48 protein-coding genes, 1 tRNA gene and 2 pseudogenes are annotated in these 57,671 nt (G+C 29.1%); 18 read left to right on the top strand and 33 right to left on the bottom strand.

The genetic code is table 11. From position 1 onward, the window contains the following. Positions 1–59: 59 nt before the first annotated feature. From FMAG_RS13795 to FMAG_RS06090, 3 genes are read left to right on the top strand one after another with little or no spacing between them, the layout of a single operon-like run. Complete coding sequence (locus FMAG_RS13795; protein ID WP_005885038.1) at positions 60–206, top strand: hypothetical protein; 147 nt, start codon at positions 60–62, stop codon at positions 204–206. A gap of 8 nt (positions 207–214) precedes the next feature. Beyond that, positions 215–499 carry a hypothetical protein gene (locus FMAG_RS06095; RefSeq protein ID WP_005885037.1) on the top strand — a complete coding sequence of 95 codons (285 nt, stop codon included), beginning with the start codon at positions 215–217 and terminating at the stop codon, positions 497–499. Positions 500–531: 32 nt separating this feature from the next. After that, positions 532–1,497, top strand: coding sequence for a dipeptidase (locus tag FMAG_RS06090; RefSeq protein ID WP_005885036.1), 966 nt, complete (start codon positions 532–534; stop codon positions 1,495–1,497). A gap of 29 nt (positions 1,498–1,526) precedes the next feature. Here the strand turns inward: FMAG_RS06090 and FMAG_RS06085 are convergent, their stop codons facing one another. The 5 genes from FMAG_RS06085 to FMAG_RS06065 form a co-directional block, all read right to left on the bottom strand. After that, the gene (locus tag FMAG_RS06085; RefSeq protein WP_005885035.1) at positions 1,527–2,099 is read right to left on the bottom strand and encodes a TetR/AcrR family transcriptional regulator; all 573 of its coding nucleotides are present in this window, start codon (positions 2,097–2,099) and stop codon (positions 1,527–1,529) included. Positions 2,100–2,124: 25 nt separating this feature from the next. Next, the gene (locus FMAG_RS06080) at positions 2,125–3,486 is read right to left on the bottom strand and encodes an OmpP1/FadL family transporter (RefSeq protein ID WP_005885033.1); all 1,362 of its coding nucleotides are present in this window, start codon (positions 3,484–3,486) and stop codon (positions 2,125–2,127) included. 88 nt (positions 3,487–3,574) lie between these two features. Further along, positions 3,575–5,530 (bottom strand): fructose-1,6-bisphosphatase, encoded by a 1,956-nt coding sequence (locus FMAG_RS06075; RefSeq protein ID WP_005885031.1) that lies wholly within the window; start codon positions 5,528–5,530, stop codon positions 3,575–3,577. Between the two features lie 87 nt (positions 5,531–5,617). Beyond that, positions 5,618–8,185 (bottom strand): pyruvate, phosphate dikinase, encoded by a 2,568-nt coding sequence (gene ppdK, locus FMAG_RS06070; RefSeq protein ID WP_005885029.1) that lies wholly within the window; start codon positions 8,183–8,185, stop codon positions 5,618–5,620. A 14-nt stretch (positions 8,186–8,199) separates the two neighbouring features. Further along, a complete protein-coding gene (locus FMAG_RS06065) occupies positions 8,200–8,802 on the bottom strand; it encodes a helix-turn-helix transcriptional regulator (RefSeq protein ID WP_005885027.1) in 603 nt (200 codons plus the stop codon). Positions 8,803–8,995: 193 nt separating this feature from the next. Between FMAG_RS06065 and FMAG_RS06060 the strand changes: the two genes are divergently transcribed. After that, positions 8,996–9,556: a thymidine kinase gene (locus tag FMAG_RS06060; RefSeq protein ID WP_005885025.1), complete on the top strand. Its 561-nt coding sequence runs from the start codon at positions 8,996–8,998 to the stop codon at positions 9,554–9,556. Between the two features lie 16 nt (positions 9,557–9,572). After that, complete coding sequence (locus FMAG_RS06055) at positions 9,573–10,193, top strand: flavodoxin family protein (RefSeq protein WP_005885023.1); 621 nt, start codon at positions 9,573–9,575, stop codon at positions 10,191–10,193. 212 nt (positions 10,194–10,405) lie between these two features. Here the strand turns inward: FMAG_RS06055 and FMAG_RS06050 are convergent, their stop codons facing one another. Next, entirely contained in the window at positions 10,406–11,521 is a 1,116-nt protein-coding gene (locus tag FMAG_RS06050) for a Mu transposase C-terminal domain-containing protein (RefSeq protein WP_005885021.1), read from the bottom strand. Between the two features lie 174 nt (positions 11,522–11,695). Between FMAG_RS06050 and ptsG the strand changes: the two genes are divergently transcribed. Further along, positions 11,696–13,183 (top strand): glucose-specific PTS transporter subunit IIBC, encoded by a 1,488-nt coding sequence (ptsG, locus tag FMAG_RS06045; RefSeq protein WP_005885015.1) that lies wholly within the window; start codon positions 11,696–11,698, stop codon positions 13,181–13,183. Between the two features lie 410 nt (positions 13,184–13,593). Here ptsG and nhaC read toward each other — a convergent pair whose 3' ends face one another. The 17 genes from nhaC to FMAG_RS05960 form a co-directional block, all read right to left on the bottom strand. Beyond that, complete coding sequence (nhaC, locus tag FMAG_RS06040) at positions 13,594–14,976, bottom strand: Na+/H+ antiporter NhaC (RefSeq protein WP_005885013.1); 1,383 nt, start codon at positions 14,974–14,976, stop codon at positions 13,594–13,596. 129 nt (positions 14,977–15,105) lie between these two features. Next, entirely contained in the window at positions 15,106–15,660 is a 555-nt protein-coding gene (locus FMAG_RS06035) for a hypothetical protein (RefSeq protein ID WP_005885011.1), read from the bottom strand. A gap of 18 nt (positions 15,661–15,678) precedes the next feature. Then, complete coding sequence (locus FMAG_RS06030) at positions 15,679–16,899, bottom strand: peptidase U32 family protein (protein ID WP_005885009.1); 1,221 nt, start codon at positions 16,897–16,899, stop codon at positions 15,679–15,681. Positions 16,900–16,920: 21 nt separating this feature from the next. Further along, entirely contained in the window at positions 16,921–18,261 is a 1,341-nt protein-coding gene (dnaB, locus tag FMAG_RS06025) for a replicative DNA helicase (RefSeq protein WP_005885007.1), read from the bottom strand. A 19-nt stretch (positions 18,262–18,280) separates the two neighbouring features. Further along, positions 18,281–18,730, bottom strand: a complete 450-nt coding sequence (rplI, locus tag FMAG_RS06020) for a 50S ribosomal protein L9 (protein ID WP_005885006.1) — start codon at positions 18,728–18,730, stop codon at positions 18,281–18,283. Positions 18,731–18,745: 15 nt separating this feature from the next. After that, positions 18,746–19,555: a hypothetical protein gene (locus FMAG_RS06015; RefSeq protein ID WP_005885004.1), complete on the bottom strand. Its 810-nt coding sequence runs from the start codon at positions 19,553–19,555 to the stop codon at positions 18,746–18,748. Positions 19,556–19,567: 12 nt separating this feature from the next. Then, the gene (gene dnaX, locus FMAG_RS06010) at positions 19,568–21,019 is read right to left on the bottom strand and encodes a DNA polymerase III subunit gamma/tau (protein ID WP_005885002.1); all 1,452 of its coding nucleotides are present in this window, start codon (positions 21,017–21,019) and stop codon (positions 19,568–19,570) included. Positions 21,020–21,022: 3 nt separating this feature from the next. Next, on the bottom strand, positions 21,023–22,414 hold the full coding sequence (locus tag FMAG_RS06005) for a sigma-54-dependent transcriptional regulator (protein ID WP_005885000.1): 1,392 nt from the start codon (positions 22,412–22,414) through the stop codon (positions 21,023–21,025). Between the two features lie 23 nt (positions 22,415–22,437). Next, a complete protein-coding gene (locus FMAG_RS06000; protein WP_005884998.1) occupies positions 22,438–23,376 on the bottom strand; it encodes an energy transducer TonB in 939 nt (312 codons plus the stop codon). A gap of 9 nt (positions 23,377–23,385) precedes the next feature. Further along, positions 23,386–23,817: an ExbD/TolR family protein gene (locus tag FMAG_RS05995; RefSeq protein ID WP_005884995.1), complete on the bottom strand. Its 432-nt coding sequence runs from the start codon at positions 23,815–23,817 to the stop codon at positions 23,386–23,388. A gap of 9 nt (positions 23,818–23,826) precedes the next feature. After that, a complete protein-coding gene (locus FMAG_RS05990) occupies positions 23,827–24,438 on the bottom strand; it encodes a MotA/TolQ/ExbB proton channel family protein (protein WP_005884993.1) in 612 nt (203 codons plus the stop codon). Between the two features lie 32 nt (positions 24,439–24,470). Beyond that, complete coding sequence (locus FMAG_RS05985; protein ID WP_005884991.1) at positions 24,471–24,815, bottom strand: hypothetical protein; 345 nt, start codon at positions 24,813–24,815, stop codon at positions 24,471–24,473. Between the two features lie 12 nt (positions 24,816–24,827). Continuing rightward, positions 24,828–27,656, bottom strand: a complete 2,829-nt coding sequence (locus FMAG_RS05980) for a tetratricopeptide repeat protein (protein ID WP_005884990.1) — start codon at positions 27,654–27,656, stop codon at positions 24,828–24,830. A 21-nt stretch (positions 27,657–27,677) separates the two neighbouring features. Next, positions 27,678–28,205: a DUF116 domain-containing protein gene (locus FMAG_RS05975; protein WP_005884988.1), complete on the bottom strand. Its 528-nt coding sequence runs from the start codon at positions 28,203–28,205 to the stop codon at positions 27,678–27,680. Between the two features lie 278 nt (positions 28,206–28,483). Continuing rightward, a complete protein-coding gene (locus tag FMAG_RS05970; RefSeq protein WP_005884986.1) occupies positions 28,484–28,945 on the bottom strand; it encodes a methylated-DNA--[protein]-cysteine S-methyltransferase in 462 nt (153 codons plus the stop codon). Continuing rightward, the gene (locus FMAG_RS05965) at positions 28,945–29,502 is read right to left on the bottom strand and encodes an OmpA family protein (RefSeq protein ID WP_005884984.1); all 558 of its coding nucleotides are present in this window, start codon (positions 29,500–29,502) and stop codon (positions 28,945–28,947) included. The genes FMAG_RS05970 and FMAG_RS05965 overlap by 1 nt, the downstream gene beginning before the upstream one ends. A gap of 12 nt (positions 29,503–29,514) precedes the next feature. Continuing rightward, complete coding sequence (locus tag FMAG_RS05960) at positions 29,515–30,678, bottom strand: L,D-transpeptidase family protein (protein WP_005884982.1); 1,164 nt, start codon at positions 30,676–30,678, stop codon at positions 29,515–29,517. Positions 30,679–30,824: 146 nt separating this feature from the next. Here FMAG_RS05960 and FMAG_RS05955 point away from each other — a divergent pair, with 146 nt between their 5' ends. From FMAG_RS05955 to FMAG_RS05945, 3 genes are all read left to right on the top strand, one after another. Next, entirely contained in the window at positions 30,825–31,301 is a 477-nt protein-coding gene (locus FMAG_RS05955; protein WP_005884980.1) for a Crp/Fnr family transcriptional regulator, read from the top strand. Positions 31,302–31,382: 81 nt separating this feature from the next. Next, a complete protein-coding gene (locus FMAG_RS14225) occupies positions 31,383–31,724 on the top strand; it encodes a rubredoxin (protein ID WP_005884978.1) in 342 nt (113 codons plus the stop codon). A gap of 91 nt (positions 31,725–31,815) precedes the next feature. Continuing rightward, the gene (locus FMAG_RS05945) at positions 31,816–33,156 is read left to right on the top strand and encodes a peptide MFS transporter (RefSeq protein WP_005884973.1); all 1,341 of its coding nucleotides are present in this window, start codon (positions 31,816–31,818) and stop codon (positions 33,154–33,156) included. Between the two features lie 452 nt (positions 33,157–33,608). Here FMAG_RS05945 and FMAG_RS05940 read toward each other — a convergent pair whose 3' ends face one another. The 4 genes and pseudogenes from FMAG_RS05940 to FMAG_RS05925 all read right to left on the bottom strand — a co-directional run bounded on the left by FMAG_RS05940 (position 33,609) and on the right by FMAG_RS05925 (position 41,980). Continuing rightward, positions 33,609–36,662: a UvrD-helicase domain-containing protein gene (locus FMAG_RS05940; RefSeq protein ID WP_005884972.1), complete on the bottom strand. Its 3,054-nt coding sequence runs from the start codon at positions 36,660–36,662 to the stop codon at positions 33,609–33,611. Beyond that, positions 36,662–39,280, bottom strand: a complete 2,619-nt coding sequence (locus tag FMAG_RS05935; protein WP_005884969.1) for a PD-(D/E)XK nuclease family protein — start codon at positions 39,278–39,280, stop codon at positions 36,662–36,664. The genes FMAG_RS05940 and FMAG_RS05935 overlap by 1 nt, the downstream gene beginning before the upstream one ends. Before the next feature lie 9 nt (positions 39,281–39,289). Beyond that, positions 39,290–40,638: pseudogene (locus FMAG_RS05930) on the bottom strand (MATE family efflux transporter). A 22-nt stretch (positions 40,639–40,660) separates the two neighbouring features. Further along, on the bottom strand, positions 40,661–41,980 hold the full coding sequence (locus FMAG_RS05925; RefSeq protein WP_005884967.1) for a hemolysin family protein: 1,320 nt from the start codon (positions 41,978–41,980) through the stop codon (positions 40,661–40,663). A 201-nt stretch (positions 41,981–42,181) separates the two neighbouring features. On the opposite strand from FMAG_RS05925, the gene FMAG_RS05920 reads away from it, so the two are divergent. The 5 genes from FMAG_RS05920 to FMAG_RS05900 all read left to right on the top strand — a co-directional run bounded on the left by FMAG_RS05920 (position 42,182) and on the right by FMAG_RS05900 (position 45,412). Beyond that, complete coding sequence (locus FMAG_RS05920; protein ID WP_005884965.1) at positions 42,182–42,895, top strand: sulfite exporter TauE/SafE family protein; 714 nt, start codon at positions 42,182–42,184, stop codon at positions 42,893–42,895. A gap of 12 nt (positions 42,896–42,907) precedes the next feature. Beyond that, positions 42,908–43,816 (top strand): DMT family transporter, encoded by a 909-nt coding sequence (locus FMAG_RS05915; protein WP_005884962.1) that lies wholly within the window; start codon positions 42,908–42,910, stop codon positions 43,814–43,816. Positions 43,817–43,890: 74 nt separating this feature from the next. Next, positions 43,891–44,226: a zinc ribbon domain-containing protein YjdM gene (locus tag FMAG_RS05910; protein WP_005884960.1), complete on the top strand. Its 336-nt coding sequence runs from the start codon at positions 43,891–43,893 to the stop codon at positions 44,224–44,226. Positions 44,227–44,408: 182 nt separating this feature from the next. Further along, positions 44,409–45,086, top strand: a complete 678-nt coding sequence (locus FMAG_RS05905) for an AzlC family ABC transporter permease (protein ID WP_005884958.1) — start codon at positions 44,409–44,411, stop codon at positions 45,084–45,086. Positions 45,087–45,088: 2 nt separating this feature from the next. Next, on the top strand, positions 45,089–45,412 hold the full coding sequence (locus tag FMAG_RS05900) for a branched-chain amino acid transporter permease (RefSeq protein ID WP_005884957.1): 324 nt from the start codon (positions 45,089–45,091) through the stop codon (positions 45,410–45,412). Between the two features lie 103 nt (positions 45,413–45,515). Here the strand turns inward: FMAG_RS05900 and FMAG_RS05895 are convergent, their stop codons facing one another. After that, complete coding sequence (locus FMAG_RS05895; RefSeq protein WP_005884955.1) at positions 45,516–47,222, bottom strand: flavocytochrome c; 1,707 nt, start codon at positions 47,220–47,222, stop codon at positions 45,516–45,518. A 223-nt stretch (positions 47,223–47,445) separates the two neighbouring features. Continuing rightward, a complete protein-coding gene (gene hcp, locus FMAG_RS05890) occupies positions 47,446–49,113 on the bottom strand; it encodes a hydroxylamine reductase (protein WP_005884953.1) in 1,668 nt (555 codons plus the stop codon). A gap of 167 nt (positions 49,114–49,280) precedes the next feature. Here hcp and FMAG_RS05885 point away from each other — a divergent pair. Next, positions 49,281–49,366 (top strand) — tRNA-Leu (locus FMAG_RS05885). Positions 49,367–49,545: 179 nt separating this feature from the next. Here the strand turns inward: FMAG_RS05885 and FMAG_RS05880 are convergent. Further along, the gene (locus FMAG_RS05880) at positions 49,546–51,024 is read right to left on the bottom strand and encodes an IS1182 family transposase (RefSeq protein ID WP_005884952.1); all 1,479 of its coding nucleotides are present in this window, start codon (positions 51,022–51,024) and stop codon (positions 49,546–49,548) included. A gap of 521 nt (positions 51,025–51,545) precedes the next feature. Here FMAG_RS05880 and FMAG_RS05875 point away from each other — a divergent pair. The 3 genes and pseudogenes from FMAG_RS05875 to FMAG_RS14065 all read left to right on the top strand — a co-directional run bounded on the left by FMAG_RS05875 (position 51,546) and on the right by FMAG_RS14065 (position 53,681). Further along, positions 51,546–52,819 (top strand): annotated as a pseudogene (locus FMAG_RS05875) (SidA/IucD/PvdA family monooxygenase). Continuing rightward, the gene (locus FMAG_RS14070; protein ID WP_261660736.1) at positions 52,816–53,322 is read left to right on the top strand and encodes a DMT family transporter; all 507 of its coding nucleotides are present in this window, start codon (positions 52,816–52,818) and stop codon (positions 53,320–53,322) included. The pseudogene FMAG_RS05875 and the gene FMAG_RS14070 overlap by 4 nt, the downstream one beginning before the upstream one ends. A gap of 5 nt (positions 53,323–53,327) precedes the next feature. Further along, on the top strand, positions 53,328–53,681 hold the full coding sequence (locus tag FMAG_RS14065) for a DMT family transporter (protein ID WP_229771602.1): 354 nt from the start codon (positions 53,328–53,330) through the stop codon (positions 53,679–53,681). 167 nt (positions 53,682–53,848) lie between these two features. Here FMAG_RS14065 and metK read toward each other — a convergent pair whose 3' ends face one another. The 3 genes from metK to FMAG_RS05855 all read right to left on the bottom strand — a co-directional run bounded on the left by metK (position 53,849) and on the right by FMAG_RS05855 (position 57,155). After that, positions 53,849–55,003 carry a methionine adenosyltransferase gene (gene metK / locus FMAG_RS05865; RefSeq protein WP_005884950.1) on the bottom strand — a complete coding sequence of 385 codons (1,155 nt, stop codon included), beginning with the start codon at positions 55,001–55,003 and terminating at the stop codon, positions 53,849–53,851. A gap of 67 nt (positions 55,004–55,070) precedes the next feature. After that, positions 55,071–56,375: an opine metallophore biosynthesis dehydrogenase gene (locus tag FMAG_RS05860; protein WP_005884948.1), complete on the bottom strand. Its 1,305-nt coding sequence runs from the start codon at positions 56,373–56,375 to the stop codon at positions 55,071–55,073. Positions 56,376–56,378: 3 nt separating this feature from the next. Then, complete coding sequence (locus tag FMAG_RS05855; protein ID WP_005884946.1) at positions 56,379–57,155, bottom strand: nicotianamine synthase family protein; 777 nt, start codon at positions 57,153–57,155, stop codon at positions 56,379–56,381. Positions 57,156–57,671: the final 516 nt, after the last annotated feature.

Here is a 57,671-nt window from a genome sequence, read left to right as displayed (position 1 = left end):
GATTAAATATATTATATAATAGATAATAGAAAGTGTTAATATTTATGAAAGGAGTTACTTTGAAAAAAAATTTAACTGAAGAAGAGATAGAAAAACAAATGGAAAAAGCTTTAGATAAAATTCCAATGGAAATGAAAAAAATAAAATTTATATTGACAATAGTAAAAAAATTCAATAAATTAAAAACAATTTTTAAATTGAGGTAGGTGTATAGATGTTATCTGAAAAATTATTAAAAAAAATAGGAACAATAGCTAAAGAGTTTGAAAAAAGAGGTTACACTCTTGAAGAGGATTTAATAGAATTAGCTGGAACTAGAGAAGATATAGCTGAAAGGCTTGAGAATACAAAATTTAAAAAAATAGAGTTCTTCCAAGATGACGAACTTCATTCAGTAGGAATCACTTTAGAAGATGTACAGATAGAATTTTTTGTAACTGAGGGAGAAGATGAAGAGGGACCTTGGTATGAAGCAGAGGCAGAGATAATTTTCTTCTAAATAATAGATAAGTAGAACATAAAGGGGGCACTATGAAGATTTTTGATGGACATGCTGATATTTGGTATGATGTAGCAGAAAAAAGAAAATTAGGAGAGGAAAATATTGTAAAAAAATATCACTATGATAGACTTAAGGCTGGTCATATTATAGGGGGAATTTTTATAGCTTATCTTGAGCATAGAGAGGGACAAGATGATGAAAAAGAGATGTTTCATCTAATCAACTCTACAATTCATGAAATAAAAAATAATTCTGATATATTTAATATTATCAAGAAAAAAGGAGATTTTAATAGAGGAATTGTAGAGGAAAAACTAAGTGTCCTTATGGGAGTAGAGGGACTTAGAGCTATTGGAACTAACCTTGATTGGTTGGACACTCTATATGAATTAGGATTTAGACACGCTTCTCTCACTTGGAATGAAGAGAATGATTTAGCTACTGGAGTAGCTGGAAATGAAGAGAGAGGACTTACTTCTATTGGAATAGAAGCTGTAAAAAAAATGGAAGAGTTAGGAATGATTATAGATGTTTCCCATGCTAATGAAAAAACTTTTTGGGATATCTACAACAATACAACTAAACCATTTATAGCTTCACACTCAAATGCTAAATCTCTATGTAATCATAAGAGAAATCTCACTGATGAACAGATAAAAGCTATTGCTAGTAGAGATGGAGTAATTGGTATCAATGCCTATAAAGGATTTGTAGCTATTGATTCATATAAACAAAATTTAGAAAGATTTGTTGACCATATAGAATATATCATCTCTCTTGTAGGAGTAAGACATGTAGCTCTAGGATTTGATTTCTGTGAATATCTATATGCTGATAAAAAAGAGGAAGAGATAAATCCACAAGGATTAGAAAACGCTTCTAAGGCTATGGCTGTAATAGATGAATTATATAGAAGAGGTTACAGTGAAAGTGATATTAGAAAGATAGCTTTTGAAAACTTTATGAGAGTAATAGAAACAATTTTAAAAGATTAAAAATGAGAGAGGAAAATTCCTCTCTCAAATTATTTTTGGTAATCTTCTAATCTCTTATAGACTATGGTAGCTGCTGCTTCCATCAATCTCTCTTTTATAACCTCATCAGTTATGTTTTCATAATAATTTGTAGCTATAAGAGTAGCAAAGCCATGAGCGTACATCCAACAATCTATATAAAGATTTGTTTTAAATTCTTCATCAAGATTATCAAATCTACTATCCTTTGACATCTCATCTTTTATTAAATCTCTAAACTCTCTTATTACTTCGTTTCTTTTTCCTAAACTCTCTCTTAAAAAGATAGCTTGGAATAACTCTTTTTCCTCTCTAGCAAATATACAGATACCCATTCCTATATTTAAAAATATAGAATCTGTTCTCTCTTTTTTTACATAATCAAGGAAAAGTTTTTTAGCTTCATCAAGTAATTCATTTTTTAAAGTATCTATCGAACTATAAAAACTATATATTGGTGCTGGAGATGCTCCCAATGATTTTGCAAGGTTTCTAGCACTAATTCCATCTATCCCCTCAATTTTAAATACTTCAAAGGCAGTCTTATATACTTGCTCCTTTGTAAATATTGGTTTTTTTGGCATATGCTTTCCTCCTTAACAAATTCTATTAAAATCTCTTAGTATATCCTACTCCAAAGGCAGTTATACTTTTACTATATTCTGGATTTGAGATTCCCATTCCCTTATACTTCTCTGAGAAATGTCCTTCTTCAGAATCATAAAAATAATGAGCTACTGTAAATACCCATTCACTTGTTTCATCTGGATTATATTTTAATCCTGTTCCTACCATTATTGAATCAAGAGCAAACTCTACATCATCATAAGAAGTATATTTAGCTCCTGTATAAGCATAGTTTACTCCACCTAGTACTGCCCACTTAGGATTTATTCTATATTCTGTTCCTAATGCTATCTCATAACCATTATCATACTCAGCTTCTATTCCTTTTATTTGATGTCCACCTATTTCTGCTATTCCTACTACTTCATCCATTTTAGCATCTTTATTAAAATAATAATTTCCTGATAATCCAACTGTCCAATTATCAGTTACTTTATATGACATACCTGCTGCTAATATAGCTGGTAAATCTCTTCTTGTTTTAGTTCCAGGCATATATTCAGGATAAAAACTTCCAAATCCTAAATTTAATACTGGAACATCATTTTTACTTCCCTTTGCTTCAAAATCTAACTTTACTCTACTATCATATCTCATTGCCAAATTTAATTTTTCAGTAGCTTGATAATTAACTCCTAATTGAAATCCATAACCCCAAGCTGTTCTTTCTGAATCTATATCAGCATGAATTTTCCCACCAAAAAATTTATCTATCATTCCTTGAGATAATTTATCATCACTTATTAAATTTAAATCACCTTTTAACTCTCTAATACCATAAACTAATCTACCAGCTGCTGATAGTGATAGTTTATTATCAATTTTCCAAACTTTACCTAAAGTAGTTTGAGCATAAAGATTTTTTCCTTCTGCTGATGAACCAGCATCCTTTAAATCTTTAATTAGATATCCTCCAATATTTATTCCACCCATTCCATTTACTATATCAGGAATTACAGCTGTACCAGCTACTCCATCATCATATTTAAGGTCTCCTCCACCTGCTATTCCACCAAATGTCCAATAAAGAGCAGAATCATCTTCTACTTTATACAAAGCAAAGTTAGGTATAGGTTGAAATAAGTCAGCCTTATAATCTTTGTCATTATATTCCATCTTCTCATGTCCAACAGCTAATTGAGCTCCTATATGAACATAAGTTCCCTTTTCTAAGTTTACAATACCAGCTGGGTTATAATAAACAGAAACGTTATTTATCATACCATTTTGAGCTTGGTTTCCTAAATATTCTGGTGTATATGTTTGAATGTGGTCGATAGAAGCTCCATAAGCCACTGATGTTAATACAGCAGTCAGAGCTAATAATCCTAATCTTTTTTTCATTTTTCCTCCTACTATCTTTAATAACATATGTAATATATCATTTTTTCTTTAATATTTTATTAAATAAAGATTAAAATTTTTTAATCTTTTAGATAGTTTGAGAAATTAAACCTTTATTATAAGCATTTAAAAGTTTCTTTAAATCATTTACTTGAGTTTGTAGCTCTTTTCCTATATCTGTATCTTTTACTCTTATTCTATTTATACTTGTATCCTCTATTAATCTTGTAGATGAGATAATATCCCTTCCCTCTTTTACAGCTTTTTCTACTGATTCAAAAGGTTCATGAGCTACTATTTTAAGTCCATAAGAGTTATATATAAGAGTATATCCAGCTATACCTGTTTCTTTTTGGTAAGCTTTAGAAAATCCTCCATCTATTATATACAATCTTCCATTAGCTTTTACAGGACTCTCCCCTTTAAGAGTTTTTACAGGTACATGTCCATTTATAATATGTGATATATTAGGATTTAATCCAAACTCTTCTAATATTTTTCTACAAGTACTCTCTTCATTACAATAACTATAATATGGATTTTTTCTCTCTACATGTATACTCTTATCATCTATAAAATATCTTTCAAAAGTTTTCATAGCATCTTTACCAAAAAGTGGAGAATTTTTTCCACACCATAGATACCATAAAAAATCATTATAAAATATTTTCTTATCCTTTTTCTTTCTATAATAATAAGCTTCTCTTACAAGCTCCTCTATTTTATCTAAATATTTTTTCCCTTTTAATTTTTCTCCAAGAAGAGTAACCTCTCTTAGCTCCCCATCTTCATTAAGAGGAATACAACCATGATAAAGTAGATTAGAGTTATATTTTAGGTAGACACTTCCATTAGTAAAGAAAAACTCTATATGTTTTTGTAATCTTTCACTATTTACAAAAAATCTCTCTAATTTTTCCATTACATCTTCCTCTTCCTTTGTAAGAAGATATGGGTTTTCTCTATCTATTGTAGGAAAGTTTCTATCGTTTAATTCATACTCCTTTCCCTCTACCTCTACTACTCCTCTATCAAAATCTATCTTATCTAAAAGCTGTCTATCCATCAAATCAAAATCTGGATTTCTTTTTGCCATCTCCCCTTCTATTTTAAATTGTATTATAGAGATAGCCTTATGTATTTGAGCCATCAAATGACTCTTTCTCTCTCCTTTAGGAATAAAGTTTTTACACTCATCATCTCCATAAGTTTCCATAGCAAAGGTAGCTAGTGGAAGCATATTTATTCCATAAGCTTCCTCTAATATATCTGTATTGGAATATCTAGCACAAATTCTTACTACATTGGCAATACAAGCTCTATTTCCAAGCCCTGCCCCTATCCATAACATATCATGGTTACCCCATTGAATATCAGTATTATGATGTTTCATAAGTGAATCCATAATTAGATGTGGACTACTTCCTCTATCATAGATATCTCCTATTATATGTAATTTATCTATCATAAGTCTTTGTATCAAATCGGCTATTGCTTTTATAAACTCCTTTGCTCTTCCAATAGAGATAATAGTATCTATAATATTTTCTACATACTCTTTTCTATTAGGTAACTCTTTTCTTTCATAGATTAGCTCTTGCAATACATAGGCAAAATCTTGTGGCATAGCTTTTCTTACCTTTGAACTAGTATATTTAGAAGCTGTCATACTACATATCTCTATCATTCTATATATAGTGTTCTTTAGCCATTTATCTAAATTTTGCCCATTTTTCATTATATAATCTACCTTTTTAGTAGGATAATATATGACACTAGCTAACTCTTTTTTATCATAATTACTTAGCTCATCTTTAAATATATCATTTATCTTCTCTTTTATAGTTCCAGAACCATTTTTTAACACATGATGAAAAGCATCATACTCACCATGTATGTCTGTTAAGAAATGTTCTGTTCCCTTTGGTAAATTCAATATTGCTTGTAAGTTGATTATCTCTGTTGTAGTTTCAGAGATATTTCTAAATTTTGTAGATAACAGTTTTAAATATTTTAGCTCTAAATTCTCATCTCTAGTACCCATATTCTCTCCTTAATTTCTGTATTTTATTATAAAAAGAAAACTAAGAATTGCTTCAAAACTCCACAATTCTTTAGTTTTCTTTATTTTCTATCTTCTATATTTTATATGACTTTGAGCTGCAGCAACTATAGCTACTAAAACTCTAAATGGAGAACAGCTTACATAATCTAATCCTACTTGTTCAAAGAACTCTATACTCTTAGGATCTCCACCATGCTCTCCACATACTCCCATCTCTATATGTGGATTTTTTCTTCCAAGTTCTACAGCTAGTTTTACTAATTTTCCTACTCCTCTTTCATCTATTGTTGCAAAAGGCTCAACTTTTAATATTCCATTTTCATAATACTCTGGCATAAATTTAACTGAGTCATCTCTTGAAAGTCCCATAGTAGTTTGAGTTAAGTCATTAGTTCCAAATGAGAAGAAATCCACCTCTGCTCCTATCTCATCAGCAAGTAAACAAGCTCTTGGAGTTTCCATCATAGTTCCTAGTTTATAATCTATTCTCATACCTTGCTCTTCAAATACCTTTTCTATCTCTGCAATTAGATTTTTCTTAATAAATAATAACTCTTTTGCTCCTATTATTAAAGGTATCATTATCTCAGGTTTAACATCTAGTCCCTCTCTCTTACATTGTATTCCAGCTTCTATTATTGCTCTAGCTTGTACATTATATAGTTCTGGACGAGTTACAGCAAGTCTACACCCTCTATGCCCTAGCATAGGGTTTTCATCTTTTAGATTTCTTACTCTTCTCTCTATCTCTTCAAGTGATACTCCTAGAATTTCAGCCATCTTCTCTTTATCTTTTTGCTCTTTTGGTAAAAATTCATGTAAAGGTGGGTCAAGAAGTCTTACTATAACTACATCATTTTCTACTACTTTAAATATATTATAGAAATCCTCTCTTTGTAATTGGTGCATCTTTTCTAAGGCTCTTGCTACCTCATCAGTATCATGGCTAAGTATCATACCTCTAATTGTCCAAATTTTATCTTTTTGGAAAAACATATGCTCAGTTCTACAAAGTCCTATTCCCTCAGCTCCAAATCCTTTTCCTAATTGAGCATCTGTTACTGTATCAGCATTCATTCTTATTCCTAATCTTTTTATCTCTTTACACCAACTTACAAACTCTTTTAAGTTATCATCAAATTGTGGCTTTGTAAGTCCTACTTTTCCAAGATAAATCTCTCCTGTATATCCACTGATTGAGATAAACTCTCCCTCTTTTACTGTATAACCATTGATTGTCATCTCTCTTCTTATATCATCTATCTTGATATCTCCACAACCTGTTACACAACATTTTCCCATACCTCTTGCCACAACAGCTCCGTGAGAAGTTGCTCCACCTTTTACTGTTACTATTCCTTGAGCTAAACTTATTCCTTTAATATCTTCTGGAGATGTTTCCTCTCTCACAAGTATAGTCATCTCTTTAGTGTGCACTCTTTCAGAAGCAAATACCACTCTACCAATAGCTACTCCAGCAGAACCAGCTAATCCTTTACCTAATAGTGTAGCATTTTTTAAAGCAGCTGGTTCAAAGTTTCCATGTAATAATTGTGGTAATACAGCAGGGTCTACTTTCATTATTGCTTCCTCTTTAGTTAAAAGCCCCTCTTTTACCATATCTACAGCAATTTTTATAGCTGCATATGGACTTCTCTTACCATTTCTTGTTTGTAATAAGAAAAGTTTTCCATCTTCAATAGTAAACTCTATATCTTGCATATCTTTATTGTGCTTCTCTAAAATATCAGCTATCTTTAAGAACTCTTCATAAACAGATGGTAATTCCTCTTTTAATCTATCAATTGGTTCAGGAGTTCTAATTCCAGCTACTATATCCTCTCCTTGAGCTTTCAATAAATACTCTCCAAATACATGTTTCTCTCCAGTAGATGGATTTCTTGTAAAGGCTACCCCTGTTCCTGATTTTTCATTTAAGTTTCCAAATACCATCTCTTGAACTACCACTGCTGTTCCCATACTGTCATCTATTCTATTTATTCTTCTATATACTTTTGCTCTCTCATTTTCCCAAGATTTAAATATAGAGTTTATAGCCATAAACAACTGTTCTTTAGCACTCTCTGGGAAAAACTTACCTGTTTCTTCCCAATACATTATCTTAGCTCTATTGATTAGCTCTTGGTTAGAAACTCTTCCTTTTAATTTTTTTCTCAATTCAAAGAATAACTCTTTTTCTACTCCCATAACTATCTCAGAGAACATTTGAATAAATCTAAAATATAAATCATATACAAAGTTTTCATTTTCAAAGATTTTTACCATATTTTCTGCTGTCTTATCATTCATACCTAGATTTAATATAGTATCCATCATTCCAGGCATAGACACAGGTGCTCCAGACCTTACTGAAACAAGCAATGGTTTTTCGCCTTCAAATTTTTTTCCTGTCATTTCCTCTAGTTTATTTATTTGTTCTAATACCTCATTTTTTAACTCTTCGCTTAAAAGCTCCCCATTCCCATAATATTCTTTACAAGCTTCAGTAGATATGATAATCCCCTCTGGAATAGGTAATCCTATTTTCTTCATCTCAGCTAGGTTACCACCTTTTCCTCCCAATAAATTTATCATACTCTTATTTCCCTCTGCAAATAAATAAACTCTTTTCATTTTAACCTCTCCTTTTATTTTTCAAAATTTTCTAAAAATAGTTTTGTTATATTAGTCTTTGTTACCCTTCCTACTATCTTGTATACCTTTTTCCCTCTTACCTCTTTTATTTTTAAAACTGGTAGAGAATCTATTTGATGCTCTATTAATTTTTTTACTACCTCTACTATCTCATCATTCTCTTCACAGTAGATTATATTTGGCATTCTTGTCATTATTACATTGATTGGAACCTTATTTATATCTGTTTTTCCTATAGCTATCTTAAGTAAATCTTTTCTTGAAACTATTCCTACAAGATTTTCTCCCTCTGTTATAAAAATTGTTCCTACATCTTTAGCAAATATTTGTAAAATAGTATCATATACAGATAAATTACTCTCCACTGACACCACTGGTCCCATTATCTCATGAATATATTTTTTCTCTTTTCTCTCTTGATATATATACCCAACCTTTGGTTTAGATTTTAATATTCCTTTTCCAGTAAGAATTGAAAAATCTGTTCTTAAAGCTGATCTAGTAAGTGAAAGTCTTTTAGCTATCTCATCTCCTATAATAGGTTGATTCTCTTTTACTATCTCAACTATTGTTTTTTGTCTTTGAGTAAGACTCATAAATTCCTCCTATATAGTGTACACTTATTTGTGTTAAATTTTATCAAACACCTTATATATAGTTATATCAGCATTTTTTAAATAAGTCAACACTTTTATAAGTGTACACTTTTTAATTTTATAAGATAACACCTATTTTTCTATATTTTGTGGTATAATATTCTTAAAAAAATTTTTATATAAGGAGAAGTTAATGGGTAAATTTGTCTTTTATTATTCAGTAGTAGGAGCTAGAAAAAGTGCTGAACTTATTCTTACTGCTCATAGAAATATGATGGCTGGAAAAAAAGTAGCTGTATTTCAACCAGCTACAAACACTAGAGATGGAGGAAAAATAAAGAGCAGAGCATTAAAAGAGGGAATGGATGCTATTGTTCTTAACCATGATTTTAACCTTTATACTTGGTGGTTAGAAAATAAACCTAATCTTATTCTAATAGATGAGATACAATTTATAACTAAAGCACAAGTTAATGACTTGGTAAAAATAATTAGAGATTCTAAAACTCTAGTTTTTGGATATGGTCTTATGTCAAACTTTATGGGAGAGCTATTTGATACTGTTTCATATATGCTGCCATTTGTTACTAAGATTGTAGAAATACCAACTGTATGTGAAGTATGTGGAGATGCCAAAGCTACTATGAATATTCTAGTTGATGAAAGTCAAAATAAAGATGGTGGAGAGATAATTATAGGAAATCACTTTAAAGGTGTTTGTTTAAAATGTTTTTTAGAACATAAAGAAAAATAGTAAAGAGGAGTGTCTTATGAAAGTTTTATTAATTAATGGAAGTCCTAATGAAAAAGGTTGTACTTACACTGGGTTAAAAGAGATGGAAAAAGTTTTTTCTCAAAATGGTGTAGAAACTGAGATAGTATATCTTGGAAAAAAGGCAGTAGCTGGTTGTATAGGTTGTGGTCATTGTAAAAAAACTGGAAGATGTTTTAATGATGATGAGGTAAATAGAGTAGGAGAAAAATTAGATAGTATAGATGGAATAGTGGTAGGTTCTCCTGTATATTTTGCAGGTCCTTCTGCTCAAGTTACAGCTTTTTTAGATAGATTATTTGTTGCTTATGGAAAGAAAATGGCTGGAAAACTTGGTACTTCTATTGTTTCTTGTAGACGTGGTGGAGCTTCATCTTCTTTTGATAGATTAAATAAATATTTTAGTATTTCAAATATGCCAATAGTTACATCACAATATTGGAATCAAATTCACGGAAATACTCTTGAAGAAGTTATGAAAGATGAAGAAGGGTTACAAACTCTTAGAACTCTAGCTCAAAACTTTTCTTGGCTATTAAAATGTATAGAAGCTGGAAAAAAAGCTGGAGTAGAGAGAGGAGAGTATGAATCTCCTATAAAAACAAATTTTATTAGATAAGATATAGTGATTATTCAAATATAGGCTATAAAATAAAACTAAGAATTGCTCCATATTCCAAGAAGTTGATTAACTATAGCTTATCTCACTAAAAACACAAAACTCACTTCGCTCAAACAGTTGTGTTTTTTAGCGTTTGATTTCGCTGAGTTAATCTAACTTCTCTTCATAAATTACACAATTCTTCAAGTTTTATTTTTAAGTGAGAATTTCTAATTTACAATATTCGCAATACCTATATAGGTATTCTGTGCAAAAAGATAGATAATTTTAGGATTGATTGGCGAGAACTTCACAAAGATATCTTGTCCATTCAATCCTTTTAAAATTGAAGATATATACTGAAAATTCTTTACTCTCACTTTAGAATCTGTTATCTTCCTTGTTGTTAGTTGTAAAAATATATCTAACTGACGAAGATATTTGATACTATTTAACATATTATAATTAATTGAAAAAGCGTACTCTTTCTTTTGAACATATATATAATTGCTTAAAAACTCTGTAAGTTTTAACAATGTCAATTCATAATTATTTTTTTTATAAAACTCCTCTATATCCCTTTTTATAAAATCTATAAATTTATGAACCTCACTATTTTCTGTATAGTGTTCACTTATTTTTATCCCTAGCTCATTATATATCTCTTTTAAAATCTTCTTGTTATTTATATTTTTAGAAGCTACTAAAATCTCCTTAGGAATTATAAATTTATCATTTTTTATAGAAACTTTTAAAATTCCCTCTCTAATAAATCCTAAAAGTGAATAAAAATTTGAAAAATAGTAGTCAATGGCAAAATTGATAGGCTCTAAAGAAGCTGAGTCAAGCATAATAAGTAATCTTGGAACAACCTTTTTATTAGAAAAAAAGTCGTCAACTAGTACATATAAAGGTACATCAAACACTAAATAACACTGATTCTCTTTTTTTATCTTTTCCATATATTTTACTGTTGTTTTATTAAAAAACTCATCAATATTATTAACTACTCTATAAAAAGTAGCATAACTTATAGAAAAAGTTTCTGGAAATTTTTTCTTACAGTTTGCATAGAGTTTTGTTATACTTGTTTCTCCAGATTCCCTACACACACTTTTTATTTTTTCTATTCCATCTTCATCTATATTTCTAAAAGAATTTTTATCTTCTCTTGATTTTTTTTCAAGTCCAATTATTCCATTTTTTTTATAGGCATTTACCCATCTCTTAAGAGTAGCATAAGAGATATTTTCCTCTTCTTCTATCTCCTTGAGCTTCTTTTTCTTTTTCAAAAAAGGCTCAATTATTTTGAAACGTGTTATCTCTAATTCTTTATCTTCTTTCATAAAAATTATCCCCTAATCTTTAATTTTATTATAATAAAATCATACACTATTTTTTTAAAAAAATCAATTTAAAATAAAAATGGCTCAATTATTTTGAAAAAATTATTGACTTTTTTAAGAAGTTGAGTTATATTTATATCATAGAAAATTAAAAAAAATTATGGAGGAATTTTTATGAAAATCTTTGCAGAAGTTCAAAAAATTGGAAAAGCTCTGATGACTCCAGTTGCTATTCTTCCAGCAGCAGGATTATTCTTAGCCTTTGGAAACAAATTACATTTTACACTTATGGAGCAAGCTGGACAAATAATATTTTCAAACTTACCTTTACTATTTGCCATAGGAGCAGCCATAGGACTAGTAGGTGGAGATGGTATTGCCGCTCTAGCTGCTGTAGTAGCTATTTTGATAATGAATACTACTATGGGAATTATGACAGATGCTGCTGTTGGAGTAGCTAGTGGAGATTTATCTTATGCTATGGTATTAGGAATCCCTACTCTTCAAACTGGAGTTTTTGGTGGATTAATAGCAGGTATAATAGCAGCTATATGTTATAAAAAATTCTATAAAACTGAACTACCAGCTTTCTTAGGGTTCTTTGCTGGAAAAAGATTAGTTCCTATTATGACAGCTATATTAGCTTTCTTAGTTGGATTAGCTATGCCTACAATATGGCAACCAGTTCAAATTGGACTAGCAAAATTATCTTTCTTAGCTAACGAAGTAAATACAAATATATCTACATTTATCTTTGGAATTATAGAAAGAGCTTTAATCCCATTTGGATTACACCACATTTTCTATGCTCCTTTCTGGTACCAATTTGGAGAGTATACTACTCAAGCTGGACAAGTAGTACAAGGGGACCAAGCTATCTGGTTTGCTATGTTAAAAGATGGAGTACACTCTTTCTCTTCAGCTACATACCAAGGTGCTGGAAAATTCTTAACAGGAAAATTCGTATTTATGATGTTTGGATTACCTGCTGCTGCTTTAGCTATGTATCAAGAAGCTAGACCAGAAAATAAAAAATTAGTTGGAGGAATTTTATTCTCTGCAGCTCTTACAGCTTTCTTAACAGGAATTACTGAGCCATTAGAGTTCTCATTCTTATTCGTAGCTCCTGTATTATATGGAATTCACTGTCTATTTGCTGGACTTTCATTTATGTTAATGAACTTATTCCAAGTTAGAATAGGTATGACTTTCTCTGGTGGATTAATAGACTATATCGTATTTGGTGTTTTAACTGGTACAAGTGGATTTGAAACTAGATGGTATATGGTTATTATAGTTGGACTTTGTTTCTCTGTTATATACTATTTTGGATTTAGATTTGCTATTAGAAAATTTGATTTAAAAACTCCTGGTAGAGATGCTGCAACTTCTGATTCAGAAGAAACAAAAGCTGTTGATGGAGATGCTTTAGCTGTTGGAGTTTTAGAAGCTTTAGGTGGAAAAGAAAATCTTTTATCTCTAGACTCTTGTATCACTAGATTAAGAGTGGAAGTTAAAGATACTTCAATAGTTAAAGATGATGTCTTAAAGACATTAGGTGCTTCTGGAGTATTAAAAGTTGGAGCTCACGGAATTCAAGCAATATTTGGTTCAAAGGCACAATTTATCTGCAACGATTTAAAGAAAATGACCGGAATTTAAGATACTGTTTAAGGTCATATGGGTATTATTAGAAACTTTTAAATATAAGTATGGGTGGAAAAAGGAGAAAGTTCTGTAGAGCTTTCTTCTTTTTTATTCTTTATTAGATATTAAATTAATGTTCAACTATTTATGATTTAAAAAGAAAACTAAGAATTGTTCCATATTCCAAGAAGTTGATTAACTATAAACTTATCTCACTAAAAATACAAGGGTTAAGTCTTTGACTTATTGTATTTTTTAGCGTTCGACTTCGCTGAGTTAATCTAACTTCTCTTCATAAATTACACAATTCTTTGAGTTTTCTTAAATTAATTTGCTGGCTGAGTAATTATTAAATTAGATAAAGAAAAATTAAAAGAGTAGCTATTTCAACCAAATAACTACTCTCATATATCAATCAGATTATTTTATTTCTCTATCTTCTCTATTGTAATTCCAGTAAATCCATAAAATGCTGAAATTATTGGAGAGATTATATTAAATAGACAATATGGTACATACACCCAAGCTCCTACTCCTAAAGCCCCCATCATAAAGGCTCCACATGTATTCCAAGGAATAAGTGCTGATGTCATTGTTCCTGAATCCTCTAAGGCTCTTGAAAGATTTTTAGGAGCAAGTCCTCTTTTCTCATAACTCTCCTTAAACATTCTTCCAGGAATAACTATTGAAAGATATTGATCTCCAGCTACTGAATTAATAAACATAGGTGTCAATAGTGTTGCCAAAATTAATTTACCTGTTGTATTAGCAAATCTCAATATTTCTTGAGCTATTCTTCCTAACATTCCAGACTTCTCCATTATTCCACCAAATGTCATAGCACATAGAATAATAGATACAGTCCACATCATAGAGTTCATTCCTCCTCTATTTAACAACTCATCTACCATGGCATTTCCTGTACTTCCACTAAATCCATAATGTAAAGAGTATAGTGCATCTTTTAAAGAAGCACCTTGGAAAAGCATAGCAGCAGCTCCTCCTATTAAAGAACCTGCAAACAATCCTGGAATAGCTGGCACTTTCATAACCACCATTCCTATTACAAACACTGGAATTAATAGTAGAAATGGACTAATATTAAATGAATTAGATAGTGCATTTAATATCTCATTAACTTGAGCAGTATCTACCTCTCCACCTGAACTGTGTTTTATTCCCAATATAATAAATCCAACCAGTGTAAATATATATGCTGGTACAGTTGAATAAAGCATATGTTTTATATGATCAAATAGTGTGGCTCCTGCCATAGCTGGTGCCAATGTAGTTGTATCTGACATTGGAGAAAGTTTATCTCCAAAATATGCTCCAGATATTATTGCTCCTGCTATCACTGGTCTAGGTAATCCCAGCCCTTCTCCTATTCCTACTAGGGCTATTCCCACCGTCGAAGCTGTACTCCACGAACTTCCAGTAGAAAGAGATACTATTGAACATATTATAACTGTAACTGGTAAAAATACTAATGGATTGATAATCTTTAAACCATAGTATATCATTGATGGAACTATTCCTGATAAAATCCAACTTCCTATAACCATTCCTATTATCATAAGAATAAGTATAGCTCTCATAGACATCTTTATGGTTTCTACAACTCCATCTTCTAATTCGTCCCAAGTAGCATATTTACATATCAATGCCACAAAACCTGCAAATATAGCAGAAATAAATATTGGAATATGTACTTCTAGTTTAGCTATCTGTACTGAATAAAAAAGTATTACAACCAAAAATATTATTGGAAGTAATGCACAAGAAAGGGATACTTGTCTCTTTTTCATTTCTCTCCTATCAACTCCTTTGTTTTAAATATTTTTTTTAACAATTTAATATACTTTACATTGACAAAAAAGTCAACATTTTTTTTCAAAAATTTAGACTTTTTGTAAAAAATATTGACCTTTTAAAATTTATTTATTTAATTCTTTTTTTAATAGTGGTAGTATCTCAAAGTAATCTTTTATACATATACTTAAAAATTGCTGTTGTTTAGGATAGTTATTTGGGAATAACTCTTCAGCAGATTTTTGATAAACCTCTAAGATTTCTTTAGGAACTTTTACAGCATTTAAAGTTTTAACTATCTCCTCTTTTGCTCTTTGGTTTACCTCTTCATCTACTATAACATTTCCCTTTGTAGCCTCTTCTACTCTTTTTACCACATCTTTGTAATCGTTTATCTCATCTGGTAATACTTGGAGCTGTTTTGCATAGTTACTTCCATACATTCTCTCAAGTTTAGCCTTTATTCTAGCATATTCTTCCTGTGGTATTCCAGATTCTTTAGCTACCTCATCCATTCTTAAATATGACCTTTTTTGCCAATTTATATAGTTCATTCTTTGAGAACCATCAAAACTTCTAGCTGATTTATTTATATTTTTCTCTACATCTTCTGGTACCTCTAATTTAGCAAAAGATATTGAGCTTAAAACTAATATTCCCATTACTAATAGTTTTTTCATAACTATCCCCCTAATTTTTTAGATTTTTTTTCTTAGCATATCTAATTCATTTAGTTCTTCATCTAATTTTATCTTAACAAATGAGTTCGGATTAGCCGCTTCTACCTCTCCTACCTCTTTATCTTTGTTCATAAGTATCATAGTTGGTAAAGTTATCTCTCTTACACTTATTCCAGGACTTACTACTTCTAATTTTTCTCCAACTAATAATCTATTTCTTATAGCAAGAATATACTCATTGTTAGGTAATTTTTGCTCTACCTTAGCTACTAGTTGATGTGTTTGGCTATATGAATTTCTATCATTATAGTTTTGAGATTCTACTCCAGCTCTTCCTAAATAGAATCCTTTTGTATAACTTCTATTTGAAGTAGACTCTAATTCTTCTAACCATTTAGGGTTATATTGATAATTTCCAGAATAGTAACTATCTATGGCATCTCTATATACTTTTACAGCATTAGCTACATAGTATATACCTTTCATTCTTCCCTCTATTTTTAGAGAATCTACACCTAAATCTAGGATTTTATCTATAATCTCTATTGTACATAAATCTCTTGAGTTGAAAATATATGTCCCATGCTCATCTTCATATACAGGCATATACTCTCCTGGTCTTGTTTCCTCTACAAGATTATATTTCCATCTACATGCTTGAGCACAATCTCCTCTATTGGCATCTCTTCCAGTCATATAGTTACTTAGTAAGCATCTTCCAGAAATAGCCATGCACATAGCTCCATGTACAAATACCTCTAACTCTATATCAGGAACTTTAGCTCTAATTTCAGCTATATTATCCAATGAAATCTCTCTTGCTAATACAACTCTTCTAGCTCCTAAATCTTTCCACATCTTTACAGAACGCCAGTTTGTATTACTTGCTTGTGTACTTACACTGATAGAAAGATTAGAGTTTTCTTTTACTATTTGGAAAACTCCAAGATCAGCTACAATTACTCCATCTACTCCTATTCTATCTAAAAATTTTACATAGTCAGGTAATAGTTCTAACTCTTGGTTATGAGGGATTACATTTAATGTAACATAAACTTTCTTTCCTCTCTCATGTGCATAATTTACAGCATACTCTAACTCTTCATCTGAAAGGTTATTACTTCCAGCTCTTAGATTAAACATCTTTCCACCTAAGAATACTGCATCTGCACCATAGTGTAGAGCCATTTTAAATTTCTCCATATTACCTACTGGAGCTAATAATTCAACTTTTTTCACTTATATCAATCCTCTCTTAATCTATTCAATTCTTGAAGTAAAATTCTCAAATCTAGTATACTCATGGAAAAATCTGAGTTTTATAGTTCCTACTGGTCCATTTCTCTGTTTACCTATAATTACTTCAGTAAGCCCTTTATCCTCAGAATCTTCGTTGTAATAATCATCTCTATATAAAAACATTACCATATCAGCATCTTGCTCAATAGCTCCAGACTCTCTTAAGTCTGAAAGCATAGGTCTTCTATCTGCTCTTTGCTCAGTTGCTCTGGATAATTGTGATAAAGCTATTATCGGGATATCTAACTCTCTAGCTATTCCCTTTAAAGCTCTAGAAATTTCAGAAATTTCTTGCTGTCTATTATCTCCACGAGTACTATTTCCTTTTATAAGTTGAAGATAATCTATGATAATCATATCAAGTTTTCCAGCTGCTTTTAATCTTCTAGCAATAGCTCTTATCTCTAATACATTTACATTGGGTAAGTCAGCTATATTTATCTCTGAATTTGACAGCTTCATACTTGCAAGCCCTAATTTTCCCCAGTCATCTGGATCTAAAAAACCATTTCTTATTTTTTGAAGTCCTATCCCAGCCTCTATTGAAAGAAGTCTTTGTAGCAATTGAGAACTAGACATCTCCAAACTAAATAACAAGACACCCTTTTTACTTTTCATAGCCGCATTTAGTGCTAAGTTTAGAGCAAAAGCTGTCTTTCCCATAGCTGGTCTAGCTGCTAGAATAATTAAATCAGATGGATGAAAACCACTTGTCATCTGGTCAAAATCTGAGAAACCAGATGATATTCCTGTAGCTACTCCCTTATTTTGATAAACTTTTTCTAATCTTACAAACTCTTGGGCTATTACATCTTTTAAGCTCACTAAATCCTTAGAATCTACATTCTCTGAAATCTTAAATATCATTCCCTCAGCTTTGTCAAGGATATTATCTACCTCTTCATAACCTTCATAGGCAAGTTCAACTATTTTTGTTCCTACCTCTCCTAATCTTCTGAGAGTAGCTTTTTCCTTAACAATTTTAGCATATTCTATTATATTAGCCGCAGTAGGCACATCTGAAATTATATCAAATAACAGTTGCTCTCCTACTAACTCATCAAACTTCTCATTTTTTTTCAATTTATTTACTACTACAATAGGGTCTATTCCTGTTCCACTATTATAGATATCTCTCATAGCCTCATATATTAACTTATGTCCATTCTTATAGAAATCATTAGGATGTAGTATCTCTACTACATCCCCAAATATATCTGGCTTTAGAAATATTCCTCCTAGGACAGATTTCTCTGCCTCTATACTACTAGGAACTTTTTTTAAATTTTCTATATCTAGCATTTTTACTCCTCAAATAAAACTATTGAGCTTTAGCTACTATTTTTACCTCAGCCTTTACATCTGTATGAAGTTTTACAAATGCAACATGCTCTCCTAAACTTTTTATATTACACTCTATTTTCTTTCTATCTATTTTTAATCCAAATGTTTGCTCAAGAGCTGCTGCTACCTCTTTGTTAGTTATAGCTCCAAATAACTTTCCATTTTCCCCTGTTTTTACAGCTATTTCAACTTTTTTAGCTTCTATAACTTTTTTTAACTCTTCAGATTTTATTTTTTCCTCTTGTTGTCTTTTTTCCTCTTTTTTCTTTCTGTTTTCTATTTTTTTTAGTTCTTCTGGAGTTGCAAGAATTCCTTTATTATTTTTTATTAAAAAATTGTGAGCATATCCATCTGATACAGATACGATATCTCCTTTTCTTCCTTGTCCAGCTACATCTTGTGTAAGTATTACTTGTAATTTTGCCATTTTTCTATCCTCCAATTATTTTTTTTCATTTATTTTGATTTTATCTATTTTAAATCCTCCAAAAACTCCTATTATAAAAGTTCCGAAAGGAAATAATAATCCTAGCATAATAGCTATCATATTTGCTATTCCTTTATATTTTATTTTTTTACTAAAAACTGAATACAAAGTTTTTACTCCAAAAAATATAAAGATATACTCACCTATTCCTAAAATATTGTTAGTATAAAAATTATCTATCTTAAACAGATGAATAGCAAAATATCCTAACAAATACATTAATAACCATTCAAATGAGATTTCCCACTGAGAGTAATCCTTTATATCTAAAGAGATATACATTGTAAATACAGATAAAATTGCATAGATAAATATATAGTATACAGCACTATTTTTTATCATTTCAAATACTTCTAAACTCTCAGCTTTACTTATTTGAAAATTTTTCTCATATACTTCCATAAGAAGTCCCATATTATTATTGATATCATCTTTTAATAAAAATAGTAACATTGTCATAATAGCTGTTGTTATCAGTGAAATAATCACTATTCTATCAAATTTTTTTATTCTATCTCCTTTAAAGATAAAATAATTATAAAGAGATTCAATCACTACAAAAAATCCTAAATAAAATGGTATCAACCAAGGATTGATTAAACCTATCAATATTATAACTATAATATTGACTATTACCTTCTCCCTAAAAGTAAAATTCTTCATCTTCTTTATCTTATAAATAGGAAGAGCAAAACTCATCACTGGCATAAGAAGAGAAAGAAGGAAAAGAAGAACTATTGATAATACACTACTTAGTAAAAACATTTTTCCTCCATATTATACCATAATTTCTCCACCAAAGAAATCCACTATTTTTTTTGTAAAATCTCCACTATCTTTCTCTATCTCTTTTTTCTTTCCAATAGTGATATATTTTAACTTTAATTTAGGATTAATTATTTTTCTTACTACTTCTGTAAATACATCATTATAGGCACTATTTTCCATCTGCTCTTTACAGAAACTGCTCTCTGTATCAAATCCAATATATAGAATATCATCTTCTAATTTATATGGCTTAGCAGTAATAAGAAAAGCTCCTAAAGTAATTTTCTCCCTCTTAGCTTCTTTTACAATTTCATTCCATTTTCCTGCTATATACTCAAGAGTTATTCCCTCTAATTTTTCTTTTCTCTCTGATTTTATCTCTTCCTTTGTAGGAGTAATCTCTTTTTCTACCACTCTCTCTACAATTATCTCTGTTGGTTTAACTGTTCTTTTCATAAGATTATCTACTATTACATAACCAACAAGTCTTTTATCTTCTTCATATTTAAACTTATTTAAAGAGTCAAAAATACAACCAATAATAGTAAGTCCCTTCTCTATTTCTAGCTCTCCTTTTGCCATAAGTCCTTTACAATACTTAGCAAAATCTTTAAAAAATAGTTCTATTTCAACAGAGTCATTCCAAAAACTATCTAAAGTTTTAACTAGCTTTGTATAATTTTTTTCTTTAATCTCCATTAAAAACTCTTCCATTTTTTTAGCAGAAGTTACTCCTAGTACCTCTTCACTTTTTTCTAAAGTAATCTCCTCTCCTAAACAAGTTACCATTATTCTTTCAAGGATAGATACAGCATCTCTCACACTTCCACCAGAGCTTTCATAGATTAGTTCCAATACATCATCTGATATATCTACTCCCTCATTTTTTCCAATAAATCTTAATTGCTCTTTCATATCATTTAGTGAAAGAGTTTTAAAATCATATCTTTGACATCTTGAGATTATTGTAGGTAGTATTTTATCAGCTTCTGTTGTTGCTAATATGAAGATAACATGTTCTGGCGGTTCTTCTAAAGTCTTAAGTAAAGCATTAAAAGCCTCCTTTGTGAGCATGTGAACCTCATCTATTATGTAGATTTTTTTTCTTCCCTTTACAGGTTGATAATTTATTTTCTCTTTTAATTGTCTTATCTCATCTATTCCTCTATTAGAAGCAGCATCTATCTCTACCATATCTAAAAATGTCCCATTATTTATTGCTAAACAATTTTCACATCTATTACATGGTTCATCAGTAATTCCATTTTCTAGACAATTTACCCCCTTGGCTATAAGTCTAGCTAATGTAGTTTTCCCTACTCCCCTAGGTCCTGTAAATAGATAAGCATGTGAAGTTTTACCATTTCTTAAAGAAGTTTTTATAGTTTTTACTATCTCTTTCTGTCCAGCTACTTCTTCAAAGTTTTTTGGTCTATACTTTCTATATAATGTTATATGCATATTTTACTCCAAACCATAATTACTCATCTTAGTTCTCAAAGTATTTCTAGTAATTCCTAATATCTCAGCAGTTTCTACTTTTTTACCATTAGTCATTTCTAACACTTGACGAATCAATTCTTTTTCTACCTTTGAGATTATATTTCCATAATAATCCATCTGATTATTATTTTTATATTCCATTATTTCAGATTTTATCCATTCTTTTAAATCATAGATTTGTCCTTCACCTTTTTTCTTAGTAATTTTTGTTCCTAAAACATTACTAGGTAAATCCTCTATTAAGATTGAAGTCCCTCTACATAAAGCTACAGCAGATTTTACAGCATTTTTTAATTCATTTACGTTTCCTGGCCATTCATATCTTAACATTTTTTTAAGAGCTGGCTTACTTATACCTTTTACATTTTTATGTAACTCATCATTACACTCTAATAGATAGTGGTCTACTATAAGTGGAATATCATCTTTTCTATCTCTCAAAGGTGGAATATTTACTTCAAGAACTCTCAACTTTCTATATAACTCATCAATAAATTTTCCTTGATTAATTAGCTCCTCAAGGTTTTCACAAGTAGTTGCAACAACTCTTACATCTATTTTAATCGGTGCTGCTCCTCCCATTCTAAAAAACTCTCCCTCTTCTAAGAAGTAAAGTACTTTAGATTGTAAATCTAAACTTAATGATTCTATATTTCCTAGATGTAATGTTCCACCATTAGCTTTTTCTAGCTCTCCTATTTGTGGAAATACTGCACCTTTAAAAGCCCCTTTTTCATATCCAAACATTTTTCTTTCTAAAAGCTCATTTTGGAAAGATGTACAGTTTATACTAAGTAATGGCTTATTTGCCCAGTCACTAAATTGATGAATAGCTTTTGCCACACTTGTCTTTCCTGTTCCTTTCTCTCCTACTACTAGAACAGGAACTCTACTTGTAGCTACCTTACCTATCATCTTATATAGCTCTACTATCTCTTTAGTTTGCCCTATTAATTTATCTCCTGAGCTTTTATGCTTATCTATTCTCTCAGCTAAAAGTTTATAATCCTTTACAGATTTTTCTATAATCTTAATTATAGTTGGTGTTTCTACAGGTTTTAAAATATAATCATAAGCTCCTGCTTTAACACTTCCTGCTACTACTTTTAAATTAGATGTTTCTCCTAGTACAATTATAACACCTTTCTTTTGATGTTCTCCAACTTTTTTTATAAGGTTTATTAAAGCTTCTTCCTGTAAATTTTTTTCCTCAATTATTATAGCTTCATATTTTTTATTTTTTAAATAATCTATAAAATCAGTTATATTATCTGCAAAAGTTAACTCATTTTCATAATTATTTTCTAATTCTTCCTTTAAAGTTTTTTCTAATCTAAATCCTAAAAGAACCAACTCTTCCACCTCTTTAATACAAATTAGTTTACTTTCCCTTTCAATGTAAAATTATACTCTAGGATTACATCTCCTTTTACACTTAATCCATTTTTACTCAAATAGATTTTCCAAGTTCTTCCTACTTCTTCAATAGCATTATTTATTTCTGGAACACCACTTCCTTTTTCTAATTTGAGGGTTTTTACATTTCCATTTTCATCTATATTCATTCTTATTTTTACACTTCCATGTAATCCCTTTAATTGAGCAGACTCAGGATATACTGGCTCCCTGTTAGAAGTATCCCATCTAGCTACTATATCACCATCTTCTGTTCCTAATCTATAACCACTAGGTAACCCCTCTGTTTCCCCTGAGATTTGTAATATTCTATCAAAAGATGAGTCTTTCCCTATTTCAGAATTAAATGCTATCTTATCCTCATCATTTAATTCTAACTTCTCATTTTCTGCTGAGATTAACTCCTTAGATAAAGTTATATTTTCACTTGCTTTACTTTTAGAAGTTACTCCACTTTGAAGCTCTTTCTTAGGGGTTTCTAATACTGCTACCTCTCTATATCCGCTTGACTTAGGTTGAACACTTGTCATTACCTCTACCTTAGGCACAGATACACTACTAGCTATATTATTTAAAGCAGATAAATCTATCTTATCAGACTTTGGTGTAGTTTTCTTCTCTTCCTTTTTTACCTCTTGCTTTTTCTCTACTGGTTTCTCCACCTTTGTTACTTCTTTTTTAGGTGGTATTTTCTTCAACTCTTCAACAGTTTTCTTCTGAGATGTATTGCTATTTTTTTGTCCCTCTAGTTTAGTCCTATTTTTATTTTCATAGGCGACTAATCCTATCTTTATCTTTTTATTTTCAACTTTATTAGCAGACAGACTTGGAATTAATAAAACTATGATTATATTTATAATTATTGAAAGGAGTATACTTATTCCATCATCTTTTTTCATAAGCCCTCCTTATTTTTTATCTGCAGTATCTATATCTAATGAGTTTGCTCCAGCTTCTTTAGATATACTCATTATCTCTACTATATAACCATAATCTAATTTTTTATCTGCACTGATGATTACATTTTTCTCCTTAGACTCTGCTAATTTTTCTGCTAATCTTGCTTTTAAACTATCTTTATTGACACTTATTTGTTCAGTTTTTCCATTTTCTTTAAAGTTAAGTATCATATTCTTATCTTTATCAACTATAATTTGTATCTCTTTTACTTCAGCTATCTCTCTTATTGTAGATTGTGGTAACTCTATTTTTATACCACCTTTTACATCATCAAAAGTAGTTGCTACCATGAAAAATATTAGTAAAAGAAATACTACATCTATAAGGGGAGTTAGCTCAATCAAGCCCTCTCCTCTTCTCCTTCTTCTCTCTAATTTCATAATATTCTCCTACTTTCTAAACATATTTAAAAGTTCAGTTGTTGTTATCTCCATATCAGATATTATTTTATCTATCTTCTTATTGAAATAATTATAAAATATAAGAGCTGGGATAGCTACAAATAATCCTCCTGCTGTTGTAAATAATGCTTCAGATATTCCTTTTGCCAATACAGAAGCATCTCCTGTCCCATATATAGATACAGCTTGGAAAGCTTTTATCATTCCTGTTACTGTTCCTAGTAACCCTACAAAAGGAGTTAGATGTGCTACTAGAGAGATAATCCACATATTTTTTTCTAATCCAGCTATCTCTGCCATTGCTCTTTCTTTTCCTTTTTCCTCTAGCTTCTCTATACTTGAATTTGGATTGTTATAGTAATCATATAAAACTACCTTTAATACTCTTGAAACAGCTGATTTTTCTGGATGAAGTTTCTTTACTACATCTATTATATTTCCTTGTTCTATCATCACTCTTAACTCTTTATTTAAAGTAGTTCTGTTATCTTTTTCATATTTTCTAAAATGTATAAATCTCTCTATTACTGCACTTAATCCTATTATAGACATAATAAGTATTACGTACATTAGTATTCCACCGTTTGTTAAATAGTACATCTGTCCTCCTAAATTATCTACAATTTCCTATGCTATAAAGCTATAATTAAAGCTACTACTCCTAATCCACCTAAAATATATTTCCAGAAAGATTTTTCTTCTACACCTTGTGATAGCTCATCTTCAAGAGCTGATTTCTCTCCTTGTACAACTTTTATTTTTTGATTTTGGTTTTGATAGTTATCATTAGTTACTTTGATAGCTCCAGACTCAACCTTTTGACTTTTTAAGATAACCTCTTCTGTTGGTATCTCTCTTATTTCTAGTTGCTCTTTATTTACTCCTTGTACCTCTTTGTCAAAAACTGCTACTCCTTCATCAGCACCCATCACTGCCATAGTTGATAATAAAAATGTTACAGCTAATAGTTTTTTCATAGTTTTATCCTCCTAGTTAAAAAATTGATTATATTTTTCTGAAGCTGGTTTATCTATTTTTTGAAGCTCATTATAATATTTTTTAGCTTCTATTTTATTTCCACTCTTTAGTGTATAGTAAATCATCTTTTCCAACACAAAACTTCTATATTGGAATTTTTCCACAGAGTACAGCTCCTTATAAAGTTTTGAAGCATCCTCCTCTTTACCTAATTTTTCATCCAACTGTGCTGCTTTTAATTTTGAAAGATTTGAATAATCTCCACTATAAAGTATATATCCCTTTGTAAACCCTCTTAAAGCACTCTCTGTTTTTTCTTCTAATTCATCTATATTGGAAATTTGATACAGAGCATAATCTTTATATGGGGTACTCTCTAAACTCTCCACTCCTGAATAATACTCTCTTGCCTTTGCATAATCTTTTTTATCAAAATAATAATTTCCTAAATTTATTCCAGCAAAGTCTTTATACTTACTTCCAGCAAAAAGATTTTCATACTCTTTTAAAGCTTCCTCTTTTTTACCTTGCTTTTCATATAATTGAGCATTATAATAACTCTTTATCTCTATATTTCCTATTCCAGATATATATTTTACTGCTTCATCTAATTTATTTGTAGCTAATTGGATATCCAATATCTTAGTAGCTGTTTTTTCCTTTATATCACTATCATTTGTAGTCGTATAAAGTTTTTCATAGGTAGCTAGAGAACTATCTTTATCCCCTTTTCTCTCATAAAGTTGCCCAGCTAAGATATATATATTTTCTTTCATCTCAGAGTTTGGATATTTTTTTATAAACTCCTCTTTAGCTTTCTCAAACTCATCATATTTTTTTAAGTTAATTAAAGAGTTCAAATACCAATAGTTAGCACTTTCTCCATACTTACTATCTGGATATTTTGTGTATACTTCTTGATATTTTCCCAATGCTTCATCATATTTTCCTTGAGCATAGTATGAGTCAGCTATTTGGAAAGTTGCATACTCATTATAATTCGGTATACTTTGTAACTGTGTATAATACTCTTTGCTCTTTTCAAAATTATCCATTCTAAAGTAACTTAAAGCTGTCTTATCTAAAACCTCTGCTCTATTCTCTCCATTTGGATATTGAGATATATACTCCTCCCCATATTTTATGGCATCCTCATATTTTTCCCAAAGAAAAGCATTTCTCAATTTATTAAACTTTATCTTTTCCATTAGCTCTGGTGTAGTAGTTGTATCTTGTTCAACTATTATAAAATAATTGCTAGCATCTTGATATTTCCCCATTCCCATTGAAGCTATTCCCCTTAAGTAAACACTATTTGGAGAGCTATCTGCTCCATCTAGATAAGTCATCATCTCACTATATTTTTGTTGGGCTAGTAGTATAGTTACTAAGTTATCTAAAATATCAAAATCCTTATTTGTAGCTAGATACTCTTTATAAGTATTAGCACTCTCATCAAACATTCCTTTTTTATAATATAACTCTCCTACTGATAAATATATGTTTTTTCTATATTTTGTATCACTAGGAAATTTATTTTTATATTCAGAAAATCTCAATTTTATATCATCTAAATCATCTATTTTATTATCTATTACAATTATTCTATATAAGCTTTCTATATTTGGCTTAAGAGTATAATTTCTTCCATAGTAATCTTTAGAAAGTTTATAATCTCCTAATTCATAGGCAGAGTTAGCTATAATTACATTGATACTCTCTATATCCTTTTGATTTACTACTAATTTTTTCACTTCATCTCTATTATTTATAATCTTTTTATAATTTCCTAATTTATAATCAATAGCAAAGATATAGTAAATAGCTTGGTTATAGTAGGAACTTTTCTTTAAACTTTCAAAATATGCTTGAGCTTCTTTTAATCTATCTAACTTATAAAGAGAAAATCCATAGCTATAAAGTAGTTTAGGATTAGAAAAATCATTCGATTTATTATAACACTCTATTGCCTTTTGATAATCTCCCTTAGTTGCATAAGAATCTCCTAAAATTCTCATTCCTTCACTATAATCAGGAGTATTTTGCAGGATATCTATCTTTCCTTGAGCTTTTTCTAGCTCCCCTTTATTACTATATATCTCTACAAGATTTAAGCTTGCCTTTCTTCCATAGGTACTATCCTTACTCTCTTTTACAGACTCTTCAAAATATCTTGTTGCTAAATCTACTTGATTTAACTTATAATATGACGACCCCAATAGATAATTCATAAATACTATATTTTTTTTATCCTTTAGTTGTGCATATTGATTTAAATAAGCTATACTTCTGTTATAATCTCCTTTATTATAAGATAGTAAAGACATACTTAGTATAGCATCATTGTAATACTTTCCATTGAGTGCTATTATCCTTTGAAAACTTTCCTCTGCTAAAGGGTAATTTTCTTGACTTAGATAAGTAGTCCCTGTGTCATATATAGCTTTTTCATAGTACTCATTTTTAGTATCTATCAATTTTAAATACTCTTCACTAGAATTTTTATCTCCTATCCCAGCATAACATCTCACTAGATAATATCTTATCTCATTTTTATCTTTCTCTTTTAAATCATTATTTATCAATAAAATCTTAAAATATTTGATAGCATTGGAGTAATCTCCTTGTAAAAAATATACCTTAGCTATTCTATCCTGTATACTCTTACTATATTTTGATGTAGGATATTTATCTAAAAAACTCTTTGACTCAACTATAGCCATATCAAATTTCTTCTGTTTATATAATTCATCTACAAAAGCTAAATCATCTCTCTCTGAAGCAAGGGTTGAAACTCCCAATGCAAACAAAAGAGCTATTATAAAATATTTTTTCTTCAAGTTCTACCTCCTATCTGCTAATTAAAATATCTCTTTTAAAAACTCCCTAACTTTTTGTATTGATACAGTGGTATCTATACAAGGTTCATTTGGAATCTCATTAAAAATCCCATAGACATTTACTGGATAAGCATCATGTATTCCCGATACTAAATCTCTTTTACATGCTACTGCCATTACTAAATCTGGTCTTGTATCCTTTATATGTTTTCTTGCTAATGTTCCTCCTGTAGCTACTTTTACTTCCACAGGAAACTCTGATTTTATTTTTAAAAAATCTCCTATTACACATTGACCACACTTTTTACAATTTTCTATACTTGAAGTTATCTTCAATGGACAACTATATTTTTGTAAACAATGGGGAAGAAGTATTAAAACTTTATTTATCTTCTTATCTTTTATATTTTTTAAAACTCTCTCGTTATTATATTTCAAAAATTTATTTGCTATATTACTTTTCTCTTTCTGTTTCTTTTTTCGTTCTGATAGAAAAAAAGAGAGATAATAAAACTCATAAACTATTTTTGTGAAAAAATTTCCTTTCATCTTTTACCTCTTCAATTATATATCCTAAGTAATTATAGCATATTTGATGTCATTTTTCAAACATTCAATTTTTAATCATAAGGATATTTTTTTCTCTTAATTTTATGTTTTCAAATGCTTATTACAGTAAATTTTTTCCTTTTTTATCTCTACTCCAATTTTAATAAAAAATTTATTGAGAATATAAAAATTCAAGAATGACAAAGATTGAAAAGAATAAAAGTCATTCTTGAAATATTTGTAGTTATTTTAGTTTTTAAGTTATAATAATTTCTCAACTATTTTTTATTTTTTTCTAACTCTAAAAGAAAGATTTTTTTATCTATTCCGCCACCATAGCCTACTAATTTTCCATTAGCTCCTATCACTCTGTGACACGGAATAATAATCGGTATAGGGTTCCTATTGTTAGCTAATCCCACCGCTCTACATCCCTTAGGATTATCTATACAAATAGCTATATCTTTGTAGCTTTTAGTTTCTCCATAAGGAATTACTTCTAGTGCCTTCCAAACTTTTATTTGAAACTCTGTTCCATAAAGTTTTAATGGAATATCAAACTCTTTTCTACTGCCAACAAAATACTCATCTAACTGTTTTTTACATTCAATAAAAAAATTACTCTCTTTCTCTTTACAATCTGCTGGAATCTCATTAAAGGTAACTCTTATTAACTTTCCTTCCTCTTCTACTAGATAAAGATTACCTATTGGAGAGTTGTACTTAGAAAAACATCTCATTAAAAAATCACTTTATCCCTTGAAATAATAAACTCCACTCTTCTATTCTTTGCTCTTCCAGCCTCAGTTGAGTTATTTGCCACAGGATTTTGTTTTCCATATCCCTCTATTGAGATATTATTAGCAGAAACTCCCCTTCCTATTAAATAATTTTTTATTGAATTAGCCCTTTTAAGAGAAAGATTTAAATTATACTGCTCTGTTCCTATATAATCAGTATGTCCATCTATCTTTAGCTTTATATCTTTATTTTCAGCTAAAGCTTTTCCTAGAGTATTTAAACTCTCTTTTACTCCTTCCTTTACCTTTGAACTATCAAAATCAAATAAAATCTCTACTGGCATAGATAGCACTAAGTTATTCCCATCTTTTCTTATAACTACTCCCTCTTCATTGAAAACTATTATATCTTCGAGAGGTTTTTCAGTAGTTGTTACATCTTCTAAAATATATTGTGTTTCACTTTCTTTTATAGTTATCTCTTTAAATTGTCCCTGTGTTGAAGTACAACCTGCTATAACTCCAACTAAAGACAATACCATAAATATCTTTTTCATCTATACACCTCTTTAGAAAATTACAAACATAACATTCTTATCTGGTCTTTGCTCATTATACTTTTTATTTGGCTTACTTACAATCCAATCAAAAAGAAATTTTGCTTGCTCCTCAGTAGTTCTAATACATTTTCTTGTTCCTGTAAAAGTTCCTAATGTTCTCTCTTTTTGTTTCATAAAAAACTCTTTATTTATCTCTTCATCATAGTTAATAGGTGTTCCATGCAGATATCCTCCACCAGAAAATCTGATAGCAAATCTTGCATATCCCTCTTTTTCTCCTATCTCACTATTATATGGCATAATATACTTTGCCATAGGAGATATAAAAAATCCTTTTGGAGTTTCAAAACCTAACTTACTTTCTATTCCAGTTTTACTATAAACATATGAGATAACCTCCCATATACCTTCACTATTCTTTTCAAAAACTATCATATTTTGATTAGATACATCTATAGCAATAACTTTAAAAAACTCATTTTGTATCTTTGGATTCCTTGAAATAGATGAATTTGGAACAATTAACTCTTCTGGAATATTTGCTACTTTTACTCTTGAAGTAGTTTTTCCTTTTTCTATAACAGATAGTATTGATCTATCTGGAATATATATTTCTTCTCCATTGATAACAGAAGTTCCAATACTACTTTGATCTAAAGTAGTCCCATACTTATCCTTTTCTCTTTTAAAATTTTGGTTATTAGGATTAGGTATATATGAGTTAGTACTAGCTATCTCCCTTCCTAAAGCTCTTTGCTCCTTCATAAAATTTTCTAATTCTACTATTTTATCCATAGCTTTTTGGAATCTAAAAGTTCTTTTTCTAACTACATTAGCAGAAACATATCCTCTATTTCCTTTTGAATCCTCTACATAAAACCAAAGATTTCCATAATTTAATACTTTTTCTAAAGCAATTAATTTTGTATCATATGGATATTTTCCTATTATTTTTCCTGAAGTTGAAGGCAATTCTCTCATATTAGCTGTTCTAGCTCTTACAAAAACATAATCTAATACTTCTGGATGCTCTCCATATTTTTCATTTACAGCTATATTTTCAGGGATTTTATTATCATAGACTGCCATAGTTGACCAGTCTGATTGTCCAGAATAAGCCATAGCAATTATTCCTATAACTATTTGTAAAATAAAAATTTTAAAAATTTTCATAATATCAATATCACCTATCTAAAATTTTTTATACTATAATTGTAACATCAAAAAGCAGAGTATTCAAGTAAAATTAATTTTTTAAAATAAAAAAAGGAAAATTCTTTTTTCTGTAGAATATACAAAAAGTAGAAGGAGGAAATATTATGGAGAAAAATAACCTTGAAAATTATACTGAAATTTTAAAAAATCTTAATTCTTTTCCTATATTAGGAGCTTTTTCTAAGGACGAAGTTACAGAATTTTTATCCTATACAGAGATAACAAAAATTAAATCTGGAGAAAAAATCTTTTCACAAGGAGATTCCCCTGAAGCTATTTATCTTATAGCTGAGGGAGAAATAAAATTAGAATATGAGATTGATTCTAAAATTTACAATTTAAAAAATTATAAAAAAGGGGATTGTTTTGGACAACTAGCATTAATTGGAATAATGCCTTATTTAGCTACTTCTATTTGTGTAGAAGATACTACACTTATCTCTTTATCAAAATTCTCTTTTCATGCTCTCTCAAAAAATAATATTAAACTTTTTTCTAAATTATTACTTAATATAAGTAGAGAAATTTGTAGATATAATTATTATTTGACTGAATGTCTAGGAGAAGTTTTGAAAAAATAGTATAACTTTATTCAAAAAAAGTGTATAATATACTCAGCAATATAAAAAATTATAAATTACTTTAAAAATTGGAGGTTTAAAATGAAAAAGTATATGTGTGAAATTTGTGGATATGTATACGATCCTGCTGTTGGAGATGTAGAGCACGGTATCCCTGCTGGTACTCCTTTTGAATCATTACCTGAAGATTGGCTTTGCCCACCTTGTGGTGTTTCAAAAGATCATTTCTCAGAAGTTGTAGAGCATAACACTTCTGAAAAAGATTTATATGTTTGTGAAGTTTGTGGATATGTATACGATCCTGCTGTTGGAGATGTAGAGCACGGTATCCCTGCTGGTACTCCTTTTGCTGAAATTTCAGAGGAATGGGTATGTCCACCATGTGGAGCTGGAAAAAATCATTTTTCTAAAATGAAATTTTAATTAATAAATACAAAACTTTTAGGGAAACTGTTTTGTTATTATTAAAATAAGACAGTTCCTTTTATTATCCTAAAAATTAAATGAGGTTACTATGAATTCAATTTTTCAATACTTAAAGAGCAAATATCCAAAATCATTTTGGTTAATGTGTTTTACTATCACTTGGGAAAGATTTTCATATCACGGAATAGCAACTATTCTGGTTCTATATTTTACTACTGCTGTATCTAAAGGTGGAATGGGATTATCAATTATTGAAGCGACTTCTCTCTATGGTTTCTTTGTAGGAGTATTACATCTTACTCCACTAATTGGAGGTTGGCTTTCAGACTTCTATATTGGTCAACAAAAATCTATAATCTTAGGAGGATTTTTTATCTCTCTAGGTAATTTCTTACTGTTCTTTAGTAGAGGTGGAGATAAAAATATTCTATATCTAGGTCTATTGGGAATAATGATAGGAAATGGATTTTTTAAAGCTAATTGTACAAACCTTGTAGGAAATATCTATGCTGATAAAAAACCTAGCGAAAAAGAGATTGCATACAGTCTTTTCTATATGTTTATAAATCTTGGTTCATTCTTAGCTCCATTTACAGCTGGACTTATTGCTGATAAATTTATGGCTACTGTAGATCTCCAAGGAAATATTCTTAAATTTGGATATAGACCTATGTTTTTAGTATGTAGTATTATAGCTATTATTTGGACATTGTTATTCTTCTATCTAGCCCCTAAATTTTTAGGAGACTTAGGAAAGAAACCATATAAAAATACAACAAATAATAAAAACTTTACTCTTTCTTTTAATTTTTCTAAAGAGGAGATTAAAAATATAAAGTTGATGGGAATTATTTCTATCTTTGTTATTTTATTCTGGACAGCTTTCTATCAATCTTTTAGTTCTATTACTCTCTATGCTAGAGATCATGTAGATAGAAATTTGGGAAGTTTCGTTGTTCCAGTTCCTTGGTTCCCAGCTCTAAATGCGATATCAGGAATTATTTTTTCTCCATTTTTAGTTATTTTATGGGAGAAATTAAAAAAATATAAAGTAGATGCTCCTATAAAAATATCTGTTGGATTATTTTCTATGGGGATAGCATTTTTATTTATGAGCATCTCTTCACATATCACTAGAGATGTGTCAAAAGCTAATATGATTTTTATAGTTTTAGCTTTCCTATTTAATACTATATCTGAGCTTTGTACTGCTCCTGTTGGAATAGCTACTTTCAATAGGCTAGCACCTAAGCAACTCTCTACTATTTTTATGGGAATTTGGTATATGACTATGTGCTTTGGAAGTATTATCTCAGGAAAAATAGCTGGAGTAGTTCAAAATATAGGATTCTTTCCTCTATTTTCTACACTGACAATAGTTTTATTTATAGGTGGAGGAATCTTACTAATTTTAAGAAAGAAATTTTAATATAGTGGATAATTTTGCTATTTATTATAAAATAGTGAAATTATCCACTATTTTTATCTTCTCTATACCCCAATAATTCTTACTTTAAACTCACCCTCTAAAAACACTATTTAAAGAGCTCATAGCATCTAATTTTTTAGCCATATGTTTACTCCAAATTATAAAACCATACCCCTTAAAATTAATTTAAAAGAGTGGATATTGTAGTCTTAAATTGAAATCAAAAAATAAAAACATTTAATAATATAAAAGGAAAAAAGTTTACTTCCAATCGCTAGTGCTTACGCAATGCTCATTACAGTAAATTTTTTTCCTTTTCCTTTACTTCTCCTATATCACGATTTCAATTTAAGAAATTTACTATGAGAGAGAATAACATTCAAAAATGACAATATTATACTGATAAAGAAGTCATTCTTGAATTATTAATTTCTTAAATTGCAATAGCTCCTTTACATATCTAACTCTATATACTCAGTAATTATTTCAAACTCCTCTATATCTCTTCCATTTCTTTTTACTCTCTCTATCATTGACAACTTATAATTTTCTAACTGCTCCTCATCATACTTACCTGTTTTATAGTCAGCTATATAGATAATCCCTTTTTCTTTCTCTGTTGGTAGCTTTATCATCAATCTATCTATTCTAAAATTTCTATTCTCTCCATCTATTTTAAGATATGTTGGATACTCTCTATATATAAAGTCCCAATGGGTATCAAAAATATTTCTACATCTCTCATAAATATAATCTATATTCTCTTTAGAAAGTAACTCATTCATCTCTTTTTCCCCAACTACAGAGATATATTTAGCATAGGTAAGCTTTTTAGATAGCTCTATCTCTTTTTCTTCCCAATGTAAAATATTTTCTAAGAAATAGTGTATAATTATTCCTCTTACTCTTTTTCCTTCTATCTGAAGAGTATGAGAATATATCTTATTTATTCCCTCTCTTTGATTTTCCTCTTTATCACTCTTATGGGCAACTATTGGAGTAGAGAGTTTCATATCATATTCTATTCCTTTTAAATTATCTTCTTTTTCTACCTTGTTTAAAATTACCTCTCCTCTATCTCTATTTTTTAATAAAGTTGCGAAATTAGAATTTTCTATATCCTCTATCTTTTCTACCACTACAAAAATATTATTTTTAGGACGAGTAAGAGCAACATAGAGATTATTTATCTCCTCGTGCTCCCATTTCAATCTCTTTTCCTCTAGATAATCTATCTCTTCTACACTTTCTAAAATATTATTAAATTTATTATCTGTTATCAGATAAGATTTTACTTGGGAATAGTTTTTATCCATCTCAAAATAAAACTCCATTCCCTTATCTCCACTATTTCTTGGTTTACTAGGAATAAAATAAAATAGTGTATCAAACTCTAATCCTTTAGATTTATGAATTGTCATAAGAGAGATTGTATTACTACTTCCAGCTGATATCTTTTTAAATTTCTCTTTTTGATTATTTTCCTCGTATTCAATCAGAAAATCATTAAAATATCTATACTCCTTAAGCAGTTTATAAAATCCAAAGATATTTAAAGTATCTTCATCATTTTGAAATCTATTTCCAATCCCTATTCTAAGTAACATCTCATAGGTTAAAAACTCTGTTTCTCCACAGTGATTAGTATAATTTATGTAGATATCCTTTAAAGTAGAAAAAATATCCTCTTCTATATCAATAGAGCCATCACTGTACAAATAACTCTCTACCTCATCTCTTTTTTTAATTATCTCTTTTAAAGTCGGAGCTGAGATATTTACTAAATCTGAACGTAAAAAATCTAGTAGTGATAAAAAATCTTTTTTTACAAGCCAAGAGATAAGAGCATAGATTCCACCTATTCCTCTGCTCTCTATTATACTTGTATCAGACTCTAAAGTATATGGTATTCCTCTCTCTCCCAATGAAAAAGCTATTCTCTCTAAAGTTTTTTTAGTTCTAGCCAAAATTCCTATACCACTGTAATTAGTTGAGAAGTTTTTCTCTATCTCATCTATCATAACTTCAAGAGTCTCTCTCTCCTCTTCTTCAGTAAGAAGTTTTATAAAACCTGACTCTTCACTCTCTCTATACCCTACACTATTAAATTTCCAATCACAATTAGGAGGATATACATCTACACTTTTATCAGCTATATCCCTAAAGACTTCATTTGTATACTCTACTATATTTTTTTTACTTCTAAAGCAGGTATCTAACTCTTCCTCTTCTCCATCTATTATCTGAGCAAGATTTTCAAAAAGTTTTTTCTCTCCTCCTCTCCAACCATAGATACTCTGTTTCTCATCTCCTACACAGATGATATTCTCACTCTTATCTAAGATATTTTTCAGTATTCTCCACTGTAAAATACTTGTATCTTGGAATTCATCTATAAATACACTTCTAAGTCTACCATCTATAATCTCAAAAAATTCCTCAGTAAGCCCATTTTCATCTATAAATCCAAGCTCTTTTTCTTCTAAATATTTAAAGGTATAGTTATTTATATCTGTATGAGTAAATCTCTTCTCTCTAAATTTTATCTCATCATAGATAGTATAGATTTTCTCAATGGTTTGCAAAAGTTTCTCCTCATATGGAATTACAAGTCTGTTGTACATCTCTCTTCCAAGATTATCTTTAAACTCCACATATAGATAGTTTAAATCCTCAAGTTGAGAGTCTATATCCCCTTTTTTAGATTTTACCTTCACACCACTCCAAAATTTATCCTTAAGAAAAATATTATAATTTTCCTTTAAATACTCTCCCTTATCCTTTGAAGAAAAATATCCCCTATAATCTTTTTTTACCAAATCATCAAAGGGCTTTCCCTTTATCCCAGCTATCTCTTTTAAAATCTCTTCCTGCTTTTCTAGTATTGGAAGAGCTGGTTTATAATCAAGAGGTTCTTTCTTTTCTAAATTTTTTCCTAGGAGAATCATCTTCCATCTTTGATTTATAATATTTCTAATAAGCTCCACATACCTATCCATATCTTTTTCGCTATTATCCTCTAAAAAACTTTTAAAAAGGTTGAAGTCCTCTCTATTTTCAAAAAGTTTTTCAAAGGTTCTAATAAGGATTTTCCTATTCTCCTCTTCATCTACTATCTCATATGAGTAGATTTTTAGATATGGAGCTATTGCCTTTTTAAAGATGGTATTAGTAAATGAGTCTATTGTGTAGATTTTTAATTTATCTTTATTCTCAACAATATTTTTATAAATCTTTTTTACTTTGGATATCTCAAAAGAAAAAACATCTCCATATATATTTTGAAGATTTTTCTCTATCTCAACTCTTTTCTCTTCACTTTCACAAATCTCTTTTAAAAATTTTAAAATTCTCTCTTTAATCTCTGCAGTGGCTTTTTTTGTAAATGTCATTACCAAAATATCTTTAAAATCTATTCCCACCATAAGAGAGGCTATATATTCAAGAGATAATCTATATGTCTTTCCTGTTCCAGCACTTGCCTTCAATATCAATTTTTTTCCCATTACTCTCTACCTCTTCCACAGATATTATAATACTCACAGGTTGTACAAGGCGTTTTCTTCTCTGCCCTCATATATTCTTGAGAGTCTACAAAATTTTTTATATTTTCCTCTAATTTCTCCCTTGTAAGAACTACCTTATCCTCTCTCTCTATCTTTCCTTTCCAAGCATTAAATACCAATTTTTTAGCTTGTCCAGACTCTCCATACAGTATTATTGTATAGTAATCTAACTGTCCATCTTGCTTATTTCCCGTCTTATAATCTATTATCTCGTTACCTATCTCACTCTCTATTACCAAATCTGCTCTTCCTCTCAGATATACATCTATATCTCCAGAATAAAATGGAGTATTTTCATAGGAACTCTTCTCACTTTGAAATCTTTTAATAGCTATCCCCTCATAGTTTGCTTTTAAATCTTTAAAAAATCTCACTATATTTCTACTTATTATAGGTATCATTATTTCTTCAGAATAGTTGTCCATATGTAGAGGTATCTTAGCTCTCTCCTTTTTAAAAGCTTTTTTCATTCTTTCTTCCACTTCAGAATACTCTACCTCTCCTATTCCATCTTGTAAAACTTTTTTCCAAATAGAGTTTACATACTCTTCTAAAACTTTATGCACTATTATTCCTAAGACTCTACTACTGATATCTTTATCCTCATATTTTAGACTATGAGTTAATCCCTCTATATTAGAGAAATAAAAACTAAGTGGACATTTTATAAGATTATCATAGTCATAAGCTCCTATTTGAAGTTTTCCCTCTTTGAAATCCTCAGAATCTTTTATGTATCTTTCATCACTACTTTGAGAATATCCCAACTCCACCCCTACTAGAGATTTTTTTAGCATATTGATACTATTTCTATTTTGTACAGGAGTTTTTAAAAGAGGTAGGGAGTATTTCAATATTATCTCCTCTAAAAATGGAGATATCTCTACACCTTTCTCTTCATCTTTCTTAGTAAAGATTACACAATCTTTTCCGCTAAATATAGCTTGAAAAAATCTATATCTCTCTATCTCTCTTTTCTCCTCTTTTGTGGTAATACCTAGTTCTTTTCTCTGCTTCTCTGTTAAAATTAGATTATCATTTAAATTTTTAGGTAGATACTCATCTGTTATATTTAAAAAATAGTTGATATCCTTATGCTCCTCACTATATCTTACAAAGTCCATTCCCTTTATAAGAACGATATCTTGTCCATATTTTATATTACTCTTTATTGTTAAATCCTTCATATATTGGATAAGAAGTCTATAGAGAGATATTCCCATCTTATCTCCAAAATACTCATTGAAATTAGAGTGAATTTTCATTACCTCATTACTTTTTATTATCCCAAATATTTCAAAAAATTTATCAAAAATATCTGTATTATCCAGATTCTCCTCAATAAATCTTTCCATCTTTATATGCTCTTTAAAATAGATATATAGCTCATTGGTATTGGAAATATAGGTAATACTCTCTATATCAAAGATAATCTCATTTAATTTCTCTAAAAAATCCAGTGGCATATTTTTCTCAAACCACTCCTCTTGTAAGATTTTTCTTGAGATATACTTATACCCTTCCATAGCACAACTATTTAAAAGATTAAACTCCACTTCACTTATATTATAATAATCTTTAAATATTCTCTCTTCAAAAGCAGAAAGAAACTTAGAGATTTGATAGACTCTTCCTAACTTTCCCTCTTCACTTGATATTATATCTAACTGAATATTTAAAAATTTATATAGTTTTGTATCGTTCATTGTAAAATTTTGTGATGGAACAAAGTAGCTAGGAAAGATTTTTGAGAAAATATTTCTTTCAGGAGCTGGAGAGTATATCTCATATTTTTCTATTTTTTTTAGATAAATCAGCGATAAAGCCTCTTCTAACTCATCTTTAAATTGATATATCTCTATATTTTTTATTTTCTCTGGAATGGTTACTCTATTTATTTTAAACTCTTCCTCATTAAAATCTCCCTTTTTCATCTGTATAGCTATCTCTATATCTTTTTTACTGCTCAACTCTTTTATAAGCTCTATATATATTTTAGGAAACTCCACCATATCTACAAATATTATCTTACTAAAGTTCTCTAACCATATATCTCTATAATTTTCTCTTCTCTCTAACCAATCACTTGGAAGATAGTTATACTCCTCACACAATTTATCAAAGAATTTTTTTATCTCTGAAAAATATCCTAAATATTTTTTTTGCCAATGGGAATATTTACTTAACTCTTCTACCTCATTCACCAATAGCTCTCTATAATAAGTAAAAAAATTGTTAGCTATATCTATCACATCATAGTAAGTAACTATCCCTAGCTCATCTTTTATATTTTGTGGTATACACTTGAAAAAGGCTAAGATTCTCTTAGCCTCTTTTAAAATAATTTTATCTGTATAAAAAATTCTATCCTTGAACTCTTCCATAGTTATAAGAGTTGCTGACTCCTCAAAGAGCTTTTCTGACATCTTTTTAGAAAAGATATCCTTCATTCTGTTATCTGAAAATATATAGAGCTTTTCTCTTTCCTTTTCATCTTTTCTAGAATAAACATCTATGAATTTTACTCCATAATCTATATATCTAAAATTTATACCCATACACCTCTCCTATACACTTACATAGCTCCATTTTCCTTTTTTGAATACTCTATAACAAGCCATACTTCTGAAAGCCAAGTCTATTGTCATAACTATCCAAGCTCCAGAAAGTCCTGTATCTATCTTATATAGGAAAAAATATGTAAGTGGTATTCTTATTACATACATACCTATTGTAGTTATCCAAAGTACAGCCTTTGTATCTCCAGCTCCTCTTAAACAACCACTCAAAACCATTGATACAGCTTGGAAAGGTTGACAGATAGAAACAAGTCTAAGTGCTACTGTTGCCATCTCCTTTATCTCTGGCTCATCAGTAAACATATAGATAATAGTTCCTGGCAAGATAAAAAACATCAACCCAAATATTGACATAGCAAATATAGCCAAAGTTGTAGTAGCTAATGCATCTCTATGGGCGTCTTTAGCCGAACCTTTTCCTAATTGTTGTCCTACTAGAGCTGTTCCAGCCACAGCAAATCCAAATCCCATATTATATGAAAATGATTCAGCTGTAAGAGCTATCTTGTGAGCTGTATATGCCATAGTTCCCAAGGATATTACCATCATCTCAAATATTAACATACCAATTCTAAATACCCCTTGCTCAATAGCTGCTGGTATTCCAACTTTTAAAATTCTTATGGACATCTTCTTATCAAAAACTTTTAATTTTGTAAAGGTATAGATACCCAAAACCTTTTTGTAAAGAATGTGGTGTATATAAAGATACAAGTTATCATTCCACGAGAAATTGTTGTAGCTATTCCAGCTCCCATTACTCCCCAACCAAATACGAAAATAAATAGATAGTTAAATAAAATATTAGAAAAAATACTTAAAATATTAGCTATCATTGGCATATTGGCCTTAGATATAGACCTATAAGCAGCAAAAAATACCACATTAAAACATAGAAATGGCATACCCAATAGAACTGTTGAATAGTATTGGTTTGTCATAACTAAGTTCATATCATCTGCTCTTCCTACTAGCTCCAATGTTTTCTCTCTAAATATAAAAAGAAGTAAAGTGATTCCCAAAGAGATCGGAATAGAGAGTATCAAACTTTGAGCTAAAGCATTTTTCCCCTCTTTTCTATCTCTAGAACCATAGGCACGACTTACTAGAGCAGTAGTACCTATACTTACAGCAAAAAAGATAGGAGTTACAGCATTCAATGGGGCATTTCCTACTCCAACAGAACTAATAGCCTCTGGTCCAAGCCTACCAACCATAAGCATATCAAAAAATCCCAATAGTGTCTGTGCAAATAAATCAGCAATAGCTGGTAGAGCTATTGTCATAATAGCAGCAAATACCTTTTTATTCCTTCTCCACTCTTTTAACAAATCCATTTGTAATCATCTCCCAAATTCTTTAGTTAATATTTTCTGTACTATTTTTTCTAGTTACTAAAAGTTGGTCTATCTTAAATCTATCTACATCTACCACTTCAAATGTATAATTTTCAAAATCTACTACAGCTCCTTTTTTAGGTATACTTTTCAACATATACATCATAAATCCTGCAATAGTTTCATATGTATCCTCTTCAGGAAATTTTTCTATATCATCTAAAACTTTTTTTACATCCTCTACTGGAGTAGCTCCATCTATAAGCCAAGAGCCCTCTCCTCTAGCTATTATCTGTTCATCAAAATTTTGATGTACTATATCTCCCATAAGAGTATTAACTACATCATTTAAAGTAATCAATCCCACTACTAATCCATATTCATTTAAAATTATAGCAAAGTCATCTCTTGCTTCGTTAAATCTATCTAAGGCTTCTGATAAAGTCAAAGTATTTGGAATTACTAAAAGATTTTTATTATAAATCCCTTTAATATTTTTTAATCCCTCTACTTCCCCATTTAATATTTTAGGTAAAATATCTTTAGAGCTTACATATCCCAATATTGAATCTATATCATTTTCACAAACTAAAAATTTTGAGTGAGGGTTATTAGCTATTTTATCCTTTATACTCTCCTCTTCCTCATTTATAGTTAAATATACTATACTATCTCTAGTTGTCATTATAGAGGATACCCATCTTGACTCCAATTCAAAAATATTTTCTATAAGTGAGTGTTCTTTTTTCTGTACTACTCCTGCTTCTGCTCCAGCATCTACCATAGCAAAAATATCATCATATGTAATACTCTCCTCTCTTACCAAAGGAATTCCAAAAAGCTTAAAAATAAAATTTGCTGTCCCATTAAAAATTAAGATAAGAGGTTTTACTATCTTTATCAATACACTCATAGGAGCAACTATCACTGTGGATATTTTCTCTGGTGATACCATTGCCATACGTCTTGGCACTAAATCTGCAAACTCTATAAAAAATCCTGTTATCAATAGAAAAGATATCACTTCCCCTATAAATTTAGAATTTGATGAAAGTGCTGGGATATACCCTTGGATAAAACTCTCTATATATGGTGCTGCTATTCCATCTCCCACTATACCTGCTAATATAGATACAGCATTTGTCCCTATCTGTACAGCTGTAAAAAAATCTCCAGATGCACGTTGTATCTTCATTACCTTTAAAGCGTTTTTACTTCCCTCATCTGCCATCACTTGTAATTTTAATTTTCTAGCAGAAGCGAGAGATATTTCACTTATTGAGAGGAACATACAAATCCCCATCAATATTATTATCAAAAAAATTCTCATTCCTATACTCATATTACTCTCCTTCTCTAATAAAATTTAAATTTTTAATATTTCACTTTAGAGGAGAGAGGTCACTGTTACAATTAAAATATGGTTTATCTTCATAAATTTCTCCTTACTCTCTATAAAAAAAATATTTTTTATGCTACAATACTTCTGTAATATAATTATAACATATTTTAAAAAAACTTGCATTGAATTTAAGGAGGTTTGATGTCGTATTTAGAGATTTTAGGAATGATAGGATTGGGGCTTGGGTGTGGCCTAAGTAAATTAGGAATACCAGCTGCTTTAGTATTTTCTCCTATCTTAGCTAGTGTATATGGAGGAAAGGCATCTGCTGGAATAATTATTATTCCAGTTATTGTCTCTGACCTTATAGTTATGTATCTATATAGAAAAGATGTAGAAAAAAAAGTACTATTTAAAATACTTCCTCTTACAGTTTTAGGAATTATTGTAGCTGTTATCTTTGGTAACAATATCTCTGATGAGATTTTTAAAAAAAGTATGGGAATCATTATCTTAATTATAGGTACTCTCACTTTATTAAAAAGTCTTAAAATAGATTTTTCAAAATTAAGTTTTCTTTTTGGATTTTTAGGAGGAATAGCTGCTTTTATTGGAAATGTTTCTGGTCCAATGATGAGTATATATCTTCTTAATATTAAAATGGATAGAGATAAATTTTATGGTACAAGAACTTGGTTTTACTTTATAGTAAATATTATCAAGGCAACTTTATATGTTTTAGTTTTAAATAATATCCATCTTGAAACTTTTAAACTTACAAGTGTAGCTATCCCATTTGTTTTTGTGGGAGTTTTTGCTGGAAAATATTTTGTTGAAAAAATGAATCAAAATGTTTTTGAAAAATTTATTCTAATTGTTAGTTTAATAAGTGGTTTAAAATTAATATTTTTTTAATGAGGAGAAAAAATGATTATAAAAGAGAAAGAAAATCAAATAGCAGCTTTAATCTACATTCTTTTTATGGGATTTGGTTATCCGCTCATTCGTTATATAAGCACAATTTTTCAAACAGTTAATACTAATGCTCTTATGTTTTTAGCTGGAGGATTACTTTTTATATCTGTTTCAAGTTTTAAATTTAAATCTGAACTTTTGAAATTGAAAAATAATTTTAGATTATTTCCAAGACTTATACTTATAGCTTTTCTTACAGCAGGAAATATGTATTGTTTTGTAGGGGGACTTAGTAAAACTTCTGCTCTTGCTGGAAGTATATTTGGAATTTTAAGTATGCCTTTTTCTGTTATTATTGCTGGAATAATATTTTTAGATGAGAGAGAAAAAATAAAAGAGCTTCACTTTATTTTTGGTGGTATTATTGCTCTTTTAGGTTCATTTATCTTTGTTTTAAATGGAGCTAATAAAAGTTCATCTAGTTCAGATTTTTTAACAGGAATACTTCTCCTTGCTGGAACAGTAATCATACAAGCAATACAAAGTTTTGTGGTAAAAGATACAGCTAAACATATACACTCTATGGTTATCAGTAGTTGTTCATCTATATTGACAAGTATTCTATTTTTTACTATCTCCATTTTCAGTGGAAATATTACAGAGTTACTCTCTGCTTCTGCTGATAAAATTGTAATAGTTCTTCTTACAGGAATGTACTCAATATTTGTAGGAATGGTTATGACTTTCTTTATCATACAAAAACAGGGAGTAGTAGTTCTAAATGTTTTAAAACTTACTATCCCTCCTGCCACTGCTATTATAGGATATCTTTTCCTACATGAAAAAATTAGCTTAATTCAAGGATTAGGAGCTGCTCTTGTACTTGTAGGTTGTATTGTAGCTCTTAGAAGAAAGAAGTAAACTAATTTTGTATTTGAAATTATATATTTTCTATGATATAATAGGTAGAATTAATTTAAAAACGGAGGAAATAAATGTCATTACCAAATTGTCCAAAATGTAATTCTGAATATGTATATGAAGATGGAAACTTATTAATTTGTCCAGAATGTGCTTATGAATGGACTTTAGAAAGTGAATCAGAAGAGGAAGAAACAAAAGTTATAAAAGATGCCAATGGAAATATCTTACAAGATGGAGATACAGTTACTGTAATAAAAGATTTAAAAGTTAAGGGTAGCTCTCTTGTTGTAAAAATAGGTACTAAGGTAAAAAATATTCGACTTGTAGATGGTGATCATGACATTGATTGCAAAATTGATGGAATTGGAGCTATGAAATTAAAATCTGAATTTGTTAAAAAAATTTAATAAATCTTAATTATAAAAAGAGTTATTCTGGTTAATGTTGCTACCAGATAATAGCTCTTTTTTTATTTACAGTTATCTAATTTTTATTTGATTTTTAGAATTTACACCCCTTCATTTTTATGCTAAAATATTAAATTATCTGATATAATTTTTAATTTTATTTTATCAAAAGGGGAGATTTTATGAAAGAGTTTAATTTTGCTATCAAACAAACCTTTCCTATATTTTTTACTTATCTTTTTATAGGAATAGCTTTTGGAATTTTGATGGGAGATGCTGGTTATCCACCTTTTCTATCACTTGTAGCTGGATTTTTTATCTATGCTGGTTCATTACAAATAGTTATGGTTTCTCTGTTACAAGCTCATGCTCCGCTTATTACAGTAGCTATTATGAGTTTTTTTATCAATGCTCGTCATATTTTTTATGGGGTAGCTTTCATAGAAAAATTTCGTAAAATGGGTTGGAAATATCCATATATGGTTTTAACCTTAACTGATGAAACATACTCTATTCTTTGTTCTGTAAAGTATGAAGAAAATTTAGATAGAGAAAAAGTAGATTTCTATATCTCATTTGTAAATCACATGTATTGGATTTTTGGTTGTATATTAGGAAGTTATTTAGGGAATTTTATTCCTTGGGATATGAGAGGAATTGATTTTTCAGCAACAGCTTTTTTCCTATATATAGTTGTTAGTCAATGGAAGAATTGTAAAAGTAAAATCCCTGCTCTCACTGGATTATTTTCCTCTCTCTTCTTCTACATTATTTTAGGAGCAGATAGGTTTTTAATCCCAGCTTTATCTCTGACAGTAGTTATTTTGACAATTTTAAAAGAAAAAATTGGAGTGGAGTAATTATGGAAAATTTAACATATATAATCTTAGTAATTTTCATAGCAGCTATTGTAACTTGGCTCACTAGAGCAATCCCTTTTCTAATCTTTGGAAATAGAGAGTTACCAGAAAAAGTAAAATATCTAGGTGGAGTTCTCCCACCTGCTATTATGATTATTTTAGTAGTTTATTGCCTACGTAATATAAATTTTAAAAATATCAATAGTTTTCTTCCAGAGTTAATAGCTTGTATAGTTGTTATAATCTCACCTAAATTAAAATTAAATATGTATATGACAATTATTCTAAGTACTTTTTGTTATATGCTTTTAATTCGTATAATTTAATATTAAAATAATCTTAGAAATTTAAAAAATCAAGAATAACTTTCATTTCATTATTCTTGATTTATTTTACTTTATTTTAATTTCTTAAATTATAACAGCCTTTTTATTTTGTTACTTTAGAATATTCGGCTGCACTTTCTCCAGCTATTTTTCCAAATACAGTTATATCTGTCATAGCGTTTCCACCTATTCTATTTGCTCCATGTACTCCACCAGTGATTTCTCCAGCTGCATATAATCCTTTTATTACTTTTCCATCAGCTGTTAAAACTTCAGCAGAAGTATTGATAGAAACTCCTCCCATTGTATGGTGCACAGCAGGTGAAACCTCAATAGCATAGTAAGGAGCTTTTATTAGCTCTCTAGGTAGGATGTTTTTATTAAACTCAGTATCTTTTCCAGCTTTTACATATTCATTGTATTGTTTCATAGTTGCAACAAGATTTTTTCCGTTGATTCCAACTTTTTTAGCTAATTCTTCTAAACCATTTCCAGAGATAGCATATCCTTTATTGATATATCCATTGATAGCTCCAAGTTTTTCTCTTACTGTCTCATCAAATACTAAGAAAGCACTCTTTCCTTCTTGCTCTAATTCAGCTTTAGAAACAACGTCTCTAGTCTCTAATTCATTAATAAATCTCTTACCATCTCTATTTACAAGGATAGCTCCCTCTCCTCTTACAGCCTCAGTTATCATAGCTGTATTGTTGTGTACAACAGTAGGGTGAGTTTGGATTTCAGTCATATCTACTAGTGCTCCACCAACAGATTCAACCATAGTAATTCCCTCTCCAGTGATAGCAGGGCTATTTGTTGAACCAAATCCTTTTAATTCAGGCTTATATTTTTCTACCATTGCAGGGTTAGCTCCAAATCCTCCAGTTGCCATTACCACTGCCTTAGCTTTGATAGTATAAGTTTTTCCTTTGTGTTCTACTTTAACTCCTACTACTCTATCTCCCTCTTTTAGTAACTCTTTTACTGTGCTTTCAGTTCTAATATCTATTCCTTGTTTTTCAGCTGTTTCAGAAAGAGCAGCAACTATCATAGGTCCTACAGCTTTTCCACCAGTTGGTCTATGGATTCTTTTTACACTTTGTCCTCCTGTATAAGTAACCTCTGTTAAATCAGCTCCTCTATCTACTAACCAAGTGATTATCTCTCCAGAATTCTCTGTCATAGTTTTTAATAATTCAGGATTATTTTTATTTTTTCCACCTTTTAAAGTATCTTGATAGAATAATTCAGCACTATCCTCTACTCCTAATTTCTCTTGTAATTTTGATTCAGCAGCATTGATTCCAGCAGTTGCGTAGTTAGTATTTCCTCCTAACATAGCCATCTTTTCAAGAAGTATTACATTTACTCCCTTTTCTTTAGCAGAGATAGCAGCTGTAAGTCCAGCTCCTCCCCCACCTACTACTACTACATCTGTTGTTGTGTCAGCTACTACTACCTCTTCAGCTTTAGCTGGAGTCTTAGCTTTTAAAGTGATTCCAGCAGCAGCCACAGCAGCATCTACAGCCTCTTTTATTCCTTCACAAGTATATGTTGCTCCAGCTACATTGTCAACTTCTGTACTTTGAGCGGCAACTATGTCTTTAGTTATTTGTTTCATTGCCTTTTTAGTAAAGTTAGTTTCTTCATGTTCTACTACTTCTACATTAGTAATTTCATTCCCCTCATAAGTAACTTTTACTTTAATATCCCCTTTATATCCGCTACCAATACCTTCAACAGTAGCTCCATAAGTTGTTGTAAAAAGAAGAGATAATGCAGATATCATGCATATCAGTCTTTTTTTCATAAAAAATACCTCCCAATTATTTTATTATATATTACATGTATTATAATTATAATATATTCGTAAATAGTTGTCAATGATTATAAAATGTTATTAATGTAGTTTTTTAATAAAATTAATTTCTTATTTTTTCTTAAAAGTAAAATTATAATTTCTTTAAGTAAAAAAAGAAGAAAGCTCTATACTTTCTTAGTGAAATATATAGTAAACTTTCTTCTAAAATAAATTATACTAAATCAAACTTTTTTAAATCTTCATCTACAGTAGTAATTCCACCTATTCCAAAATTTTCTACTAAAACTTTGGCTACATTTGGTGATAGGAAAGCTGGTAAAGTTGGTCCTAAGTGAATATTTTTTACTCCTAAGTATAATAGAGCTAGTAAAACTATTACAGCTTTTTGTTCATACCAAGCTATATTATATACTATTGGTAATTCATTTACATCATTCAATCCAAATACCTCTTTTAATTTTAGAGCTATCACAGCTAATGAGTAAGAGTCATTACATTGTCCAGCATCTAATACTCTTGGAATTCCATTTATATCTCCTAAATTTAGTTTATTATACTTATATTTAGCACAACCAGCTGTTAAAATTATTGTATCCTTTGGTAATTTCTCAGCAAACTCTGTGTAGTAATTTCTACTTACCATTCTACCATCACAACCAGCCATTACTACAAATTTTCTAATTGCTCCAGATTTTATATTCTCTATAACAGTATCTGCTAAAGATAGAACTTGATTGTGAGCAAATCCTCCAACTATCTCTCCTTTTTCTAATTCAGTAGGAGCTTGACAAGTTTTTGCTAACTCTATTATTTCAGAAAAATCTTTTGTTCCATCTTCATTTACTTTTACTTTTTTCCATCCTGGATATCCAGCAGCATTAGTTGTAAATACTCTATCTTTGTAACTTGCTTCTGCTGATGGAGGAACTATACAGTTAGTTGTAAATACTATTGGACCATTAAATTTTTCAAACTCCTCTTTTTGTTTCCACCAAGCATTTCCATAATTTCCAAAGAAATGAGGATATTTTTTTAACTCTGGATAGTAATGTCCTGGTAACATCTCAGAGTGAGTATAGATATCTACTCCACTATCTACACTTTGCTCTAGTAATTGTTTTAAATCATTTAAATCATGTCCAGATATTAATATTCCTGGTCTTGTCCCTACTCCTATATTTACTTTTGTAATTACTGGATTTCCAAAAGCAGAAGTATTTGCTTCATCTAATAGAGCCATAACTTTTACTCCATAGCTTCCACACTCTAATACAAGTGCTGTTAACTCTTCTCCTGTTAGAGAATCATCTTCAGTTGCTAATAACCCCTTTTCTATAAAAGCAAATATCTCATCTTGAGTTTTTCCTAAATTCATAGCATGCTCAGCATAAGCACTCATTCCTTTTAATCCATAGATTAATAACTCTCTAAGAGATTTTACATCTTCATTTTCTGTTCTTAATATTCCTACTTTTTTCTCATTAGAAAACTCTACTATCTCCTCATCAGTTTCTGCTTGCCAATTTACTAAATGAGAAAACTTTTCTACCTCTTTTTTATTTTCTTCATTTAATGATAACTCTAACTCTTTTCTAATTTTTATTCCTTTTCTTATCTCTTCGATTATAGCATTATCATCAAAGTTAGCGTTTGTAATTGTTATAAATAGAGAATTGATTAAGTATCTATTTATCTCTTGTGATACTTTTCCCTCTTTTCTAAGAATTGAGCTATAAAGAGCTACTCCCTTTGTTGTATATATTAATAGATCTTGTAATTTTGCTGTCTTTGCTGTTTTTCCACAAACTCCTATTACTGTACATCCTTTTCCTTGAGCTGTTTCTTGACATTGGTAACAAAACATTTTATTATTACACATATTCTCCTCCTGTTATCTGAATTTTTCTTTACTTAGATAGGTATATAATACTCTATTTTTTAAAAAAAATCGGTAACCTATGTTACCAAATTTAATATTTTTTTGATAGATAAAAAATCTATTGACAAACTCCCTAAAATAGTATATCATAAATGAATAAAGTAGATGCCTGGATGGCGGAATGGTAGACGCGACGGACTCAAAATCCGTTTCCCCTAAAGGAGTGAGGGTTCAAGTCCCTCTCTAGGCACCACTAATAAATATAGTGTGATAATTGGGGGGCTGTTGCAAATTAATGATTTTTAATCATTAGTTTGCAACATTTTTTATTTTGATGTAAAAAAATAGAAATCATTTTATTGATTCCTTAAAATTTTTCATATCTTATTTATTTTTAGGCAATACAAAAAAACATCCCTCTTTTTTTATTTTTTACGCCCTTTTTAAAGGATGAAGTGTTGTTCCTTTTTTATTAGTTTTTCCTCTTTGGATTAAGCGATTTAAATTATACCCTAGACAAAATAAGCAAATTTCTCTTAATACTCTATTTTTTCCTCGAACTTTTAATTTTCTTAATTTCATATTTTCTTTTAAAACTGCAAATGCTCCCTCTACTTGAATACTTCTATTCATTCTTAAACATTTGCCATAAGCGCTTGATATATTTTCTTGAGATTTTTTAGATAACATTCTAAACTTTACATTGTAACCTATTGTCTTTTGTGTTTCTGGATTAAAAAAATATTGTCTTTTCCCATTTTTACTTGAATAAAGAAATTTTAATTCTAAACCATCTTTTCTAAAAAGTTTGTTTTCTTCATAGTCATATATTAAATTTTCAACTTTATTTAAATCTTTTTTAAATTTTCTAGTTTTTAATTTTTCAAAATATATTGGCTTTATGTATGAAGTATATCCTAGTTTTTCTAAATATTCATAATTGTCTATACTTTCATAGCCAGCATCAGCTACTATATTTTTAATATTTAAATCTAGTAATTTGATTTTTTCCAAAAAAGGAATTAGAGTTTTTGAATCAGAAGGATTTGAAAAAATATCATAAGCACAAATATATTCACTTACAACTCCAATTTGCAGATTATATCCTGGTTTTAATTGTCCATTTCTCATGTAGTCATCTTTCATTCTCATAAAAGTAGCATCTATATCTGTTTTTGAATAGCTGTTTCTCTCTTTTAAATTTTGAAAATGTTTTGAATATTTTTCATATCTTTCTAAATATTCAGCGCATAGTTCAAAATATTTTTGTTCTTTTGATTTTCGTTTTCCACGTCCATGAACAAAATTAATATTTAAATTTTCAAGATAATGATAAATTTCAAAAAAAGAAGATAAATTAGAATTAAATTCTTGATTGAAATCAAGAACAAGAGCTTGAATTTTATCATTAAGTTTATTCCAATAATTTTTGACAGATTTTTTCCAAACGAAAGAATATCTATTAGCATAGGCTTCAATTTTAGTACCATCAATGTAAATATTATCAGTAGAGATATCTTCCATTTTAAAAATTTTTTTAATAAATTGTTCAAATAGATCAGGAAGTAAATGCTCAATTTTATTCAAAAATCTAGAAATAGTAGAATGATCAGGAAGAGTAGAATCTTGTAAAAGAAATCTAAACTTAATATTTTCTAGACAAGCATTTTCAATATCACGAGTAGAATAAATACCTCTAGAATAAGCATAAAGAATGATAGCAAACATTCTAACAGGATGTACCTTAGTTTTGTAAGAAAATACTTTCAAAAGTTTAGTAAAATCCATATCCACCAAAATGGCGCTAAGTTTTCTTACAGGGTCATCCTCAGAAATATGATATTGTAAAAGATTAAAAATTTTAGGTTGAATTAAATTAAAATACGTGTTATTATTAATTGGGTTTTTCATAGGTATATTGTATTAGAAATTTGAAAAAATTTCGAGTACTTTATACCTTTTTTAATGTAAAAAGAAAAAAGCTAAAGAGAGAAAAAAGCTCTTCAGCTAATTTCAAAGGTTTGGGCTATTTAAATTTGCAACAGCCCCATTTTTTATAATTATAATATTTTTATTTAAAATCTACAAATATAATTTTAAGATTTTTTATGTCTTTATAATTAAGAGGTAAATTTTAAGGAAAAATTTTAAAAGTATTATCTATTGTCAATATACTGAAACTTCAAATTTTTGTACTTATTCTGTAATGATAATTTATGATACTTGGGTAGAGAAAGCAAAAAATGAAAAAGAAAATAACAGAGGTTTAGAATTATAAATAGAGAAATTTAGACTAGAGTAGATGAAGAGGAAGATTAAGAATTTATATAAAAATATAAATATTAAAAATAAAAGTTGGATATAAAAATATAATATATTATATTAATAAAGTATATTTTTATTTTTAAATAATTTGTATATGGAGGGATAGAATGATATTTGATTTAGTTGGCATTGGAGCAGGACCATTTAATTTGAGTTTAGGAATACTTCTTAAGGATACTGCATTAAAAAGTTTATTTTTGGATAAAAAAACAGATTTTTTTGGCATCCTGGAATGAAATTAAAATTTGCAACTATACAAAATAGTAATTTGAAAGATTTAATAAGTTTGGTTAAACCTACAAGTGAATATTCATTTTTTAATTTTTTATATGAAACAGGAAGATTAGAATCACATATAATTGCAAATTTTTCATTTACTTTAAGATGGGAATATGAGCAATATATTCAGTGGGTAATTTCTAAATTAGATACAGTAAGGATGGGTAATGAAGTTAAACTTATAAAAGAATATGAAGAAGGATTTGAGATTATTTTAAAAAATGATATTCAAAAACCTATTTTTGCTAAAAATATTTCTGTGGCTCTTGGGGTCAAACCACTTATTCCAGAATTTCTTGAAAATAATTTAAATGAAAGAATATTCCATAATAGTGAGTATCAGTTTCATTCAAAAAAAGGAGCCAAAAATATTCTTATTGTAGGGGGAGGTCAAAGTGCCCTTGAAATAGTAGTTGATTTATTCAATGATAAAAATAGTGATATAGAGTCAATTACAATGGTTTATCGTGAACCATTCACACATCAGATGGAAGATTCTCAATTTGCAGAAGATAAAATTTATACAGAAATGGGATTAAGTAATTTTTATAAACTTCCTTCTGAATTAAAAGAAAATCTTAATAAACAATATCGTTTTGCAAGTGATGGAGCATCCCCTCATACTATAGAAGAAGTTTATCAGATATTATATGCTAATAGATACTCAAAGATAGGAAAACAAATAAAATTTAATATATATAGTGAATGCTCAGTTTGTGATGTAACTGAAACTGATAAAGATTTAGATATTAAAGTAACTATAGAGAATATTTATTCTAAAAATCAAAAGATTATATCTGCTGATATGATAATTTTAGCAACAGGATATAAACAATACTTCCCTAAAGAAATTTTTTCAGATGAAATATTATCAAAAATAAAAAAAGATGATAATTATAATGTTTGTATTTCAGAAAACTATTCTTTAGAATACGAAGGAAAAGGGAAAATATTTTATTTGAATGGTGGAAAACATACACATGGTGTTGTTGACCCTAATTTATCTTTAAATGCTTCTCGTGCAAGAAAAATTGTATTATCTCTTGATAAGACATTTCCTAAACCAGTAAAACAAGACACAATTTTTGGAGGAACTATATGATATATCTCTTAATAGCTGTATTTTTATGGGGAACATCATTTATTGCTGGTAAAATTGCTTATGATATGCTTGATCCATCTTTAGTTGTTGCAATTAGATATGTACTTGCAAGTATAATTTTACTGCCTATGACTGTTTCTTTTATACATAAAGAAAAGGGAAATTTTAATAAAAAAGATTTTTTCTTGTTAATTCTTTTAGGAATTTTAACATATCCTCTCACTTCAATGTTACAGTTTATAGGGCTAAGTTTTACTTCAGCTTCAAGTGCAACAACAGTTATAGGTATTGAGCCTGTTATGATAACAATTGTTGGATTTATATTTTTTAAAGAAAAAGCCTCTCCTATTGTTTTCTTATTAGGTATTGTTGCTTTTTTTGGTGTAGCATTAACAGTAGGTGTTTCAGCACTTGAAAATGTATCTTTCTTTGGATGTTTTTTGGTATTTTTATCTACTATAGTTGTTTCTTTTTGGGTTAGACTTTCAAAAAAAAAATACTAAAGAAAATGAACTCAAATTATTATACAGCATTGACTATTCAATTAGGAACATTGTTTGCTTTGCCAATAATGTTATTTTTAGTTAAAAGTTGGGAAGTGCACTATTCATTGAAAGGGGTTATAGTTCTTTTATATCTAGTTGTTGGCTGTAGTATAGGTGCAGGATGGTTTTGGAATAAAGGGCTTGAAAGGAGTGAAGCAAGTAAAAGTGGATTATTTCTTGCCTTAGAACCAGTCTTTGGTATTTTGCTTGCTGTTTTGATATTAGGAGAGAAACTCAATTTTCTTTCAATAATTGGAATTATTTTAGTAATTTTATCTGCAACAATTTGTATGATACTTCCAAAAGAAGAATCTTAAAAATATTAATAGTTTTTTAATTACAAAAAATTTATATCATAAAATCTTAGAATATTATTTACAGAAAAAGAGAGCCTATTGTGAAAATTTTTAAAAAATCTACAATTGGCCTTTTTATATAAATAAGAAGTTGTTAGATTTAAAAATAAATATTATTTAGAAAATAATTAACATTTATTGGTGTATTTTATCAATTCTTCAACTTTGTTCAATCTTTCCCAAGGAGTATCAATATCAGTTCTTCCAATATGTCCGTAAGCTGCTAAATTTTGATATTTGAATTTTCCTTCTCTCAATTCAAGAGCTTTTTCTATTCCTCTTGGAGATAAATCAAAAATTTTTGAAATAGCCTCAGAAATTTTATATTCATCAACTTTTGAAGTACCAAAAGTTTCAACTTTAATAGATACAGGGTGAGGAACACCTATTGCATAAGATAATTGAATTTCACATTTATCTGCAAGATTGGCTGCCACAACATTTTTAGCCACCCATCTAGCAGCATAAGCAGCTGATCTATCAACTTTTGAAGGATCTTTACCAGAGAAAGCTCCTCCACCATGTCTAAAATATCCACCATAAGTATCAACTATAATTTTTCTACCAGTAACACCTGTATCTCCATGAGGTCCTCCAATTACAAATCTTCCAGTAGGATTGATATAGTATTTTATATTTTCAGAACTTAAATTATATTTTTCTAAAACTGGTTTAACAACTTTCTCTATAACAGTTTTTTCAATTTCGTTATGTGCAACATCTTCATCATGTTGTACTGAAACAACTATAGAATCTACATGATCAATTTTTCCATTTTCATCATAAGCTAAAGTAACTTGTGATTTTTGATCTGGTCTTATCCATTTTATTTCTTCATTTTTCATCATATTAGTAAGTCTAACTAATATCTCTCTTGATAAGACAAGTGCAAGAGGCATAAGTTCTTCTGTTTCTCGAACAGCACCACCAAACATTATTCCTTGATCACCAGCACCACCGATATCAACGCCCATAGCAATATCTGGTGATTGTGCATGAATACTATTTAAAACTCCACAGTTAGAATCAAATCCCATTCCAGGTTTATAACCAATTTCATCTATTTTTTTTCTAACTATATCTTGTACATCTATATATGTTGAAGTTGTTATTTCTCCTCCTACAACAACTAAACCAGTAGTACAAAAAACTTCACAAGCAACTCTTGAATTTGGATCATCTTTTAGACAAGCATCTAAAATGGAATCGGCTATTTGATCAGAAATTTTATCAGGATGTCCAGGAGATACAAATTCTGATGTAAAGTAATTAAAATTTTTCATTCTTTTCACTTCCTTTTTTTAATATTATGATCTTTAATAATAAATATGTTAAATAAAATAATTTAAATTAAAGAATAAAATTATTTATATAAGAATATAAATTTTTAGCTTCATCTCCTCTTTGATGAAGATAGCTACTTTCATTAATATTTTCTATTCCTTTTTCTGAAAGTAAGCCATTATAAAATAATTCATATTTTTTTAAACACTTCTCCATTGTACTATTTGTTGTATTATAATATTTGCTTAAATAAAATAATAAATTTAATTTTGAATAATCTTCAGTAGGTCTACGTGGGATACACCATTTATTATTTTTATCTAAAAATATTTTAGAATATTCCACTTTTGAAAAATCAAAATACTTCCCTTCTTCATCAGGAACTGAATAAGGATCTATTAGGATACAACAATATCTTACATAAAGAAGAAATATCTGCTCATTTTTTGGCTTGTCCATAAAACTTTTAATTTCATCTATATGTAAAGATTCTTCCAATACAGGATAGCTATCATTTAAAAATTCTAATAAATTAAAGGTTTCTATTTTCATTTTTTTATATAATTCCATAATTTCATGGTATAAATTAACCATGTCTTGAATAGAATATTTTGTAATAGGTCCTTCTGGATATAGCTTATAAATATATCTTTTTTGAGGATCTTTAAGAAAAATTTGATTTAAACTTACATCATTAAATAAGAATGGTGAATGAACAAAAATAGTTATATTTTTAGATTCAGCTATAAGTGGATTTTTACAAATAACTCCTTCTATTTCCATATTTTTTAGATATTTTACCCATTTTAAAATTTCTGTATCATTTACATTAGTGGAAGCAAGATAAATCTTCCCTTTTAAGGCATTAATAATAATTTTAGTATAAGTTCCTTCTGCTAAATTAGTTGCTCCAAAATAATTAGAAAAACTAATAATATTAATATCATCTCTACCTCTTTTTTCTAACAGAATTTTAATAAAATAAGCAGAACTTAATTCTGGTGAAACTAAAACAATTGTTTTCAATTTTTTTAGTGAGGTAAATTGGATATTTTCCAATAAGTCAGAGTAAGCATCACAAGGAGTTGCTAAAATAAAAGTTTCCCATTCATCTAATATTTCTTTATAGTTTTGAATAATAGGTTTTACTTCAGTATTCCCATAAGCAATTAGTGGTAATTCAGTTTTAACTTTCCCTTCTAAAATGAATTGTTCTTTTTTCAATTCTTCATAGAATTTTTGAGCTTTTAAACTATCTCTAATTTTTAAACCAACTTTATTAGAACCTTGTTTTCTTAAAGTTAGATATAAATGAAGAGCAACTGGACCATTTCCAAAAATTAACACATTATTAATATTATTATTTTCCATAGCTCACTCCTTTTCTAATAGAAGAGTATCATAAATAAAATCTCTATCTCTAATAACTGTTTTTATAAAAGTTTTTATTTCTTTTTGATATATTGGATAATTGAACAATTCCTTTAATTCATTCCCATAACGTAAAATTAGTTTAGTTGTAGCAGGAATAGTACTACGAATATTTTCTAAAATTTCACATTTTAAAGGAACTAAAGAAGCAATAATAATATGTGAATATTTATTTAAAGGTAAAGAAAATAGGTCATCTTCAAATATAATATTAGGAAATCCTAATTTTATGGCTACTTTTTTTGATAAGTCTAAAGCTTCCTTATCAATATCTACACAAGTAATCTCAGCTCCTGTTTCTTTTATAATAGTGAATGCAGTAATAGGCATAGATCCAGATCCTACAAACAAAATACGATCTTGTGAAGTCATTTTATAATCATGGATTTCTTGTTTTACAGTAAGTTTTAGTTCTTCTCCATATTGAAAACAACTATTAGCATCTTCTAATATCTTTCTAGCTTCTTCTTTTTCAATAATACCAAGTATTTTAGTAGATAAATCTCTAATTGATATAACATATGTTCTAATATCTTTATTTTCAGCAACTTGAAAAAAAGCTAAATGATTCTCTTTCTTTATAATAAAAGAACATAATTCATCTATATTAGTTTTAAGCAGTTCAAAATTCTCCTCTATTTTTGTATTTTCATATAATTTTAGAGATTCTTTCAGTTTAAATTCTAATACTTTTAAATCAAATAATAATGATTTTGACATATTTATCCCCTCCTTATTTGTCAATTTTTTTATTTTTCACAAATAATCGCTTAATTATGAAGATTATTGCCTTTTATTTTAAATTTTTGCATAACAAAATTGAACGTCTCTTTTATTTTTGGGTATGAAGGCTTATTTCTCAAAAATTTTATGGATACTAACCTCCTATTTCTATCTGGTTCTTTGACCTAAATTCCTTCGTTCTGTATCTCCATAATTTGAGTGTCTTTTTGCTCCTTTGCTGAGTTCTTACTCTAATGGTGTGAATATTAGACTTCTGCTCTTATTTGTTTTTTATGTTTATTTTAAATTTAAGCATTTTTCAATGGACGTTTACCTTAAATTTAATTTTTTTAGCTTTTTTAAGCTGCTACAGGTCTTTTTATATCATGTAACATCTTAGTTTCATCATATTTAATTCCTTTTGATAAAATTGTAAAAAATATCCTAATCATTTTACAGCAAATAGCTGTAAGTGCTTGTTTTTTCTTTAGAGGATTATCTTTACGTTCTATA

It is taken from the genome of Fusobacterium mortiferum ATCC 9817, assembly GCF_000158195.2.
GTDB lineage: Bacteria > Fusobacteriota > Fusobacteriia > Fusobacteriales > Fusobacteriaceae > Fusobacterium_A > Fusobacterium_A mortiferum.
Note: the sequence above shows the minus strand (reverse complement) of the source record. Positions and strands in the feature narration are given on the sequence as shown.

What these genes read in the sequence shown, in the direction of transcription:
- FMAG_RS06095 (WP_005885037.1), top strand. Translation starts at nt 215, where the DNA reads ATGTTATCTGAAAAATTATTAAAAAAAATAGGAACAATAGCTAAAGAG.
- FMAG_RS06090 (WP_005885036.1), top strand. Translation starts at nt 532, where the DNA reads ATGAAGATTTTTGATGGACATGCTGATATTTGGTATGATGTAGCAGAA.
- FMAG_RS06085 (WP_005885035.1), bottom strand. Translation starts at nt 2,099, where the DNA reads ATGCCAAAAAAACCAATATTTACAAAGGAGCAAGTATATAAGACTGCC.
- FMAG_RS06080 (WP_005885033.1), bottom strand. Translation starts at nt 3,486, where the DNA reads ATGAAAAAAAGATTAGGATTATTAGCTCTGACTGCTGTATTAACATCA.
- FMAG_RS06075 (WP_005885031.1), bottom strand. Translation starts at nt 5,530, where the DNA reads ATGGGTACTAGAGATGAGAATTTAGAGCTAAAATATTTAAAACTGTTA.
- ppdK (WP_005885029.1), bottom strand. Translation starts at nt 8,185, where the DNA reads ATGAAAAGAGTTTATTTATTTGCAGAGGGAAATAAGAGTATGATAAAT.
- FMAG_RS06065 (WP_005885027.1), bottom strand. Translation starts at nt 8,802, where the DNA reads ATGAGTCTTACTCAAAGACAAAAAACAATAGTTGAGATAGTAAAAGAG.
- FMAG_RS06060 (WP_005885025.1), top strand. Translation starts at nt 8,996, where the DNA reads ATGGGTAAATTTGTCTTTTATTATTCAGTAGTAGGAGCTAGAAAAAGT.
- FMAG_RS06055 (WP_005885023.1), top strand. Translation starts at nt 9,573, where the DNA reads ATGAAAGTTTTATTAATTAATGGAAGTCCTAATGAAAAAGGTTGTACT.
- FMAG_RS06050 (WP_005885021.1), bottom strand. Translation starts at nt 11,521, where the DNA reads ATGAAAGAAGATAAAGAATTAGAGATAACACGTTTCAAAATAATTGAG.
- ptsG (WP_005885015.1), top strand. Translation starts at nt 11,696, where the DNA reads ATGAAAATCTTTGCAGAAGTTCAAAAAATTGGAAAAGCTCTGATGACT.
- nhaC (WP_005885013.1), bottom strand. Translation starts at nt 14,976, where the DNA reads ATGAAAAAGAGACAAGTATCCCTTTCTTGTGCATTACTTCCAATAATA.
- FMAG_RS06035 (WP_005885011.1), bottom strand. Translation starts at nt 15,660, where the DNA reads ATGAAAAAACTATTAGTAATGGGAATATTAGTTTTAAGCTCAATATCT.
- dnaB (WP_005885007.1), bottom strand. Translation starts at nt 18,261, where the DNA reads ATGCTAGATATAGAAAATTTAAAAAAAGTTCCTAGTAGTATAGAGGCA.
- rplI (WP_005885006.1), bottom strand. Translation starts at nt 18,730, where the DNA reads ATGGCAAAATTACAAGTAATACTTACACAAGATGTAGCTGGACAAGGA.
- FMAG_RS06015 (WP_005885004.1), bottom strand. Translation starts at nt 19,555, where the DNA reads ATGTTTTTACTAAGTAGTGTATTATCAATAGTTCTTCTTTTCCTTCTT.
- dnaX (WP_005885002.1), bottom strand. Translation starts at nt 21,019, where the DNA reads ATGCATATAACATTATATAGAAAGTATAGACCAAAAAACTTTGAAGAA.
- FMAG_RS06000 (WP_005884998.1), bottom strand. Translation starts at nt 23,376, where the DNA reads ATGAAAAAAGATGATGGAATAAGTATACTCCTTTCAATAATTATAAAT.
- FMAG_RS05995 (WP_005884995.1), bottom strand. Translation starts at nt 23,817, where the DNA reads ATGAAATTAGAGAGAAGAAGGAGAAGAGGAGAGGGCTTGATTGAGCTA.
- FMAG_RS05990 (WP_005884993.1), bottom strand. Translation starts at nt 24,438, where the DNA reads ATGTACTATTTAACAAACGGTGGAATACTAATGTACGTAATACTTATT.
- FMAG_RS05985 (WP_005884991.1), bottom strand. Translation starts at nt 24,815, where the DNA reads ATGAAAAAACTATTAGCTGTAACATTTTTATTATCAACTATGGCAGTG.
- FMAG_RS05975 (WP_005884988.1), bottom strand. Translation starts at nt 28,205, where the DNA reads ATGAAAGGAAATTTTTTCACAAAAATAGTTTATGAGTTTTATTATCTC.
- FMAG_RS05970 (WP_005884986.1), bottom strand. Translation starts at nt 28,945, where the DNA reads ATGAGATGTTTTTCTAAGTACAACTCTCCAATAGGTAATCTTTATCTA.
- FMAG_RS05965 (WP_005884984.1), bottom strand. Translation starts at nt 29,502, where the DNA reads ATGAAAAAGATATTTATGGTATTGTCTTTAGTTGGAGTTATAGCAGGT.
- FMAG_RS05960 (WP_005884982.1), bottom strand. Translation starts at nt 30,678, where the DNA reads ATGAAAATTTTTAAAATTTTTATTTTACAAATAGTTATAGGAATAATT.
- FMAG_RS05955 (WP_005884980.1), top strand. Translation starts at nt 30,825, where the DNA reads ATGGAGAAAAATAACCTTGAAAATTATACTGAAATTTTAAAAAATCTT.
- FMAG_RS14225 (WP_005884978.1), top strand. Translation starts at nt 31,383, where the DNA reads ATGAAAAAGTATATGTGTGAAATTTGTGGATATGTATACGATCCTGCT.
- FMAG_RS05945 (WP_005884973.1), top strand. Translation starts at nt 31,816, where the DNA reads ATGAATTCAATTTTTCAATACTTAAAGAGCAAATATCCAAAATCATTT.
- FMAG_RS05940 (WP_005884972.1), bottom strand. Translation starts at nt 36,662, where the DNA reads ATGGGAAAAAAATTGATATTGAAGGCAAGTGCTGGAACAGGAAAGACA.
- FMAG_RS05935 (WP_005884969.1), bottom strand. Translation starts at nt 39,280, where the DNA reads ATGGGTATAAATTTTAGATATATAGATTATGGAGTAAAATTCATAGAT.
- FMAG_RS05925 (WP_005884967.1), bottom strand. Translation starts at nt 41,980, where the DNA reads ATGAGTATAGGAATGAGAATTTTTTTGATAATAATATTGATGGGGATT.
- FMAG_RS05920 (WP_005884965.1), top strand. Translation starts at nt 42,182, where the DNA reads ATGTCGTATTTAGAGATTTTAGGAATGATAGGATTGGGGCTTGGGTGT.
- FMAG_RS05915 (WP_005884962.1), top strand. Translation starts at nt 42,908, where the DNA reads ATGATTATAAAAGAGAAAGAAAATCAAATAGCAGCTTTAATCTACATT.
- FMAG_RS05910 (WP_005884960.1), top strand. Translation starts at nt 43,891, where the DNA reads ATGTCATTACCAAATTGTCCAAAATGTAATTCTGAATATGTATATGAA.
- FMAG_RS05905 (WP_005884958.1), top strand. Translation starts at nt 44,409, where the DNA reads ATGAAAGAGTTTAATTTTGCTATCAAACAAACCTTTCCTATATTTTTT.
- FMAG_RS05900 (WP_005884957.1), top strand. Translation starts at nt 45,089, where the DNA reads ATGGAAAATTTAACATATATAATCTTAGTAATTTTCATAGCAGCTATT.
- FMAG_RS05895 (WP_005884955.1), bottom strand. Translation starts at nt 47,222, where the DNA reads ATGAAAAAAAGACTGATATGCATGATATCTGCATTATCTCTTCTTTTT.
- hcp (WP_005884953.1), bottom strand. Translation starts at nt 49,113, where the DNA reads ATGTGTAATAATAAAATGTTTTGTTACCAATGTCAAGAAACAGCTCAA.
- FMAG_RS05880 (WP_005884952.1), bottom strand. Translation starts at nt 51,024, where the DNA reads ATGAAAAACCCAATTAATAATAACACGTATTTTAATTTAATTCAACCT.
- FMAG_RS14070 (WP_261660736.1), top strand. Translation starts at nt 52,816, where the DNA reads ATGATATATCTCTTAATAGCTGTATTTTTATGGGGAACATCATTTATT.
- FMAG_RS14065 (WP_229771602.1), top strand. Translation starts at nt 53,328, where the DNA reads ATGAACTCAAATTATTATACAGCATTGACTATTCAATTAGGAACATTG.
- metK (WP_005884950.1), bottom strand. Translation starts at nt 55,003, where the DNA reads ATGAAAAATTTTAATTACTTTACATCAGAATTTGTATCTCCTGGACAT.
- FMAG_RS05860 (WP_005884948.1), bottom strand. Translation starts at nt 56,375, where the DNA reads ATGGAAAATAATAATATTAATAATGTGTTAATTTTTGGAAATGGTCCA.
- FMAG_RS05855 (WP_005884946.1), bottom strand. Translation starts at nt 57,155, where the DNA reads ATGTCAAAATCATTATTATTTGATTTAAAAGTATTAGAATTTAAACTG.